Here is a 57,671-nt window from a genome sequence, read left to right on the forward strand (position 1 = left end):
TCCGGCACGATAAACACACCTGTGTTGAGCGGCTGTGTCGCAAGCTCTATATCACCATCTATACAATATGTGATAACCGGCTTAAGCGTCTGGCCATATACCTCTATCTCTTTTCCCTCCTGAAGTCTCTCATCACGGATCTTAACGAATATTCTATAATTTGCAAGGATGGCATACTCGTCATCGGCAAGCTGGAGCTCAGCATTGTCATAAATCTTTGCAACCTTGTTATAGTCGGACTGTGATATGATCTCCTCCGTTCCCTCATAACTAGACAAAGCGTTTACATCTATTCCAAGAGAATCAATCAGAGCCTCATCTCCCAGATAGTTTCTGATTGTAAGTGCAGGACATGTATATGTGTGTACGTCAACGTAATCTGAGAAGTAGGATCCAAGATCCACATTATTTTCACTATATACATCTTCTATGCTCTTTCCATCAGTCACCTCAAGTTTCTTCAAAAGATCATTTGTCTCGCTGTCATTACCCATCTCGTCTTCGTCATAATAGATTGAATCACTGCTCTGGGTTTTCGATATACTCACATCCGCTCTTGCGTACTTTGCAATGCCCTCATTTAAGGAATTCTTCACTTCAAGCGCTGATGAAAGCACACATATTGTCACAAAAAGCATCAGACAGATGACTGATATTGAAAGTACATTTGTGTTGACACGGCTGCTCATCTGTCTGACGACAAATGAATTGAGTCCCTTATAGTACACATTCTTCATAGACGACACGATTCTGAAGAGCATTCCGGACACTGACCAGAAGAAAAGCACCGTTGCAACGCATCCGACCACGATCCACTTGTAGAGATCATTCATGTACATGTCATTTATATCGGTAATTACCGCATGATAAGCATATCCAAGTGATACAGCTGATATCAGGAACACGATAACTGATACCCATGGATTCTTGATCTTGACGTTCTCAGACTTTCTTCCATTCTGGAAAAGGTCGATGAGCTTACATTTGCTGATGATAAATGTGTTGAAGATTATAACCACCACATATATGATTGCAAAATACAAACAGGTCTTGACAAATGCGCTGCCCGAGAACACAAAGCTGTATGATGACATATCTGCATCGAACATGTTTGCAACGAGTACACTTGTTATCTGTGAGATTCCTATTCCAGCAAGAAGTCCTACCACAAGTGATACAAGTCCGATGATAAGTGTCTCGATGAAAAGCATTGTGGACACCTTGCGTTTTCCCATTCCAAGGATGAGGTACAGACCAAATTCTTTGTTACGCCTCTTCATCAGAAAACGGCTTGCATATATGATGAGAAATCCGAGCACAAATGCGATGAACACACTGACACCCGCAATCATCTTGCTCATGAGCTGCACGACCTGTCTTGTGTCAGCCGATATCCGGAGCATTGCGGTCTGCGTCTCTATGGCATTGAACACATAGAAAATTGCAACACCGAGTACCAGAGTGAAGAAATATATGGCATAGTCCTTTATACTCTTCTTCATATTTGATACGGAAAGCTTAAAGAGCGTCATTCAGATCACCTCCAAGCAGTGTCACGACATCTATGATCTTATTGAAAAATTCTTTTCTTGTATCTCCTCCTCTTCTGAGCTCGTGGAACACCTTGCCATCCTTGATGAAAAGTATCCTGCCTGCATAGCTGGCTGTAAATGAATCGTGTGTTACCATGAGTATCGTTGTCATGAGATCCTCATTTAGGTGCTTAAGTCTCTCCAGAAGCAGCTTTGCCGACTTGGAATCGAGTGCTCCCGTAGGCTCATCTGCAAGCACAAGCTTTGGATCAGTGATGATTGCTCTCGCAGATGCTACTCTCTGTTTCTGACCGCCCGACATCTGGTACGGATACTTCTTCAGAACACTCTCGATCTCAAGCTCCTTTGCAACAGCCCTGACCTTCGCATCTATCTGTTTTGCAGGCACATTCTGTATTGAAAGTGCCAACGCAACATTCTCATACGCCGTGAGTGTGTCAAGAAGGTTGAAATCCTGAAATATAAATCCCAGCTCCTCTCTCCTGAACTCGTTGAGCTTATTGCCCTTGAGTGTTGTGATATCCTTGCCGCCCACATAGATGTGGCCGCTGCTAACCTTATCTATAGTTGAAACGCAGTTAAGCAGTGTCGTCTTACCGCTTCCCGATGCACCCATGATAGCAACGAACTCCCCTGCCTCCACATCGAATGATATTCCATCTATGGCCTTTGTCATATTGGATTTGTTTCCATAATACTTCTCAATGTTGTCAATCTTTAATATTGTTTCCATTGAAATGCCTCCTCAAATGTTTGTTTAATACTGCTCTCACCATTGAACATATTTGCAGTTTACACATTTTGAAAGCAATTGTCCTTTTTCCATTATTACCTAACATTACAATTCTGTAACCTTGGGGACGCTCACCAGATCTTGTATCCCACTATCGCAAAACTCAATTTTTATATCATCCAATCTTGTATATATCATTATGTCCAAATACTATACTCACATCTGTGTATTCGTCCACCTTTGACGCTATATCCAGCTTATGTCCCAGCTGCCTGCACAGATTGTCTATTATATAAAGTCCCATACCTGTTGATTTCGCATGTTTCCGACCATTTTCCCCGGTAAATGATTTCTTGCACACAAGTGGAATATCAGACTGCGGTATACCTATTCCATTGTCCTTTATGTGCAGAGCCATCCCGTCACCCAACGGTTCAGTCCAGATCTCTATAGTCTTTTCCTGTCCTCGGTCTATATACTTGATACTGTTGCTCACGATCTGATTTACCATAAACTCAAGCCATTTTGAATCCGTCACAACACATTCATCCACATCATGAACATTCAGCGATATGTCACCATCAAGCAGCATATCCTTGTTCTTCACAGCCACCCTTCCGATGACACTCTTAAGATTTGTCTCGGCAAATCTGTAATCTGCCGATGCATGCTCTGCCCTCACATAGTAGAGAACCTGATCTGCATATGCGTCAAGCCTTGCGACCTGATCCGTATATTTTCTCGGGATCACATCCCTGTTGTTGTGGCACATGAGCACCAGACTGGCTATCGGAAGCTTTATCTCGTGAACCCAGATCTCTATAAAATCCTTGAAATCCTCCACGCTGTCCCTGTACTTTCTCACATTCTCAGTCATGGACTTGTTGATGTCGTACATAGCTGAATACACCAGCTTGCCCTCGTAGAAGTCAGGCTCGTCCAAAGTGTCAAGTATGAGATACTTCTGATCCAGTTCATCCAGATGTCCGACCAGACTGTTGTAGAACTTATATTTTCTCAGATAATCGAAAGCGATAACCGAGACGACAAATATCACAGCCACGATCACGAACATAATTCTCATCTGTAACTGTGAGTGAAATGCCATCATGAGCAGATATGTGAATATCACAAATCCCGCATATCCCGCAATTATTCCAAGTTTATCCTTTATATACAAGCCAAATTTCATTTTGCCAAATTACTCCAATCTTTTGTCGCTGTAAATGATATATAATCCCACTTACCTGTCATACAAGTCGGTATCCCTGCTTCTTCCTGGTCTCTATGGCATCATCATATCCAAGATCCGCCAGTTTCCCCCTGAGCCTGCTTATATTTACTGTGAGCGCATTGTCATTTACAAACTCGTCATTGTCCCACAGGTCTGTCATGATCTCATCCCTCGACACTATCTTTTCCCTGTTGGCAAGCAGCAGCTGGAATATGATCATCTCATTCTTGGTGAGAACCATCTCCTGATCACCTTTGCTGATTGTCCCCTTGCTGAAGTTGACCTCCGCATCTCTGTATGATGCTGTATTCTGGCTGCCCTCCATGCGCTTGAGCACCGCCGCTATCCTAAGCAGAAGTATCGTCGGATTGTACGGCTTTGTTATATAATCATCCGCGCCATAACTCATGGACAGCACCTCATCCATCTCGGAAGTCCTGCTTGTAACCATGATGATAGGCACATCAGATTCCTTTCGTATCTCCTTCACTAGGTTTCTGCCGTTTATCCCCGGAATATTGATATCCATGAGCACCAGATTCGGTGCCGCTTTCAATATATCGTCCTTTGTATTGTCAAAGCTCTCAAGACTCTCAGCCTCATAGCCCTCATTCTCAAGTATCTGCACTAGCTCCTCACAGATGCTCTCGTCATCTTCCACCACAAATATCTTTTTCACGTTTATTCCTCCTTCAGTGGCATGTCCACAAGCATCCTCACCCTGTTGTAGACATTCAGCTTTGAACCACTGGAATCCACATCACAGCTCACTATCATGCCCTGCGGCAGCTTCTTCTGAAGCGAAGGGTACAAACCTCTTCCGCAGGTGTGATTAGGCATACAGCCAAATGGCTGAACCGCCAAAACCTTTGGACACTCATGGAGTATGTGTCCCGTTATCTCCGCGCCGATGAGCCAGCCATCTCCTGTTTTATATCCCCAGCTCACATACCCATCAGCCTCACGCTTCATCGTGAAGAAATCCTCCATGGTATAGAACCCATATTTTCTAAGCGCCTCTATCATTGCTCTCTGCAGGCTGCCGAAGAACTTCAGCCCCGCCTTGTAAAGCAGAGATTCAAATGTCATATTGTCTGTGAGATGTGAATCCATATAGTACATGGCATACCAAGAAAGCCCATTTGTATGGCTCTCACATCCATTTGACTCAAGGAACTTTATCATATCCCAGTTGCCCAAGTGACAATATTTTATGTACAGTTCACCAACTATCCCAACACGCTGTTTCCTCTTATCATGCAGCTTTATCCGCGAAAAATCCCTGGCAATCCTGACAAAGTTTCGTTTCATCCTGCCTAGTGTCAGATTCTTTCCCTCTTTCAGATCTCTGGACAGGATATCTATCCACTTCTGCCACATCCTTTGTGACTGTCCCTTTTTCACCTCATTTGGCCTTGTCTGATTGATGAGCAGCATGAGTATATCTCCGTAGAATAGTCCGAACAGTGCTCTCCAAACCATGAATGGCTGCACACGCATCTGGCAATTTTTCTCCAGCCCCTTAACATTCAGAGACAATATCTTTACCCTGTCAAATCCTGCCTTTCTCACCGACTCCTTTAACACATGTAGGTAATTAGCTCCCCTGCATGCATCCCCCGCCGTCGGCATGAGAAGTCTTGTCCGGTTGATGTCGTACTTTCCTGACTGCAGTGCATCTATCATCTGCCCGGCATTTAACACAATCGGATAACACATATCATTGTTCACATACTTAAGTCCCACATCCGTGATATGATCCTCATTTGACAGTATGACCGGATGATAATCCTTTGAATAAAAGGCGTATTTTATCAGAGGAAAATGCGCATCCAGCATGGCTGGGATCAGCAGTATATATTTTTCATTCCATGTATCTTCGTCTATCTTGTACATTCTCTACTCCCTATACTTTGCAGTTATATAACGTATTTGCAGCACTTCAATCAAATATGACATTTTTTGAAAATGGACAACCCCTGGTCCATTTTCAAAAAAGCTTAAATATCTAATCTAATTTCAATTAACTTACATTATAACTTCTTTTGCATGCATCTAGCCACTGTTTACTAATTAATTATGTTAAACTTATTTGTTGATATAACAAAGACACAGGTACTATATAAAATGTCACACCCGTTACAACGGTTTTAACATCTTATATAGCACCTGTGTCTCAATACAGATATTTTTATACACTGCTACAGCATCGACTAGGAATTGAACTATCGATGATTTTCCCGGTTCTTGTTCTTAAATTTATTCCAGAATACTCTTTGCAAGCTTCTGCTCCTCATCAGTAGGCGGGTCGATTCCCTCAAGCTTATATGGTATTCCAAGTCTCTCCCACTCAGTGATTCCGAGCTTGTGATATGGAAGTACCTCAACTTTATCGACAGTCTTGAGAGTATCTATGAACTCCTTTGTCTTCTTCAGATCATCCTCATCAGTTGTGATGGTTGGTACCAGTACGTGTCTGATCCACATATGCTTACCCTGATCTGACAGATACTGTGCAAGATCAAGTATATTGCTGTTGGAGAATCCTGTGAGATCTCTATGCTTGTCATCATTGATCTGCTTGATATCGAGCAGGAACAGATCTGTGAGGTTCATCAGCTCATTGAACTTGGAGAAGAATGGCTCCTCCCTTGTAAATGGATTGCCGGCTGTATCTATTGTTGTATGAATACCCTCAGCCTTTGCAAGCTTGAAAAACTCGATGAGGAAATCCATCTGAAGCAGCGCCTCACCACCGCTCACTGTTATACCACCGCCGTTTTTCCAATATGGCTTATAGCGGAGCGCCTGCTTTAACAGATCCTCAGGGGTCCTCGCCTCGATCTTGACGCCCTTATCCTTCAGCAGCTTTGTATTCTCTTCTATCTTCTTCTCAAGTTCTTCTCTCTCAGCATCGCTTGTTTCATCTGAGTAAAGCTTACTATAGTCTGTCACAAGATTCCATGTCTCTGGGTTGTGACAATATTTACATCTCATCTTGCAGCCCTGTAAAAAAACTACAAATCTTATGCCTGGACCATCTACTGCTCCAAAGCTCTCTGTCGAATGGACATATCCTAAAACCTGTTTCTTTTCAGACATATTTCACCTCTAAGTTCTTCCTATTCAAATACAACTCTCAATTAATGAAAGTAATTACAAACAAAACTACATGTCTATTATCTCTTATAAAAATGATATAAATACATATTCTTAAAAAAAGTCCCGGAGAGGTTATCCCCGGGACCATGGTTCTTGTTATATCTGACAAAGCATCTATAACTTCACTGAAAATCCAGCGTCAGCTAAGAATTAAAGTGAGTCATGGAATGTTCTGTTGATAACATCGAGCTGCTGCTCACGTGTAAGTGATATGAACTTAACAGCATATCCTGATACACGGATTGTGAAGTTAGCGTACTCTGGCTTATCTGGATTCTCCATAGCATCAAGGAGCTTATCCTTACCAAATACGTTTACGTTCAGATGATGAGCGCCCTGATCGAAGTATCCATCCATTGCGCTTACAAGCTTTGTAGCTCTCTCTTCCTCATCATGTCCAAGTGCTGATGGGTTCATTGTCTGTGTATTTGAGATACCATCCAGTGACCACTCATAAGGAATCTTTGCAACAGAGTTAAGTGATGCAAGAAGTCCTGATGTCTCAGCGCCGTAGCTTGGGTTAGCACCTGGTGCAAATGGTGTCCAAGCACGTCTTCCATCTGGAAGGTTACCTGTGTACTTACCATAAACTACGTTAGATGTGATTGTAAGGATAGATGTTGTAGGCTCTGAATTACGATATGTGTGTCTCTTCTTGATGTCTGTAAGGAACTCATGAAGAAGCCATACACCGATGTTATCAGCTCTGTCGTCATCGTTACCATACTTAGGGAACTCGCCTTCGATCTCGAAGTCCTCTGCAAGTCCTGTCTCTGCGTTACGGATAACCTTAACCTTAGCGTACTTGATTGCTGACAGTGAGTCGATTACGTGTGAGAATCCAGCGATACCTGTTGCAAATGTACGACGTACATCTGTATCGATAAGTGCCATCTCAGCTGACTCATAGTAGTACTTGTCATGCATGTACTGGATGAGGTTAAGAATATTTACATAAAGTCCTGCTAACCAGTCAAGCATCTTCTTGTACTTAGCAAGTACTTCATCATAGTCAAGGTACTCTGATGTGATAGGTGAGTACTCTGGACCTACCTGCATTGGCTTACCAGTCTTCTTGTCAAGGAACTTCTCATCCTTACCACCATTGATAGCGTAAAGAAGACACTTAGCAAGGTTTGCACGAGCTCCGAAGAACTGCATCTCCTTACCAGTCTGTGTAGCTGATACACAGCAGCAGATTGAGTAATCATCGCCCCAGATTGGCTTCATTACATCATCGTTCTCATACTGGATTGAGCTTGTTCTTACAGAAATCTTAGCAGCATACTTCTTGAATGTATCCTGAAGAGCTGATGAGTAAAGAACTGTAAGGTTTGGCTCTGGAGCTGGTCCCATGTTCTCAAGTGTATGAAGGAATCTGTAATCGTTCTTTGTAACCATTGAACGTCCGTCAACACCGATACCACCAACCTCAAGAGTAGCCCATACAGGATCTCCTGAGAACAGCTCGTTGTATGACTTAATTCTTGCGAACTTAACCATACGAAGCTTCATTGTGAAATGATCGATAAGCTCCTGAGCCTCAGCCTCTGTAAGCTTACCAGCCTTAATATCTCTCTCAATGTAGATATCAAGGAATGTAGATACACGTCCAACTGACATAGCTGCACCGTTCTGAGTCTTGATAGCTGCAAGGTATCCGAAGTATAACCACTGAACAGCCTCTTTAGCGTTTGAAGCTGGCTTTGAAATGTCATATCCGTATGACTGAGCCATAACCTTCATCTCTTTGAGACGCTTAATCTGCTCTGAAAGCTCTTCTCTCTGACGGATGACATCATCAAACATGTTGCCATCGCCACAGTTAGCCTTATCCTCTTCCTTCCAAGCGATAAGCTGATCAATACCGTAAAGAGCAACTCTTCTGTAGTCACCTACGATACGTCCACGACCATATGTGTCAGGAAGTCCTGTTACGATATGTGTATGACGAGCTGCCAGCATCTCTGGTGTGTAAGCATCAAATACTGCCTGGTTGTGTGTCTTGTGATACTCAGTGAAGATCTTGTGGAAGTTCTCGTTTGGAGTATATCCATACATCTGAAGAGCCTCCTCAGCCATCTTGATACCACCATAAGGCATAAATGCTCTCTTAAGTGGCTCATCTGTCTGAAGACCTACAATCTGCTCAAGATCCTTTGTCTCTGGATCAATGTAGCCTGGGCCATAAGATGTGATGCTTGATACAACATCAGCATCCTCCTTTAAAACTCCACCGTTATCTCTCTCAGCCTTCTGAAGTGCCTGAAGCTTATCCCAAAGCTTGTTAGTAGCATCTGTTGGGGCTGCAAGGAAACTCTCGTCTCCATCGTACTGTGTGTAGTTGTTCTGGATGAAGTCTCTTACATTACACTCTTCCTTCCAGAGTCTACCTGTGAATGATTCCCATTCCTGGTTCTGTAACATGATAAAATTTCTCCTTTCAGTGTTTTAATATGTGAAAATGTGACACACTATTTACTTATTATACAGAATAATCTTCTATAATTCAATAATGCTTATCACATTCCTTGCTTTTCATTTGTAAGTATATTATACTTTACTCATAAATTCGGTTGTTATAACCACGTAATAAAGATTTAAACAACTTTTTTTGAAAAAATTTGAGAAAATATATGAATAATATATATTGTGTATGGACAAGGGATAATTTATTACACATATACAATATACTGTGTTTTGAAAAAATATACATTCTATAGCTGAAAGCCTTATCGCACCCCCGCATCATGACACCTTGTCACTATAATATACTACGCTGCAGACTGCTGCTCTGCATAGAAATAAATAATAAGATGGAGGTTATGTATGAAACTTAAAATTCCTCAATATCAATTGTCTGAAGTACTCAACATGATGGCATTTAAAGGAATCTCGGAAGCCGATATCAAAACCATGATGGATCTCGGGATCCTGCGCGAACACTATTACAGATACAACTCCACTATATTCAAAGCCGGCGAAATAACCGAGGAGCTTGGAATAGTCATCAAAGGCCGGGTGATTGTTGAGAATGTTGACTACTGGGGCTCCAAAAGTATCCTGAGTTCAGCACTTCCTGGAAAGGTGTTCGGTGAAACATACGCCCTGTCCGGACACAAACTCATGATCGACGCAAGAGCAACAGAGCCTACTATCGTATTCCTGCTCAACGCACAGGATATCATGTCCGGCAAATACAACAGTTATCCGTGGCATCTGCAAATGCTGAAGAATCTTCTTCTCCTATCATCGAGAAGAAGTCTCACACTCTCTCTTCATATCTTCTATATAAAGCCAAAGAAGATACGTGAGCGTGTCAGCTATTATCTCTCAGGACTTGCCAGCTCTCTTGGAACAACTGAGTTCGATATCCCATTTAACAGGGAACAGTTTGCCGACTACCTGAATGTCGACAGAACCGCACTGTCAAAGGAGCTGTCCAACATGCAGAGTGAAGGACTTATAGAGTTCAAAAAGAATCATTTCAAACTGTTGGAGCTTGACCACGAGGAATTGACGTAATACTACTATTCTGAATCCAGTACAAGTCTATCTTATGGTTACCGGGTGCGGAATTGTAAAATGCCAGCACCCGGTAACTGAAATTATATCTAAGAGAATCATGAATTCAATATCTTCATAAACTCCTCGCCTGTGATCGTCTCCTTCTGATACAGATAATTGGAAAGCTCATCAAGCTTCGCTCTGTTCTCGAGGATAATGGTTGCCGCCTTCTCATGCTGCTTTCTTATAAGCTCCACAACCTTCTTGTCTATGAGTGTCTGCGTCTCTGCCGAGCACGAAAGTGATGAATCACCGCCAAGGTATTTGTTAGTTTCTACCTCCATGGCTACCATATCAAAATCTTTGCTCATTCCGTATTTGGTGATCATAGCTCTTGCAAGCTTTGTTGCCTGTTCTATATCGTTGGAGGCTCCCGTTGTAATAGATCCAAATACTATCTCCTCTGCAGCTCTTCCGCCTGTGAGTGTCGCTATCTTATTCTCAATCTCTTCCTTGGTCATAAGGTAATGATTGCCCTCATCGACCTGCATGGTGTAACCAAGGGCTCCTGAAGTTCTAGGAACTATGGTTATCTTCTGGACTGGCGCCGAATCAGTCTGCTTGGCAGCTACAAGCGCATGTCCGATCTCATGGTATGACACGACAAGCTTCTCCTTGTCTGTAAGTATCGCATTCTTTCTCTGGTAACCTGCAATTACGACCTCTATGCTCTCTTCCATATCGGCCTGTGTCACGAAGCCTCTGCCCGCTCTGACAGCCCTGAGTGCCGCTTCATTTACAATATTTGCAAGCTCGGCGCCAGATGCTCCTGATGCCATTCTGGCTATCTTATTGAAGTCTACATTGTCTCCTATCTTGACCTTCTTGGCGTGAACCTTAAGTATATCCTCACGTCCCTTGAGATCCGGAAGTTCCACAGGTACTCGTCTGTCAAATCTTCCCGGTCTGAGCAGTGCAGGATCAAGTGAATCCGGTCTGTTGGTTGCTGCAAGGATGATGACACCATTGTTGCCCTCGAATCCATCCATCTCGGTGAGAAGCTGGTTAAGTGTCTGCTCTCGCTCATCATTGCCGCCTATCTGTCCATCTCTCTTCTTACCTATGGCATCTATCTCATCGATGAACACTATACATGGAGCCTTTTCCTTTGCCTGCTGGAACAAATCCCTTACCTTTGAAGCACCCATACCTACGAACATCTCAACGAACTCTGAACCGGACATTGAGAAGAAAGGTACATTCGCCTCTCCGGCTACAGCCTTGGCAAGCATGGTCTTACCTGTTCCCGGAGGACCCACAAGAAGAATACCCTTTGGCATGGAAGCGCCGATCTCCTTGTACTTTCCAGGATTGTGAAGATACTCAACTATCTCAGTCAAATTCTCCTTCGCCTCATCCTCTCCGGCGACATCTGTAAACTTTATTCCCTCTGTGGAATTAACATATATCTTCGCATTACTCTTGCCCATTCCAAACATCATGGAATTCTTGCCGCCTCCGGCGTGCTTCATCATCTGATTGGCAAGCATTCTTCCAAGTAATGTGAATATAAGTATAGGCACGATCCAACTGAGTATAAAACTGAGTATCGGTGATGTCTGCTTGATCTCCTGACCTGAGAACTTGGCTCCCGACTTGTAAAGTCGCTCGGTTAAGTTCTCATCACTCACCATAGCAGTCTTATACACCTTCTTGTCATCTTTGCCTGTAAAATAGATGACATTTGACTGTGCCTCAATGTCTACCTCATCGATCTTCTTGTCATCTGTCATGGATATGAACGTACCATAGTCCACCTCCTCTATACTTCTCTCAGCAAACCATGGGACAAATATGAAATTGAGAACCATTATTATGATAAGCACTATCAGATAATAAAATATCAGCGGCTTCTTTGGCTGTTTTACTTCTTTCATATAAAAATCCTCCTTGTGATATTTTTTAGGATATATATGTCTGACACAATACAGAAACGCCATTATCATATATATTATTCTAACCTTATATCACAAGGAGGATTTATTCAATTAATTATTTCTAAAATTTGTATAATTCTTTTAATAATCTTTCACTATTTTCTCATTGACACTAATCCTGTAATCAAGACTCTTGTCATTTCCTGCTCATCTTCTTATATCTACATCGCCGCCCTCATAGCATGATGGTATGCACCATAGGCACAAATTTCATTTACAATGAACTTAATACGCTGTTAAACACCCTGTAATTGAAATCATCATTTGGTCTGCAGTATACAGCAAACTCGATATTCTCAAATGCGTATATATAATCACTTAGAACATTTGCAGCAGCTGATGCCACCGCATGAGGATCGTTGCGGAATGCACCACAGCCAAATGCACCGAGTATCACTGTGTCCGCATGGTTCATAACTGCGCTGTCAAGTATCCTTCTGAGTCTTTTCTCATGAATAATCTGAAGGTCATAATTGCTTACTCCCGCTGCGCTTGCACCATTCTCACAGTTATAAATATTTCCTGGAATTTCCCGTAGATTCGGCGCAGCACATGTGATCACATCCGCTTTATACCAGTCCTTTTGCTCCATGAGTTCCGGCAGATCTGTATCCGTCTTAAACACCACTATACCAGGTGTGTATATAATATCATCATTGTGTATAGGATCTTTTGCCGCTCTGTGAGGAGTATAGAACATTCCCCACATATCAGGAGTGTTCAAACAGAAATACAGATTAGAACATCTGCAGAGACATTCCTCCTGTGCACTCGCTCCATATACAACTCCGCCACCCGGATTTACCGCCGATGCAAAGTTATGCACAGCAACATGCTGTCCCTTATAATATGCCGCTGCCTCATATGTTCTCTTTCTGGATACCACAATCCTGGTCTGTTTCTTATAAATATTTAGATTAAGTCCCGGAATCTTCTCACTTTCTGCAATAAATCGCTGCCCTGACACTGATTTCTTTGTAGCATCTGACAATGCAGCATCCGTCTTGCACATATACTCTGTATTCTGAAATATAATTTTGTTCATCTCTTTGCGATCCATCTGTAATCCTCCTTAATTCTCACTGTCATACATGAAATTATGATAATATGCCCACGCTAAATGTTCTCGTTTTTCAATTTCATTCATTTTCTCTAGTCATAATTTTAAACCACAGGGAACCAATTTACCATATCCCTGTGGTTTAATCTTAAATTAATATTCACCTGTTATTCTATCTCAACTACGCCTGTATCCAGGAAGAATTTGCCAGTGCTCACACTATATTCATACACTGAATCTTCTTTATCCACGAATGAACTATGCATCTTACCAGTCACATCCGCATAGGACACGATCACATACTGCCAGTCACAGTCAAACTTTATTGTATCTGGTATATCCCCAACATCATAGGTTTTGGCGTCCAGCTCTTTGTTATCCTCAGACATAGCTGTAAATGTATACTTTTCTCCTGCTCGTTCAAACTTCCATTCCACATGTATGACCATTTCGTTTTCATCACTTGACGAACTTTCACTACCCGATAACGAAGTCGTCTTATACGACTCTTTTACATCCATTGCACCTGAGCCGTTCTCTGCAGTCTGATCCGTGGCCGCACACCCCATTGAGCTGCCACTCGTTATATAATATGTTCCATCTGTTTTCTCATATACCTTATTGAGGATTATTCCCACATCACCATCTGAGTCTGCATAGCTATCCTTATTGTCCAGATCATAGTACACACATCCGTTCACTGTCCGGCTTCTGGTGACACTTCCATCTGCATTCTCATTATACCCAACATTGTTTGTTCCAACACTTATACCATCAGATACCAGAGTCTCGTACATATCTTCCCCCTCGCCTGATCTGGCATAGATCATATAACATCCGTCAACATCAATGTCTTCATCTGTTATCTTAAGTGTACCTGCATCAATATCGATTTCGCACGGAACATCGGTAACTGTCCCAAGCCTTTCTGTTGTTACAAACACTCCAACCAGTAAATCTCTCTCATCAGTTTCAGTCATTTCCTTATCCGCAAGCGAGCAGCCTGAGAGCATACATATTCCAAGCATTCCAATAATACCCACAGCAACCAGATTACTCTTTCGTATCACTCTATGTGTCTCACCTGATTTCCTGTCTGTTTTCTTACCCCTGATAACTTTCATCACAGCTCCCGCCTCCTTAGTCTTCTTCTATAAGTTCACCATCAAATGTCAATATGTCTCCAACATCGCAGTGCAGGTAATAGCATATCTTGTTGATCGTGGTAAACCGCACACCCTTTGCTTTCCCGCTTCTGAGAACCGACAGATTTGCCTCTGTTATCCCCACTAGTTTGCAAAGTTCCTTCGATGTCATATTATTCTCTTTTAAAACCCTGTCCAGAGTTACTTTGATTGCCATCCCTACACGTCACCTCAAATTCTATATATATGAATCATTTTCTTCTTTTATCGCTTTTGTCTTAGCAAGGTTTCTGACACCCATATACGCAACGACGAGTATTATCAGCTCATATAATGGAAGTGATATCTTGAAATCTGCATTTGAAAGAGTCGTCATGATAAAAAGCTGAAGCACATTCTTCGAGAGTTCAAGAATCACCATGACTGATATTGCACTCTTGCTCGTCTTTGAAAGTCTCTCTGCCATATGGATTGTCTCATCCGAATACTCATTTTCTATTATGCTGTTGCAAAGCCTGTATCCCCTGATCAGAACCCATATGACAAGAGCAGCATTTACAAGCTGGAAAATAAACAGGATCACTGCCCATCCGGCATCACCAGGCATAGCACCGGCATTTGTCCGATTTGTTCTGACAAGCTCCGGCAGTGACACATAGCCAATCACAAAAGCTGTGAATACCACTATCACACATATTATCTTCTTGATGATTTCTACTATCTGAGTGCTATCCGCCTTGTCTATACTCTCCACGATCCTGAGCACAGCATAACATGCCAGCACCGACCATATCACTGAGCTTATTGCAAGATTCAGCATATCTGAAGTTACCAGAGCATTTCCATCTATGACATACCCTGGATTTATCATCATATATATTCCTATGAAAAGAGCCGCCGAAAGGCCCAGCAACAGGTAGTCAGCATCAATTTTTCTATTTCTTATACAGAGCACGATGAATCCGGCAAGCGGCATACATCCTATCAGGCAGAACATAAATATTGCAAATGCGTTCTGGCCTCCTCCTGCAAGTGACATATTCCTTAGCCACACCGCAATATACGCAAATATATTTAAAATACCATTAACCATAGCAGCCTCCAATCCAATGTAAAAATTATTGTTTCACGATAATTATCTTACTTGTATAGTACCATAGAATTATCGTTTGTCAATAATTATTATTGTTTTGCGATATTCAGATGGTGTCATTCCTGCTTCTTTTTTAAACTGACGCATAAAATGAGAAGAGCTGTTATATCCGCACATCTGCGATATATGTTCAATTGAAATATCTGTCGTTGATAGAAGATACTTTGCGTGTTCAATGCGGCTCTGTATCACATCATTCATAACCCCTGTTCCAAATATTTTCTTATACAAATGCTGAAAGTATGATTCGCTCATTGTAAGCTGATGTGACATTCCCTGTATTGTCCAGTTATCATACGGCTTATTATAAATATTTGTTCTGATTATAGACATTTTTTCATAATAGGAACCATGTGTATCTTTACTCACTGACGACATCTTTTCAGCAAGCTTTAAAAAAAATAATTTCATATATAATCTAACAGAATCATCCTTATATTTATTTGAAGAATAACGTTCATAACACATATTTTTTATGATAAGTGACAGATCATTGATATCCCCCAATATTTTCACCTCATCAAACGGGATACTCAGGGATTCGATAAATTTCAGGTCGTCATCTGACATTTCGAAATGAAACCAGTCGTTAGAAAAGCTGGAACCATATGCACGGTAAAACTGGGGAGTACCCTTTCTGTATAATATAAATGAGTTACTTTCTGTAATTGTATCCTCACCGTTCAAAGTAAAAACTGCAGGGGACTTTAAAAGTACGAGCAGGTAATCTCCCGATCCAGAAGGACGTTTAATTATAAAATCTGCATCATGAATGTGATTATGTCCAATATTATTTATCTGCATTTATGATCTCTCCTTTAAATAAAACATTTCTCAATAATACCAACATACATCTAAAGTTAAAAAAGCAGAATACATCAGTATTGTTACATGATATGTCATTGAAATTTTATCCCAAATAAACCATACTATCAATAACAATTAACGAAAAAACATAAGGAGGAACAAACATTGAAAGCAACTATCACGATTTCCGCAAATAACAGTATAGGTAAGATTGATAAGAGAATTTTTGGTTCATTTATCGAGCATCTTGGACGTGCAGTTTATGGAGGGATATATGAACCGGATCACGCCACATCGGATGACATGGGATTCCGGCAGGATGTCATGGGCATGATCAAAGAATTAAATGTACCTGTGATCCGCTATCCTGGCGGAAATTTTGTATCGGGCTATAACTGGGAGGACGGAACTGGAGATAAGGCAAAGCGTCCAAGAAAGATGGAACTTGCCTGGCAGTCAATAGAGACAAACGAAGTCGGCATTGACGAATTTCAGGAATGGGCCAAACGTGCAGGAAGTGAAGTCATGATGGCCGTCAACCTCGGTACACGGGGTGCCAATGATGCCCGCAACCTCGTTGAATACTGCAACAGTGACACAGACACCTACTATGCACAGATGAGAAAGGCCAATGGATTTGATAAACCATTTGGAATCAAACTGTGGTGTCTCGGAAATGAGATGGACGGTCCATGGCAGATATGCAGCAAAACTCCATACGAATACGGCCGCATTGCATGCGAAACAGCAAAGCTTATGAAATGGACAGATCCTTCTATTGAGCTGGTGGCATGCGGCAGTGCACACATAAACATGCCAACATTTATGGAATGGGAACGCACAGTCCTGCGTGAATGCTATGAACATATAGATTATATATCTCTCCATAACTATTATGGAAATCCTGCCAATGATACAGCTGCCTATCTTGCATCATCCGTGGAAATGGACAAATTTATAAAGCAGGTTGCTGCAATCTGCGATGAGGTAAAGTTTGAAAAGGAATCTGACAAAACCGTAAATCTGTCATTTGATGAGTGGAACATATGGTTCCACAGCAGTGAACAGGACAAAGAAATACCAAAGTGGCAGGTCGCTCCCCCACTTCTTGAGGACATATACAATCTTGAAGATGCGGTAGTTGTTGGAAGCTTACTCATAACTCTACTTAACAATTGCGACAGAGTCAAGATTGCATGCCTCGCACAGCTTGTAAATGTAATCGCACCAATTATGACTGAGAACAACGGAAGATGCTGGGCACAAACCATATTCTATCCTTTCATGTATACTTCTCAGCATGGCAGGGGTACAACAATAAGATCTTTCTGCAGTTGCGACAGTTACGATACAGAAAAGATCAAAAATGTTCCTTACGTTGACTCGGCAGCAGTAATTTCAGATGATGGAAACGAAATAACTATATTTGCAGTAAACCGTTCACTTAACGAAGCATGCGACCTGAACATAGCCACACTTGGATATGATGACTACAGTCTCACTCAGCACATTGCCATGGAAGGTGATGACCTTAAAGCAGTAAATACCGCTGACTCACCTGATAATGTCATTCCAGTAGAAAAAGCAATTTCAGAGAACATATCGCTGTCTCCACATTCATGGAACATGCTTATATTTAAGAAAAATTAGGAGGATTGTCATATGAAAACTTTTACAGGATATATGCACGGAATCAACCTTGGCGGCTGACTCTCCCAGTGCTCAGAATACTCAGAACAGCATTACAATACATTCATCAGTGAAAACGACATCAAAACCATATCAAAATGGGGCCTTGACCATGTGCGTCTTCCTATCGACTACAATGTTTTAGAAGATGAAGACGGCAACATAATAGAAAACGGATACGCTCATATAAATGATTGTATCACATGGTGCAGAAAATATGGTCTAAGTCTCATATTGGATCTCCATAAAACAAAAGGGGGTTCTTTTGACAACAATCCTGAGGACAATATAATGTTCGAAAACCATGAACTTTGGAGCAGATTTATCTCTCTCTGGAAACAGCTTGATTTTGGACTTTCAGATGAACACTATGCGTCTTGTATTGATAAAATAATCCAATACCTTTGATTTTCATATTTTAAAGAGAAAATCGGTTAGTACATACTGATATGATACCTCTAAAGTGACATATTATTTATCTGACTACTTTAAAGGTATCATATCTTTTTATTTGTCCACTTTCTCCTTAGATTAAGGTAATACTCAATTTCTCTGTGCATATTATAAATTCCGCTTCGACCTCTCTCCACGGTCTCTCTGCTTTATCCGGGACAGAAACCAGATTATCGACGGTCCTGTACTCCTCCCCCTTCATGAAGCTCTTGAGTTCAAAGTTCATCATCTCGTCATCTATTTGCTTCCACATTGCATTTTCTTCTTCGCTCAGATCGGCAAGACCAAATCGTTCAAGTATAACGTTCATGATCGACCTCTCTATCTCCAGATAGTTTGATAAATGCACTTTTACCGGTCTGATTATGTCTGATATATACGCCTCGCTGGCATCGTGCAACAGGCAGGCAAGCTGTAACCGCTCTGACCATCCCCTTGCCTTCGCCTCATTCATACAGTTGATGGAGTGCTGTGCCACAGAAAAGAAATAGGACACATGCCCTCCACCGCGGCACGTGAGGCTTAACGCATGCGCTATATCCTGTATTGATATGTCAGCAACTGCCATATTCATCGGATCTATTTTGTTTCCCGTATACGTGTTCATCGTTGCCATATCACAGTCTCCTTATCCTTATTTATCAGCATTTTAAGATAGTATATCCTTGTCGTATCATATTCCACTTTTAATTCATTCAATGTCTAGCAATTCAGAAATAATATCATTGAATTGTCTGCTCTGATCTATGTTGCACACGTGACCACAATGCTCTATTATTATCAGCTCCGCATCTGTCAGATCAGCTTCCTCCACGATTCCATTTATAAAACACAGATCACCACGCCCGGAAATATATACATTCTCCTCGTGTAATCTGCTCACGAACTCGTCACAAAGTGAAAAATGCTCAATAAAAATATTCATATACGCCTTAAATTCCTGACTGTTTAATGCCTTGGCACATTTGCAGAACACCTTCCTGCTTGTCTTGCTGACTTTCCATGGCATAAATAACTTTGCCATTATTCTGTAGACGACAGGAAATGGAAGTTTGTCACCTATCTTAGCAAAGACATTGACAGCACGCCTGAGTGGTTTTCCAACCGTGCCCAGCGCACCCACAAGTATTGCTTTATCTATGTAACTTCCGCATCTCATCTCCATATATTTGATAAATATAGTTCCAAGTGATACGCCCATAAAAACAGCTCGCTGTATCCCCCGCTCATCAAGCACCTGTGTTATCTCACCCACGACAACATCCAGCGTACTTCCCATCTTGGACAATTTTAGTTCACTGTCTCCATGACTTGGCAAAGTTATCGCCAGAACATTAAACTTCTTCTGAAGCAAGGGAATCTGCTTCTTCCATACCCTGTTGTTTCCTCCAAATCCATGAAGCAGAACTATATATCTATCGGTATCACATGAACTTTCAAAAACTTCATAATGTAACAATATCCTTGCATCCCCTTGATCATTTGTATTTTGTATTACAGCTTTACTATCAATCTGGTATGACCTCTATATACACCTGATCATACTTATCCCTTAGCTCCTGTTTTATCTCGTCTCTCACCTTATGAATGATACTTATATGTATCACATCCGTCTGATTTCCTATATATACCTCAACCCACAGCTTCCGCCCGGTCTGGATGACATCCAGAAAAGTGACCTCATATGGGTAATCCTTCATATGCTGATCCACTATGGCTCGTATCTGACTAAGCGTCTCTTCCTCCGGAGCAAAAAGAATAAGATTCTTGATACTCTGAAATATCTCGCACACCGGCTCTTTTATAAGAAGAAGTGCCATAACCACCGCTACAGCCGGATCAATATAAGGGGTAATAAAACGCAGGTTTGTATGCAACAGAGCAGTCTGTACCGCAAATGCTATAGCAACTCCCATACTGCTTATTACGTCAAGCTTCCACATATACAGCTCCGCTTTGATAGTTGTAGACTCATATTTCTTACTGTAATGGCCAAGTATCGCATACATAACCGCACAGCATACACATACAAGAAATTCAAATACCGCTATGCTCCCCGCATCTACATCATGTCCCCCATGAAACAACAGCTTTATATTCTCAACCATGAGATTACATGTGAGTGCAAGTAATACACTGTACTTCACAAGTAGAAAAAGTGATTCCACCTGGGCATAGCCATATGGATGTTTCTCTGTCACAGGTTTATACAGAAGCGGAACCAGCACCATAAATGGTCCTATCATGACCAGATCTGCGGAGTCGAACAGGCAGTCCGTCCAAAGCGAATGTGAATGGGTATACCATGCCATCACGCCCTCCGCAAGTATGAAGAAGACACTTCCCATAAAAGACAGACGAAGTATTCTCTTCTCTATTGCAAGCTTGTCCTTTCTCGACCTACGTTCCTTCTTCTTAGCTTCTCTTTTACTAATTTCTACATCTCTTTCATTCATTATATATTCTTCCTATGTTTAATTTCCATAGACCACAATATCATCAGTACATAATATAATCAAGTATCGGCTATTGATTTCTCCTTTTTGATATGCATATTTTTTACAAAAAAGTCCCTGTAACCACCTCATGGCAATTACAGGGACTCATATTGTCTTTATTAAGCTAATTACTTACAAGTTCTGTTCGTCCGAATCCTACTTGTTAGCGATTGCAGCCTGTGCAGCAGCAAGTCTAGCGATAGGTACTCTGAATGGTGAACATGATACATAATCAAGACCAATCTTGTGGCAGAACTCAACTGATGAAGGATCTCCACCGTGCTCACCACAGATACCGATGTGAAGGTTTGGATTAACTGGCTTACCAAGCTTAACTGCCATATCCATGAGCTTACCAACACCTGTCTGATCAAGCTTAGCAAATGGATCGTTCTCGAAGATCTTAGCATCATAGTAAGCATTTAAGAACTTACCAGCATCATCTCTTGAGAATCCGAATGTCATCTGTGTAAGGTCGTTTGTACCGAAGCAGAAGAAGTCAGCTTCCTTAGCGATCTCATCAGCTGTAAGAGCTGCTCTTGGGATCTCGATCATTGTACCAACCTCATACTTAAGATCTACGCCAGCAGCAGCGATCTCAGCGTCAGCTGTCTCAACAACTACCTTCTTAACGTACTTAAGCTCCTTAACCTCACATACAAGTGGGATCATGATCTCTGGCTCAACTGTCCAATCTGGATGCTCCTTCTGAACCTCGATTGCTGCACGGATAACAGCCTTTGTCTGCATCTTAGCGATCTCTGGATATGTTACAGCAAGACGGCATCCTCTGTGACCCATCATAGGGTTGAACTCATGGAGTGAGTTGCAAAGTGCCTTAATCTCCTCAACGCTCTTGTTCTTAGCAGCAGCAAGCTTCTCGATGTCAGCCTCCTCTGTTGGAACGAACTCATGAAGAGGTGGATCCAGGAATCTGATAGTAACTGGGTTACCCTCAAGTGCCTCATAAAGAGCCTTGAAGTCTCCCTGCTGATATGGAAGGATCTTATTAAGAGCTTCCTCTCTCTCTTCTACTGTATCAGAGCAGATCATCTCACGGAATGCTGCGATTCTCTCTGGATCAAAGAACATATGCTCTGTACGGCAAAGGCCGATACCCTCTGCACCAAGCTCACGTGCCTTCTTAGCATCTGCTGGTGTATCTGCATTTGTTCTAACCTTAAGTGTTCTATACTTATCAGCCCATGCCATAACACGGCCGAATGTTCCTGCGATCTGAGCATCAACTGTCTTGATAACTCCATCGTAAATGTTACCTGTTGTACCGTCGATTGAGATGTAATCTCCCTCATGGAATTCCTTGCCAGCGAGTGTGAACTTCTTGTTCTCCTCGTCCATAACGATATCGCCACAACCTGATACACAGCATGTACCCATACCACGGGCAACAACTGCAGCGTGTGATGTCATACCACCACGAACTGTAAGAATACCCTGTGCTGACTTCATACCTGTGATATCCTCTGGTGATGTCTCAAGACGTACAAGAACTACCTTCTCGCCTCTAGCTGCCCATGCCTCAGCATCGTCAGCTGTGAATACGATCTTACCACAAGCAGCACCTGGTGAAGCGCCAAGTCCCTTGCCCATTGGTGTAGCTGCCTTAAGAGCTGCTGCATCAAACTGTGGGTGAAGAAGTGTATCAAGGTTACGAGGATCGATCATTGCAACTGCCTCTTCCTCTGTCTTATGTCCCTCATCAACAAGGTCACAAGCGATCTGAAGAGCTGCCTGAGCTGTTCTCTTACCATTTCTACACTGAAGCATGTAAAGCTTCTTGTTCTCAACTGTGAACTCCATATCCTGCATATCATGGTAGTGATTCTCAAGAGTCTCACAAACCTTGATGAACTCTGCATAAGCATCTGGGAACTCCTGCTCCATCTGAGCGATTGGCATTGGTGTACGAACACCGGCAACAACGTCCTCGCCCTGTGCATTGATAAGGAACTCACCCATAAGCTTCTTCTCACCTGTTGCAGGGTCACGAGTAAATGCAACACCTGTACCAGACTCATTGTTCAGGTTACCGAATACCATAGGCATTACGTTAACTGCTGTACCCCATGAATAAGGGATATCGTTGTCTCTTCTGTATACGTTCGCACGTGGGTTATCCCATGAACGGAATACAGCCTCGATAGCTAACTTTAACTGCTCAACTGGGTCTGAAGGGAAATCTGTTCCTAACTGGTTCTTGTACTCTGCCTTGAACTGCTCAGCAAGTGTCTTGAGATCCTGTGCTGTAAGCTCTACATCGAACTTAACACCCTTCTCTTCCTTCATCTTGTCGATGAGCTGCTCGAAGTACTTCTTACCAACTTCCATAACAACGTCTGAGAACATCTGGATGAAACGTCTGTATGAATCGTATACGAAACGCTCGAATGCTGGATCTGGGTTGTGTGCTATCATAGCTGCAACAACGTCATCGTTAAGACCAAGGTTAAGGATTGTATCCATCATACCTGGCATAGATGCTCTTGCACCTGAACGAACTGATACAAGTAATGGATTCTCAAGATCTCCGAACTTCTTGCCGTTGATCTCCTCCATCTTCTTAACGCCATCCATAGCCTGAGCCATGATCTCGTCATTGATCTTACGGCCATCCTCATAGTACTGAGTACAAGCCTCTGTTGTAATTGTGAAACCCTGTGGAACTGGAAGACCAATTGCTGTCATCTCTGCAAGGTTTGCACCCTTACCACCGAGAAGATTACGCATGGTCATGTCGCCTTCGCTAAACATATAAACCCACTTGTTTGCCATTTGTTTGTTACCTCCTACGTAAACTTTATATTTCATGGTGTGAAGTCCCCGTGAAGTCTCCACACGCGCTAGACTGATTATAACATATATGTCAACATTAGCAAACTCTTTTTTCTATATTTTGTGTATAAACCAGTCCATTTTTACATATAGTTGAATTATATGTATATTCCATTATATTACGCTTAATTACAGCAACATTTGTGTGCCGACCTGAAACAGACCGGCAACTGATCTTCGCTGACCAGTATTCAAAAATTTCCAAATTGGCAAACTGCCCGCACAGCCCTATTCATCCCACCAAAAACATAGGCTGCGGAAAACTCCGCAGCCTATGTTTAACTTTATATCATGTCGCCTATCGGCTTCATGTGGATATTCGCATTATATCAGTCTTGCGCAATTACAACTGTCACAATGCTCATTAAATTACAAATTACTCACCATCAATAGCTGCCTTGAGAATATCAAGACCTGCAATAAGATCCTCATCTGAGATGATAAGTGGTGGCATGATCTTGATGACCGCGTTGTCACGGCCAGCTCTCTCTATTACAAGACCCTTCTTGAAAGCTCTTGCTGTGATGGCACCTGCTGTTGCATCGTCCTTAACCTCTACGCCCCAGAGGAGTCCGATACCACGTGTTGCAATTACATTTGGATCGCCGTCTATATTCTTCTCAAGATACTCTCTAACTATCTCGCCCTTACGTCTTGTCTCTGCCTCGATGTTGTTGTCAAGCATGAACTCAAGTCCTGCCTTTGCAGCTACCATTGAGAGCTGGATTCCACGGAATGTACCTGAATGCTCACCCGGCTTCCAGAGATCATACTCCGGCTTGAACATTGCAAGTCCCATAGGGAATGGGTATCCGCCGATTGACTTTGAAAGTGAGAACATATCAGGCTTGATTCCTGCTCTCTCAAATGAGAAGAATGTACCTGTTCTTGCACAGCCTACCTGTACGTCATCAACAACCATAAGGATATCGTTCTTATCACAGAACTCACGGAGTGCCTTGAGGTACTCTACTGAGAATACATTTACACCACCATCTGCCTGTACTGTCTCGATAAAGATTGCTGCAGGCTTCTCAACACCTGAGTGATCGTCATCAAGAAGTGTCTGCATGAACTTGATCGTATCAAGCTCTGGGAACATGTAAGGAGCTGGAATGTGGTATACGTTGTCAAGTCCAACGCCTGCTCCTGCACGGCTTGCAGCATCACTTGTAAGTGATATTGAGCCAAGTGTCATACCATGGAAACAACCCATATATGCCCAGATCATCTCTCTCTTCTTGACCTTACGTGCAAGCTTTAAGAGTGACTCAACTGCATTTGTTCCTGTAGGACCTGCGAACATGATCTTGTAATCAAGTCCTCTAGGCTCAAGGACCTTTTTCTCAAAAAACTCGATGAATTCAGCCTTTGGTGCTGTCATCATGTCAAGAGAATGCATGATTCCATCGCTCTGGATGTAATCGATAACCTTCTCCTTTATATAATCATTGTTATGACCATAGTTCAGCGCGCCTGCTCCTGCGAAGAAGTCTATATACTCCTTACCATTCTCGTCATACATCTTGGCTCCCTTGGCCTTTGTAAATATCTCTGGGAAACTTCTGCTGTACGATCTTACATTTGCCTCGTATTCTGAAAATAACTCTTTACTATGCATCTTAATGCCTCCTGTAATTCAGTGTCCCGTATTATCTCCGGTCACACCATCAATTAATATTCAAATTTCTTCTCAAAGTAAGCCTTCAGATCTTCAATCTTGACTCTCTCCTGCTCCATGGTATCTCTGTCACGAACTGTGACTGCTCCATCCTCAACAGAATCGAAATCATATGTTACACAGAACGGTGTTCCTATCTCATCCTGTCTTCTATATCTCTTACCTATGTTGCCTCTGTCATCGAACTCACAGTTGTAGTACTTTGAAAGCTCTGCATAAATCTTCTCTGCACCCTCGTTGAGCTTCTTGGAAAGTGGAAGCACACCGATCTTAACCGGTGCAAGCTGTGGGTGGAAATGAAGGACTGTACGGATGTCTGGCTTCTCCTCTGTTCCGATGTTCTCCTCGTCATATGCAGCACACAGGAATGCCAGTGTAACACGGTCAGCACCAAGTGATGGCTCGATTACATATGGAATGTACTTCTCCTTTGTCTCGTCATCGAAGTACTCCATGGACTCTCCTGATGTATTCTGGTGCTGTGTCAGATCGTAATCTGTTCTGTCAGCGATTCCCCAGAGCTCACCCCATCCAAATGGGAATAAATACTCGATATCTGTTGTTCCCTTGGAGTAGAAACAAAGCTCCTCAGGTGAATGGTCACGGGCTCTCATCTCATCATCCTTGATTCCGAGATCCTTGAGCCAGTTGATACAGAAGCTTCTCCAGTACTCAAACCACTCCATATCTGTACCCGGCTTGCAGAAGAACTCAAGCTCCATCTGCTCGAACTCTCTTGTTCTGAATGTGAAGTTACCAGGTGTTATCTCATTTCTGAATGACTTTCCTATCTGGCCAATTCCAAATGGAACCTTCTTTCTTGAAGTTCTCTGTACATTCTTGAAGTTGACAAATATACCCTGTGCAGTCTCCGGTCTCAGGTATACAGTGTTCTTGGCATCCTCAGTTACACCCTGGAATGTCTTGAACATAAGGTTGAACTGTCTGATGCCTGTGAAGTTGTGCTTACCACATGTTGGACAGCAGATATTGTTCTTCTCAACGTACTCTTCCATCTGCTCGTTGCTCCATCCGTCTACTGCGCCCTCTGGAACAACTCCGTTTTCAGCCATAAAGTCCTCTATAAGTTTATCTGCACGGAATCTCTCATGACACTCTTTGCAATCCATAAGAGGATCAGCAAATCCTCCAAGGTGGCCTGAAGCAACCCATGTCTGTGGGTTCATAAGGATAGCACAGTCAACTCCTACATTGTAAGGGTTCTCCTGGATGAATTTCTTCCACCATGCTCTCTTAACATTGTTCTTGAGTTCAACTCCGAGATTACCATAGTCCCATGTATTTGCGAGACCACCGTAAATCTCTGAACCTGGATAAACAAATCCTCTGCTCTTTGCCAATGCAACGATCTTGTCTAATGTCTTTTCCATTGTAATCCTCCAAATCATATTCGAATTTGCATTTTTTCACTCTATCCGCCTTATTTTATACTCATTCAAATATTTTTGCAAGGTTCACGGCATATTTTGTAATATTATTTATACAAAGCTACTATAATTTGTGCCGTCAGACATCACCTTATGACTTCTTCTTATTGCTTACTCGCTATGACTCTTGTATAATAGCACCAGATTGGTTCTTTCTAAAGTTCCAATTTCAAGTATTTTTATAGTTCCAATTTGCAGTATTGGAATATGAACAAATCAAGTAATACGCAAATATCCAATGATACAAGGTATTTTTAACGCTTATAATATGCAGGAAAGGAACACGGAAATGATATCAATAGACAAGGCCTCCGATAAGTCTCTATACGAACAATTATATGAACAAATGAAATCCGAGATACTTAATGAGCACTATGCTGCAGGTGAAAAGCTCCCTGCAACAAGGCAGCTAGCCGCCGAACATAAACTGAGCCGCAACACAGTAGTATCTGCTTACAACCAGCTTGAACTTGAAGGATATATACGCTCCGTGACAGGCTCAGGCTACTATGTTGAGAACATCTCTGCATTTTCTCCGGACAAAAAGCCAAGACAAAGCCACAATATACAGCATTCTTCCAGACAATCAGGAAAGACATTTGACTACACGTTCAGCTACGGCAATCTGGACTACAACTGCTATCACTCCAGGGCATGGCGCAAATGCCTTATGAACGCCTGGGACATGATATCCATGGCCGATACCGCCTCCTACCAGATGTCACAGGGAAGTTACACCCTCCGCAGTCTTATCACCGAATATCTGTACATGTCCAGAGGTGTAAACTGCACACCGGAGCAGATCATTCTCACGAGCGGCCACCAGAGATCAATAGATATAATCACGCATATATTCAGTCCGTCAGACTATTCATTTGCCATAGAGGACCCTGGCTACAACGGAACATGGGAGATCGTCAGCCAGAGTCCGTTCAGGATCATCCCCATACCTCTTGAGAATGACGGTGTATCAATAGACCATATACAGAGGCTCAGAGACACGCTGTTATATGTGACCCCATCCCACCAATTCCCTATGGGAAGCATATTGCCTATCAGCAAGAGGCTAGAGCTCATAGAGTGGGCGGCTCAATCGGGAAGTTATATCATCGAGGATGATTACGACAGCGAGCTCAGATACCAAAGCAGACCAATTCCATCCCTGCAATCCATCGATAACAGCGACCACACTATATATCTCGGGACATTTTCCAAATCCATGTCACCGGATCTTCGAATATCATATATGGTGCTTCCAGCAGATCTGATGAAGGCATATGAATCCAGATATTCACACACCAACTGCACAGTTCCAACGGTTCTGCAGCTTGCACTTATTGAATTTATACAGAGTGGTAATTATCAGCGCCACATAGGCGCCATGAAGAATCACTATAAAAAGAAGCATGATTATATATTGAATTATGTGAAACAGAATCTTGAAGATGATGTGATCATGTATGGTGCCGGAGCCGGTCTCCACTTTGTGGCAGAGGTTAAGAACTCAAAGCTTACCCAGACAGAGCTCATATCAGCTTTTGAACAGAAAGGCATACGAATCTTCTCCACAGAACCATTCTGGATAAGAAAGAATCTCTGTCCTGAGAACCAGCTTCTGTTTGGTTTCAGCGCCATACCATATGAAAAACTTCCCGGCGCGATGAAGGCGTTCTCTAAAATAATACACTCTCTGTGATTTGTATTTTAGACAGGTAATATACAAAAAGAAGAGAATCTCACGTCATGTAGGATTCTCTTCTTTTTTTCATGGCAGCGAGTCTATGATCTCCACCGATTTGAACTTCCTGTCCACATACATATCCATGAACTGCTTCGACACTAGCTGTATCTCCGCCAGTACAGGATCTGACACATTGAAGTTGTACATCTTGCCAAGCGGTGCACCATTTATGTATTGTATCGTGTATACTGCGTCATCCGATAGATGAAGCGGATGTTTTGCCCGGCCTTTGCATCCATCGCAGAGCAGTCCACCCGATGCTGCATCGAATACATTTGACACCTCAGCCTTGCCACATACCGGACAGTGGAAGCTCTGTATTCCCTGTCCGAACACATCCATAAGCTTTATCTCGTACACGCACCTGATGAGCTTTGCTGGCATCTGCCCCTTCTCCAGAGCCTTAAGACTCACATACAGAAGATTGAGGTAATCTGCTGCCCTGTCTCCCTCATGGGTCATGAAGCCCATGACCTCGCAGAAATACGATGCATAACAGTATGCATCTATGTCCATGGTGAGCTGATGGAAATATTCATCCACATCTATATTCACAAGCCTGTATGAATCCCGTCCCGGGATCAGTGTAAAGCTTCCCATGACGAACATCTGTGTCTTGGACTGAAGAGGGTTCGTACCACGTCTTACTCCGGAGGCAAATACAGTTATCCGTCCACGTTCCTTTGTCAGGACCACCATCCTCCTGTCATACTCACTCTGGAGGCTGCTGGACAGTACAATTCCGTGCAGTGTAACTTCTTCTCTCATAATTGTACGTCCACCTCCATAACAAATTTAACATGACAAGATCGGCAAACTATGCACTGCCCGCAGCAACTGCACATTCACCGATCCTGTTTTCACACACTACTCGTCTCTAAACCCAAAGTTTCTTAGCAATGTATCTGTATCTCTCCAGTCCTTCTTGACCTTTACCCAAAGCTTCAGATTGACCTTGGTGTCGAGAAGTCTCTCTATTCCATATCTCGCATGAGTACCGATCTTCTTCAGCATGACGCCCTGCTTTCCTATGATGATTCCCTTGTGGGAGTCCCTCTCACATATGATTGTCGCATCGATATCAATCAGGCCGCCATCCGGTCTCTCTTTCATGGAATCAATCACAACTGCAATACCATGGGGAACCTCTTTATCAAGCTGACGGAGCGCCTGCTCCCTGATGAGTTCGGCAACTATCTGTCTCTCCGGCTGGTCAGTGATCGTGTCCTCATCATAATACTGTGGTCCATACGGAAGATACTTCATAATGGTATCTATGAGCTCATCTGTGTTCTTGCCCTTTAATGCCGACACAGGAACTATTTCCGCAAAGTCACAGGCATCTTTATAGGTATTTATCGCCTCAAATACCTTGCTCTCCTCCACGTTGTCTATCTTGTTCACAACCACAATTATAGGTGTCTTTACATGCTGGAGCTGTTCTATGATATACCGCTCTCCTGCACCGATAAATGTTGTGGCCTCAACTATCCAGAGAACCACATCGACCTCATCCAGCGTACTCTCAGCAACCTTGAGCATGTACTCTCCAAGCTTGTTCTTCGCCCTGTTTATTCCCGGTGTGTCCAGGAAGATAATCTGTCCCTTATCGCTGGTATACACGGTCTGTATCCTGTTTCTCGTGGTCTGCGCCTTGTTGCTTGTTATCGCTATCTTCTGTCCTATCAGTCTGTTCATAAGTGTCGACTTTCCAACGTTTGGTCTGCCTATGATGGACACGAAGCCTGATTTGTATTCTTTATTCATATATCTCCTTCATCCTGCATGCGCAGGCTAACCTACGCATACGCATCTAGCTTTACTATGTCATGACCCTAATTCGCCGCTCGCAAGTCATGCAAGCACGCCCACTCACTTGCGCTCATTATATCGACTGTCGGCTATACCTAGAAAATCGCAAGTACATCCTTGAAGTTGTCCTTATTCTCCTCTATCTTGCTCTCTCCGCCGATGGCGCAGATGATTCCTGAATCCGTAACAGCCTTCACAAGTGGTGCAAGGGCTCTGATGGCATCTCTGTCGGTGGAGAGGATCTTATCACGCTCTCTCTGGATCTGTTCATCTGTAACTCCCATAAAGTATCTCGCCATATGGCTTATACCCTCCGCAACAGGAGTCGTCGGTGCATCTATCTGAGCCATGGTTCCAATGATATACTTGGTCATATCTCTGTCTGAGCACTCAAAGTTCTCCACGAACTTATATGCATTCTTGAATATGTCATATGTCTCCATGAGGTTTGGATCTCTGTATGAGCTCATATAGCAGGTTCCATTCCTGAGGAATGAGCACATGGCACCATATGCGCCGCCCTTCACACGGACATTTTCCCACAGATAACCATATGAGAATATGATTTTGAGAACGCTCAGTGAGCTGTCGTACTTGTATCCCGCATCCTCAAAATTACCCGCTATGGCAACATACTGAACCTGGCTGGCTGTCTTGAAGCCCTCATTCTTGAGATCCTTCTCAAAAGGCTTCACATCCTTATGTGCAGGTCTTGTAGAGAGTGCCATGCCAAAGTCCGCAAATGATTCCTCAAGCAGATCTGTCACGTCCTCATTTCCTGTATATGAAACCGTAAGTGCCCCCTTTCTGAGTACCTCTGCAAGGGCATACTGAAGCTTCTCAATGAAGTCATCGTACTTCTCATCGAAGTGATCCACTATGTCACACAGGAATTCATAATAAGCGATTCCACAGGTCTCATCCGTGAATCTTGCTCCCTCATCTATATAGGACATGGCTCTGGTGTATGCGGTCACATGTCCCGATGCAGCCATGCCATTCTTCATGCTGGACTTCTCCTCCGTCAGGAGCCCCTTCAGTCTCTTCCTGTCATCGATCTTAGATGAGAACATAATCTCCTTCATCAGTTCAACGGCATATGGAAGCTTCTCATAGAGTGCCTTCATTGACACGTAAAAGAACTTCTTGATATCCGTGTCACTGGCATATCCAACCATATCAAATTCTATTCCACCTATATTACTGTCTATCTCATTTGAAAGCTGTCCATAGGTATGCTTCTCTGTGTCAATATATTTAAACAGGCATGACAGCACAGCAAGATACGGCACAAGGTCATTATCTATATCATTTATATTGAAATAGAACCTCAGATATCCTATACCGTTTGTAAATATATCGTGGCTTACAACCGGAAGTCCGCCGATCTCAGACTCAACATTCTTGAGCTTCTCAGCCTCTTTGTCAATGTCATCTATCGCCAGAAGCGGAACCTTGGCAAGATCCTCTGCGGATGAAGGAGTCGCCTGATACTCCTTGAGCGCCTTTGTATCCTCCACGATCTTCTCAAGCTCCTCACGGCTGAGCGTAGCCTTGTATGCCGCAAGCTCATCAGCGATCTTCTTCTCATTCTCCTGGTCAAGACCCTTCTTAGGGTTCATGGTGAGATACAGGCCAAATGTATTATCAATGAAACATTCCTTTATAAGCTGCTCAAAGTATCCATTCTGAAGATCCTCTCTCAGCTCCTTATACACATCATTCATCTCAAAAAACATGAGTGCCTTGGTATCGTCATACAGCCAGCTGTTAAATGCATCCAGTCCGTACATAAGTCCCTTAGGAAACCTTCCAAAATTGGCCTCCTTGTGCTTGAACTCAAACTTGTTGATTGCAGCCTCAACCGCATCCTTATCTATACCATGGCTGAGTTCTTCAAATGTATCATCTATTATCTTTATGAATCTGTCCTTATCGTTCTTATCCGCGCCTCTTGCTATGATAGAGAATGTGGTCTGCTGACAGCCATTGTCAAATGAGCTGTAGACCTCCTCGCCTATACCCGCATCAGTCAGAGCTTTCTTCAGGACAGCTCCCGGCGCATCCATGAGCACGTACTCAAGTATTTCAAGGGCTGTAACCTTCTTCTTTTCGGTGCTGAGCCCTGTTATCTTGCTGTATGTGAGTATGGAATTGTTCTCCTCTGGATCAGTATCAGCTATGGAGTACTCCTTAGTGATATCCTTCATCTCGTCAAATGGCTTCTGAAGAGGGATTGCTGAATCTATCTCCTTGTAATCGTAATGTGACAGATACTCCTCATCTATAAATTCCAGCTCCTTCGCCATATCACAGTCACCATACAGATAAATATAACTGTTCGATGGATGATAATATGTCCTGTGGAAATCTCTGAATCTCTCAAGGGTGAGTGTAGGTATGGATACCGGATCACCGCCTGAATCATTGCCATATGGAGTGTCCGGCATGAGTGATGACTCTATCTCTCTGTACATAATCGACTCAGGACTTGAGTACACGCCCTTCATCTCATTATACACAACTCCGTTGTACTTCAGGTCTCCGTCCATAGAGTCAAGCTCGTAGTGCCAGCCCTCCTGCTTCATGATCTCATCATGTATATAGATATCCGGATAGAACACTGCATCCAGATACACACTCATGATGTTCTCAAAGTCCTTCTGATTGAAGCTCGCTATAGGATATACCGTCTTGTCTGAATAAGTCATGGCGTTTAGGAAGGTGTTCAGAGAACCTTTTGCCAGCTCAACAAATGGATCCTTTACCGGATATTTCTTTGAACCACAAAGCACTGAGTGCTCAATTATATGAGGTATTCCTGAATCATCATATGGAGGTGTCCTGAAGCCTATATTGAATACCTTATTCACATCGTCATTCTCAATGATGAGGACCCTTGCCTTTGTCTTTATATGCTCCAGCACATATCCCTTGCCATGTACCTCCGGTAGATCCTTCTCCTCAACTATTCTGTAAGCCTTTAAATCTTTGATATTTCCCAATTCATATTCTCCTTCTATATAAATTTTCAACGCTCACTATTCCATCTGTCCGGCACCAAACGAAGCCGGAAGAAACTCTGACAATCTTCTCATGTCGTAATCATCCTCTGAATGTGCTGCGATAACATACATATCCGCAGAAAATTCCGAGAGCACCTGTCTGCATATCCCACATGGATATGTTATTCCATTTATCCCTGTACTATTCAGGCCACCGACAATAGCAATCGCTTTGAAATCTTTATAGCCACTACTCACTGCATTACACACCGCTGCACGTTCTGCGCATATAGTTGCACCATACGAGGAATTTTCTATATTACAGCCCGTGAACACTCTGTATTCATTCGCATTTCTATCGCGGCTGTCTGTCTCTCTGCCAACGACTTCTTCTGCATCCGAAGAATTCTCCCGGCCAGCCAGGAGTGCTGCCCCAACCTTAAACTGTGAGTACCTGGCATATGCCATTTCTCTCGCCTCTACCGCTTTCACAATAAGACGCCTGATGTCTGTATCTTCAATAATATAATCACTCTCCATAATACAGGACCTCCTTTCTGATACCTTCTACGCACTTCCATAATAATAACACTAATCCACCTTTAGATTCAATCACCCACACAGTATTAAACGTTCAAATATTATCAGCTTGGTGCACATAACAAGAGGCCGCCCGAAATCCGGCGGCCTCTCGATCACTTCTCTTTATTCAATTTATTACATTTTTAATAGCTTCCTGACTGTATCTGTCTGAGTATTTCGTCCACCATATCCTGATATGTGTCCGATGTAAGAACCAGGATAATACAGAACACCAGGAACACAAGTGCTATTGCGCTCATTATAATACCTGCGATAGCCATTCCCTTGCCAGGCTTCTTATCCTTAAGACTTATGATACCTGTTATCAGTCCCGCAATGGCTGTGGCAATTCCCACATATGTGATACAACATCCAAATGTAAGAGAAAAGATACCAAGCACCATAGATGCTATGGATACGCCTTTGCTCTCCTGTGGCTGCATATTATTCTGTGGATATGCCGGACCTCCGCCCATATTCATGTCCTGATTAGCATAATTCTGTCCGTATGGATCTCCCGGCTGTCCGTAGCCCTGACCATACTGACCATATCCCTGTCCGTACTGTCCACCTGGCTGGCCATAATTCTGTCCATACTGGCCGCCTGGCTGACCATAATTCTGATCATACTGTCCACCTTGCTGACCATAATTCTGTCCATACTGGCCGTCTGACTGACCATAGTTCTGGTCGTTCTGTCCATACTGGCCGTCTGACTGACCATAGTTCTGGTCGTTCTGTCCATACTGAGGCGCACCGGCATATGGATTCTGCTGTCCCGCCTGTCTGTTGTCTTCTGTTGGCTGATAGCCGCCAAAGCTGTTGTTATCTTCTCCCATCTCTTCCTGCCTTTCATTTATAACTTTTTTGTAACCCATACTTTCCCTTAGTCGAAAAATATCTGTTCTGATTATCTCACACATGCCGGTTAGTGTCAATTAACCTACATAAAAAAAGAAACACATCACCCGATTACGAATGATGTGATCCTTTTTTATCTTAGTCTTTGTATTTTACTGCGAAATCGTGTCTGACTCTATTCCTTAGAAGCCCATTCCGCCGCCCATTCCTGCTCCGCCTGCTGGCATTGCTGGAGCGTCTTCCTTGATATCAGCTACAACTGACTCTGTTGTGAGCATTGTCGAAGCAACTGATGTAGCGTTCTGAAGTGCACTTCTTGTAACCTTAACAGGATCAATGATTCCTGCCTCGATCATGTTGACATATGTCTCATTGTATGCATCAAAGCCCACACCAACCTCAGACTCTTTGATCTTGTTGATGATGACTGATCCCTCAAGTCCTGCATTGGCTGCGATGTGGAACAGTGGAGCCTCCATAGCCTTGAGAACTACCTTAGCGCCTGTCTTCTCATCGCCCTCAAGATCCTTTACAAGCTCTGCAACCTTCTTTGCAGCGTGGATGTATGCTGAACCACCACCTGAGATGATTCCCTCTTCAACTGCAGCTCTTGTGGCATTAAGGGCATCCTCCATACGGAGCTTAGCTTCCTTCATCTCTGTCTCTGTAGCTGCGCCGACTCTGATAACTGCAACTCCACCGGCAAGCTTTGCGAGTCTCTCCTGAAGCTTCTCTTTATCAAACTCTGATGTTGTCTCCTCAAGCTGAGCCTTGATGACATTTACACGACCTGCGATGTCTTCCTTAGCGCCCATACCATCAACGATAACTGTGTTCTCCTTTGTGATCTTAGCACTCTTTGCACGTCCAAGGTCATCAAGAGTAGCATCCTTGAGCTCATATCCAAGCTCCTCTGAGATTACCTTACCGCCTGTAAGAATAGCGATATCCTGAAGCATCTCTTTTCTTCTGTCGCCATAACCAGGAGCCTTTACAGCTACTACCTGGAATGTACCACGCAGCTTGTTGACGATAAGTGTTGTGAGAGCCTCGCCCTCGATATCCTCAGCGATGATCAGTAGCTTTGATCCGCTCTGAACGATCTGCTCAAGAAGTGGAAGGATCTCCTGGATATTTGAGATCTTCTTATCTGTAATAAGTATATATGGGTTATCAAGCTCTGCAACCATCTTCTCCATATCTGTTGCCATGTAAGCTGAAATATAACCTCTGTCGAACTGCATACCTTCTACAAGGTCGAGCTCTGTCTTCATTGACTTTGACTCTTCGATTGTGATGACTCCATCCTTTGACACTTTCTCCATAGCGTCGGCAACCATCTGTCCAACCTCATCGTCACCAGCTGAGATAGATGCAACTCTTGCGATCTGATCCTTTCCGCTGATAGTCTCACTCATATCAAGAATAGCCTCAACTGCCTTGTCGCAAGCCTTCTTCATTCCCTTTCTGAGAACGATAGGATTAGCACCTGCTGCCAGATTCTTCATTCCTTCATTGATCATAGCCTGTGCAAGAACTGTAGCTGTTGTAGTACCATCACCTGCAACATCGTTTGTCTTTGTTGCAACTTCCTTGACGATCTGAGCACCCATGTTCTCAAATGCATCCTCAAGCTCGATGTCCTTTGCTATTGTAACACCATCATTTGTGATGAGTGGTGAACCGTATGACTTTGCAAGTACAACGTTTCTTCCTTTAGGTCCAAGTGTAACTCTTACTGTATCTGCTAACTGATTAACTCCTGCCTCAAGTGCCTTTCTAGCCTCAGCACCGTACTTAATTTCCTTTGCCATTTCTATCTACCTCCATGTTATATTACATATATATTATCCATATATCATCCGCATATGTCTCCCGCAGCTCACGCTGTCTGGATATACGCTTTTACTTCTCAACGATTGCAAGGATGCTGTCCTGCTTGATAACTATGTACTCTTCGTCGTCAAGCTTAACCTCTGAACCAGCGAACTTCTGATATATAACTGTATCTCCAACCTTAACGTCCATAGGAACCAGCTTGCCATCAACAACTGCTCCAGGGCCAACCTCTATAACCTCTGCATACTGTGGCTTCTCCTTTGCCTGGCCTGGTAATACGATTCCTGACTTTGTTGTCTCCTCTGCTACTGACTGCTTTAATACTACTCTGTCTCCAAGTGGTCTTAACTTCATGATATATACCTCCTGATTTATTTTTTCTTTTATTTTCTCATCTTCGTTCTTAGCACTCAATTTATGTGAGTGCTAACACTGTTTTATATTCTATCCATTTCTATAAAAAAATCAACCCTTATTTTCTAAAAAATATATAAAAATATGTCTGTCATCTACAGTAATACATATCACTTAAAAAGAGTCGTTCTTGCATAGTCAAACAGATACTGCTGCGCATATCCCCCGAGATTTCCGAACTTTTTCACGGCAAATGCCTCTATCTCCAGCTTTTTTGTGTCCTTGCCATCAAAGTACATGCTCTCCATGATCCTCTTCATCCACACATCCACAGGGAAAGCCTCACGTCTTCCAAGTCCAAAGAGCAGGACACAGTTGGCAACCTTCTCTCCTACTCCCTTTATAGTCATGAGAAGTTCCCTTGCCTGTTCTATGTCAAGTGCGTCAAGCTTCTCCTTTGTGACATTTCCCGAGTACACCGCCTCCGTCGCATTCATTATGTATGGAGCACGGAATCCGACCTTGCACTCCCTGAGCTCATCCTCTGTGACCTCATGAAGTCTGTCTACATCAGGGAACACATAAAATGCCTCGCCATTATATCCTATGACCTCATCACCAAATCTATGCGATATATTTTTCACACACTGTTTTATCTGAGGGATATTCTTGTTCTGGGATATGATAAATGATATAAGCGTCTCAAAGAAGTCCTGATTGAGTATACGTATTCCATCCTTCTCATTCACAGCCGTCTGAAGTGCGCTGTCCGCCTTTATGACACTCTCCTTGATGAGCCCGTAATCGTTGTCCATATCCAGATAAGGGCGCCATATTCCTTCATAGTCTTCCATGGATGAACCATATATCCTGAGCACGCCGCCTGACTGTTCCATCTTCACAGCCCTGCCAAATGCTATGACCTCATACACTTCATCATCAAGCTTGTCAAAATGAAAGCACTGACCACACTCAAGTATCTGAGAAAGTCTGAAATCCTTCACTCCGTCTACCGTAACTATATTGCCATCACAACTTACATTCATCTTCCGTACACCTGCCATTTCATATTTGTATAATTGTGCTTTTTGTCTTATAAATTTCTCCAGGCTATTGTATAATACCTGTATATTATTTTCAATGTCACATAAGCAGTGTGGCAAAAACTGACACTATCACAAACAGGAGGATCTATGGCTGAACAGATATACACTATACCAGTAAACGATGCATTTGACAGCGGCTGCGAATGCCCTATGTGCCAGATGCAGAAGGATCTTGAACGAAATGCAATTGAATATACGATGGGGCCAAGCTACATGGAGGACGACAACCGTGCCATGACTGACAAGCTTGGTTTTTGCAGTCATCATCTGAGAATGCTCTATCAGGAAAAGAATCGTCTGGGTCTGGCACTCATGATGAACACCCATATGAATAAGACTATACAAGATATGAGGGCGCTGGCTGCCAAAGGTCCCGCCGCCAAAGCCGGTCTGTTCGGCAAGAACACACCAAATGCACCTGTTGTCGATTATATAGAGAATATGGAGAAAAGCTGCTTCATTTGTGGACGTATGGATGACATGTTCGTACGCTATGTAGACACTATCTTCCATATGTGGAAAAGAGATTCCGAGTTCAGGGACAAATTTGCTACGAGCAAAGGCTTCTGTACATACCACTACGGAATACTGTACAAGACAGGCCAGAACAAACTGAGCAAGGAACAGTATGCGCAGTTCATCGAAATCCTCAACAAGGTATACTTTGACAATATGGAACGTGTCAATGGTGACCTGAGCTGGTTCATAGACAAGTTTGACTACAGATACAAGAACGAGCCATGGAAGAATTCCAAGGACGCCCTCCCGAGAGGGATCATCAAGATTGGCCATACATTTGTAGAATAATAAACACATGACAATAAATAAAAGCCGCCTTACATATCTGTAAAGCGGCTTATTTTAACTGACTCTCCATGCAATGAGACCATCCGGAAGCGCCGGCTTTATCATGCCAGGCCTTCTGCCTGTGTTCTCTATGCCATGAGCCTGTTTCATTCTCTCATGGAGATATGCTCTGTATTCTGTGAGAAGCCCGGTAAATATCGGTCTGAGCTCAGGGCACCTTCTGAAATCCCCCGGCTTGACAAGTCCCGATTTCTTGTGGAATATATCCACACCAGCATTTTTCAACACCGATGCCACGAACTGTGAACAGAAGAAACTGTATTCCCTCTCATACGCAAGATGGAAAAACACGCTGAATACACCCATGAAGTTATATCCGTATCTGTCCGGATGCTTCTTGAATCTGGCGAGCTCCTGCTGTATCCTGTCATACTGCTTACTCGTGACCTTCAGCTCATACACAGCGCATCTGGTTCCCTTGTGCTTTCCAAATATTCCCTTTTCTATGTTCTCACTGATAAATCCACTGTTAAATGGATTGTATACACCTTTCCTTGCAAAACTGTACATCTCATCAAGACTTATGTCCAGTGCCAGAGATGTGTGACAATACGGCTCTCTGGTCATAAGCTTTATGAGATTTGAAGGAACTGTTTTTGTCTTTGACAAAAGTATGTATACCTTCTTACTGTCATCTTTCATATTTTTGTTTCCAATCACCTATTTTGATGTACGCATATTCCCCCACAGGATATGCGCCAATCCCCACATCATAAATTATAAACGCATCCCCGGTAATTACTTGCCCGGCTTGTAAGAACTCTTGAGTGACACGATCCTGTTGTATACAGGATGCTCCGCTGTAGAATCCTTTGAGTCAACACAGAAGAAACCATTTCTCAGGAACTGGAATGCCTCTCCCGGCTGAGCCTCCTCAAATGCCTTCTCAAGCTTACATCCCTGTTTGATAACAAGTGAATTTGGATTGAGATTCAATGTACCATCGTCGTTGAGCTTCCCCTTCTCCTCATCGATGATATTCTCATACAGACGAACCTCTGCATCTATTGCGCTCTCTGCCGATACCCAGTGAATGGTTCCCTTGACCTTACGTCCCTCAAAGCCTGAACCGCTTCTTGTCTCTGGGTCATATGTACAATGTACTGTTGTGACATTGCCGTCCTCGTCCTTCTCAAATCCCACGCACTTTACGAAATATGCATTCTTAAGACGAACCTCGTTGCCAGGGAACAGTCTGAAATACTTCTTAGGAGGCTCCTCCATGAAGTCCTCTCTCTCTATATACAGATACTTGCTGAATGCTACCTTTCTGCTTCCGAGCTCCTCGTTCTCCTGATTGTTCTCGACATCGAGGTACTCAACCTGATCCTCAGGATAGTTGTCGATGACAAGCTTTACAGGATCAACAACTGCCATGTATCTCTTGGCTGTGAGCTTCAGGTCGTCTCTCACGCAATACTCAAGCATAGCGTAATCAACAGACGACTGGCTCTTGGATATTCCAACCAGCTCCATGAACTTCTTAATAGCTGATGGTGTGAAGCCTCTTCTTCTGAGGGCTGCAATACTTACAAGACGTGGGTCATCCCATCCGTCTACTATTCCGTCCTCGACAAGCTTCTTGATGTATCTCTTACCTGTTATGACATTTGTCAGGTAAAGCTTTGCGAACTCTATCTGCTTTGGTGTGCCCTCAGGTGAATCCTTGTAACCGAGCTCCATAACCACCCAGTCATACAGAGGTCTGTGATCCTCAAACTCAAGTGTACATATAGAATGTGTAACACCCTCGATGGCATCCTCGATAGGATGTGCAAAGTCATACATAGGGTAAATGCACCACTTGTCACCTGTGTTGTGGTGGTTCATTCTTGCTATTCTGTAGATAATAGGATCTCTCATGTTGATGTTAGGGCTTGCCATATCTATCTTTGCACGGAGTACCTTACTTCCGTCAGGGAACTCACCGTTCTTCATTCTCTCGAACAGATCAAGATTCTCCTCTATGCTTCTGTCTCTGTATGGGCTGTTCTTGCCCGGCTCAGTGAGAGTTCCTCTGTACTCTCTGATTTCATCTGCTGTGAGGTCACACACATATGCCTTGCCCTTCTTGATGAGCTTTATGGCAGCCTCGTACATCTGGTCAAAGTAATTTGATGCAAAGAACACTCTGTCTCCAAAGTCTGCTCCCAGCCACTTGACATCTGCAAGTATTGACTCTACGAACTCTGTTTTCTCCTTTGTAGGGTTGGTATCGTCAAATCTGAGATTAAACTGTCCGCCATACTGCTGTGCCAGTCCGTAATTCAAAAGTATTGACTTGGCATGTCCTATATGTAAATATCCATTTGGCTCTGGTGGGAATCTGGTAACGATCTTCGGCACCTTACCCTCTGCGATATCTTTCTCAATTATCTGTTCAATGAAATTCTTACCTGTCATCTCTTCAGCCATTTTCAAACTGCCTCCCGCTTTTTTTGATAATTCTAAATGTCTGCAACCGAATTTGCACACGATTACAGTTAGTTTACCATACTTTTACTGCTTGTACCACAATTATCTTTTGATTTGTCATTATTTTTCGCACAAATGTAAATATTTTACTTGATTTTTGATGTCCATTTTGTTATAGTTATTATTGCTTTTGAAAAGCAAGCTACTATAGCTCAGGTGGTAGAGCGCAACATTGGTAATGTTGAGGTCACGGGTCCGACTCCCGTTAGTAGCTTTTATTTTTTTGTCCGTATTTACGCCGCCCTGAGCGGCTTTATTTTTTTGCAAGAAAAAAGCGCCCCACTTAGGTGCTTTTTTCTCTGAACATTATATCAGGCGGATCACTTACTTTCCGCCCGCAGTCTCAGCTTCATATATTCCATCAGCCCACTTCTTATTCCACTCACCCATGACATCGTTCAGGGACTTGTGTCCGCAGTGTGACTGTCCAAGTGCTGTGTCGATCAGATCGACCTGGTACTGTGAACCCTTGTCAAGATCGAGCTCAGAAGCTTTATTTACATTAGTCCATTTTCCCTTATTGTCGACGCTTGCTGCATTGTTTGCAATGAGGTCAATGCTCTCAAATTCTTAAGGCCAACAAAATTGGATGTCTCGCTTATTCCATCCCAGTCCGTCAAACTGTTCTTAAACATATCCACAAATGGTATATAAGTGAATACGATAAGAAGCAATACCGGCAAAGCCAGGAACAATACGATCGTTCCCACCTTACCTTTACCTTTTTTAGCTTTGCTCTCCGCTCTCATGCCACCACTCCTTAATCTGATGATCAATAAAAAATAATCATTTTTACCTTTTGTTACTTTCGATTAAGGTTGGCTATACATTTATTTTAGTTTATTTCAAGCTAATATGCAGGCTTATTAGCAAATTCTTTGCAAAAAAGGAAGCGGCATATTGCCACTTCCTGTCTTTGATTAAACAACTTAAAATTTTATTATTCTAATTACACATCCCTGAGCTTAGCTCTGATCCTCTGAACCGCATTGTCTATGGATTTTGCCGGTTTGCAGAGTCTCTCCCCTATCACTTCATAAGAAGCGCCTGTTAGATATTCGTCAAGAACATGCTTCTCAAGCTTAGAAAGCTTACTGTCGATGAGCTTTATAAGATCTGACTCACGCAACTTCGCCATCATGATATCCTCAGGATTAGTTATGACACCCGAATCTATCTCATCAAGCGGGCTGGAGTAATCTCCCCCGCCATCGCCATAGATCGATATATAGTAGTTCAACGGTCCGTTTTTCTTGTTGTTTGAATTGTTCACCGCGGTAATGAGCTGCCTTCTCACGCACATGAACGCAAAGGTCTTGAATGTCGCGCCCTTGTCAGGTCTGTAATTATTCACAGCCTTGACCAGTCCGATCATGCCCTCCTGTATAAGATCCTCCTCATCAGCACCTATGATATAAAGGCTTCTGCTCTGTCCCGTTATCATTGGGCCATAGCGCTTGATAAGTGTCTCCATAGCATCGTTATCCTTTTGTTCATTTATAAGCTCCAGCAGTTCATTATCTGATAATTCCAAATACATATACTCTACCTTTACTTGTTCATCCTCTGTCTTACGACCTCATAAGCCAGAACTCCGGCAGCAACTGATGCGTTGAGTGAGTCTATGTCTCCCTTCATAGGAACAGATACGACATAATCACACTTCTCCTTGACCAGTCTGCTGACGCCGCTTCCCTCATTACCTATGACAAGTCCAAGGGAACCTGTGAGGTTACACTTGTACATGAGTTCTCCGTCCATATCCGCACAGGCGAACCACATGCCTCTATCTTTCAGCTCCTCTATGGTCTTGCTGATATTTGTCACCTTTGCAACAGGTGTATAATTGATAGCTCCCGCTGATGCCTTTACAACTGTAGCTGTGATTCCGACTGCACGCCTCTTAGGTATGATTACACCGTGGGCACCACAGAGATTCGCTGTTCTGATGATCGCACCAAGATTGTGTGGATCCTCTATCTCATCAAGTATGAAGAAAAATGGATCCTCTCCTCTGCTCTCAGCCAGTGCAAACATATCCTCTATCTCTGCGTACTTATATGCCGCTGCATGTGCAATCACTCCCTGATGCTTGCCAGCCTGTGACATCTGGTTTAACTTTTCCTTTGAGAGGTAGTTTATCACTGTATCCTGCTTCTTCGCCTCCCTGACTATGCTGTTCACGATTCCATCCCTGCATCCGTCAAGGACATACAGCTTATCTATGGTCTTGCCTGATCTGAAAGCCTCGAGGACTGCATTTCTTCCCTCTATGACCAATGCTTCCTCATCGCTCTCTGTCTTAATGTTATTCTCAAATTCTCTATTCTGCATCTTTTTCTCCATCTGTACTCTCTGTACTCTTTTCAAGTGTTGAGGTATCCTCTATTGTATCTTCCTGTGCTGCTTTGCCCGGATCCTTGTGCTGCTGTTCTGCCCTGTCCGTTTCAACTGGATCATGGTTCAGTATGATCCTCGTGATCTCAAACATCCTGTCATACTGCTTATCAAGATACAGAAAGCCTATAAGGCACTCAAAGCCCGTTGCCATTCGGTACTGTCCCACAGTCGCATTCTTGGCTGTTGAATGAGTCTTGGTGTTCCTGCCTCTCTTGTATATCCACTCTTCCTCCTCGGTGAGCAGTCCGTTGTCCAGAAGATACATTATATATCCCGCCTGAGCCTCCGCCTTCACAAGCTGGCTCACCTCTTTGTGGTATTTGTATGCCTGCTTGTTATCCTTTGTGACAGCAAGGGTCTTTATGAGAAGATCAAACACGCTGTCACCTATATATGCAAGTGAAAGCGGTGAATACTCCCTTGGATTAGTGTATGTCACCCCGAGTATCTCAGTAAAGTAACTGTCTATGCTCTTTTCCATTTTACGCCCTCTCTGGTATCCTCAAGGATAATTCCCATATTACTGAGCTGGTCACGGATCTCATCTGCCCTAGCAAAGTTCTTTGCCTTTCTTGCAGCCTGTCTCTCCTCGATAAGAGCCTCTATATCTGAATCAAGTATCTCTTTCTTCTTCTCTGTGATGATTCCAAGTATGTCGCAGAGCTTTGTCACTGTATTGAGCACAAGCTCCACAGTAGCCTTTGTTGACTCCTCTGTCACATTTACATTTGCATATTTTACGAGCTCAAATATAACTGAGATCGCATCTGCAGTGTTGAGGTCGTCATCCATGGCTGCCTCATATTTCTTCACAAATGCATCCATCTCGTCTGCAACTGCCTTATCTACTTCTCCTTCTGTTCCGCTTATAGACTTCAGTCTGTCAACTGCTGTAAGGATTCTCTCAAGGCCGTTCTTTGAAGCCTCAACAAGGTCTGCTGAGAAGTTGAGCGGACTTCTGTAATGGGCTGACAGCATGAAGAATCTAATGACCTGAAGAGGGTACTTCTCTGCTATCTCTCTGACTGTGAAGAAGTTGCCAAGTGACTTGGACATCTTCTCATTGTTGATCTTGAGGAAGCCGTTGTGCATCCAGTATCTTGCGAACTCTGTGCCATTTGCAGCCTCACTCTGTGCTATCTCGTTCTCATGGTGTGGGAATACAAGATCCTCTCCACCCGCATGTATATCTATTACATCTCCGATATATTTCTTGGACATAACCGAGCACTCAAGATGCCAGCCTGGTCTTCCATCGCCCCATGGTGATGGCCATGATGGCTCGCCCTCCTTCTTTGGCTTCCAGAGAACGAAATCAAGCGGATCCTCCTTCTCATCAACACCTGATACAAGAAGGTCTCTGTTACCTGAACGGAGGTCATCGATATTCTTCTTGGACAGCTTGCCGTAGTCCTTGAACTTTCTGGTTCTGAAGTATACGGTTCCATTCACCTCGTAAGCGTATCCCTTCTCTATAAGAGTCTTTACCATCTCAATCATATCCGGTATCTCTTCTGTTGCCTTTGGATGTGTTGTCGCCTCACGCACATTGAGAGCCGCCATATCCTTCTTTACCTCTGCGATATATCGCTCTGATATAACGCTGGCATCCACACCCTCCTCATTTGCACGCTTTATGATCTTGTCATCGACATCAGTAAAATTCGATACATAATTGACATCATAGCCCTTGTACTCCAGATATCTTCTGAGCGTATCAAATACTATCATTGGTCTGGCATTTCCTATATGGATATAATCATATACAGTAGGACCACATACATATATTCCCACCTTACCCTCGTTGATAGGCACAAACTCTTCTTTTCTTCTTGTGAGCGTGTTTAAAATCTTCATAAATATAATGTCCTTTCTATATTGGTCGATAATATATCTGTAAGCAAACAAAAAACTTCGTCCCAATATACATATGATATGCATATAGAGACGAAGTATTATCTCCGCGGTTCCACTCTGATTGTATTAAATACTACAATTCCTGTTCTTCGCCTTTTGTGTCTAGTATATGTGCGGGTGCAGGCTTTGTCAATAATTTCATTTTATAATTGTACTGGACATAGCACCGATTATTTACTAGAATAAACTGAATAAAACAATCAGGAGGATACCTATATGTCAGATATAAACAATAACGAAACCGACGAAATGGATATCGAGATGATCGATATAACATACGAGGATGGAACATCCTGCACATGTGAGATCATTGCCAAATTCGAGGTAAATGACATCTCTTATGCCGCTCTGCTTCCTGCAGATGACGAGGATGCCGATATCATCGTGTACAGATACAGCGAGCAGGGAGACGATGTCACCCTCGACGAGATCACCGACGAGGCTGAGTTCAACGATGTCGCAGACGCCCTCGACGAGATTCTGGACGATCTGGAATTCAATTCAGATGACGAGGAATAATATCCGTACATCTATGCGTTTTCTATAAGCTCGTTATTTATCGTGTATTCAAGGCTGAGCGTCTTTGTTTCATGTATATCATCGAAGTGGACACACAGCTTTCTGTCATCTACATATGTGATGACTCCACGTCCATACCGCTTGTGGATTATGGTGTTTCCTGTTTTTATCAGAGACCTGTCCACAAGCATTTCCTGGACAAATCTCGAGGTCACCGCTTTTCTTCCATACATTTTCTGGGGAACATACACATACAGTCCATACTTAGCCCTCGTGACTGCCACATAGAACAGCCTGCGTTCCTCCTCTATATTTCCATCTCCGACCGATTTCTTATGAGGCGTTATGTCCTCAACAGCATCCATTATGAATACATATGAATACTCAAGTCCCTTTGAACAGTGCATAGTCGAAAGTGTGACTGCATCACCTGCCACACTGCCCTGCCTGCTCTGCTCTCTGAGCTGTTTTGTGTATTCGTCTATATACTCCATCCAGCCGTCGAAGCTCAGGAAGTCTTTTGCACTGTCCTGTATCTCCTCCAGGATATCAATATAATCATCCTCACTCACGCCCCTGTACTCAGCATATTCCCTCACATACGCATCCAGTCCAACCGCTTTCCTTATATAATTCACAGCCGCGTACGGTGCAAGTCTGCTTATCCTCTCCAGATCGTTCTCAAGGACATTTATGTTGTTGACTATCCTATACTTATCCTTATAATTCTGCCTCAGCTCCTCAAAGTTCACCACCGGCGAATCAAATGCATCCCTGCTTATATACCTGTTCGGCTTATTGATGATCCTGAGGACCGTTCTCCTGTCCCTGCTGCCCCTTGCAAGCCTTATATAGTCAAATATGTTCTCAGCTAGGAAGTGCGTGAAGATATTTGGTATGTTATCCTTCATCAAAAATGGTATGCCATTTTCCATGAGCTTTGAAGCCAGCGCCCTCGGCTCGGTATTCGTCCTGAATATGATCGCCATTTCACGGTATGGAATACCAGCCCGGTTAAGCTCTGTTATCCTGTCTATGATCTTCTTATTCTGCTCCGTCATGCTGTCCGTCTTAACTATATGGACTCTGTCGCTCTGTCCCGCGGCAAATGCCGACCTGAGCTGCTTCTCATATCTGTCCCGATTGTTCTGTATTATCCGCTTCGAGCACTCAACTATATCGTAGCTGCAGCGGTAATTGACATTCAGGTATTCTATAACCGTACCATGGAAATCCTCCGGGAACTTCTTCATTATAGCCGGAGCAGCCCCCCTGAAGCCATACACCGACTGATCATCGTCACCCACGGAAAATACGTTCTGTCTCTCTCCGGCCAGCAGCTTCACAATGTCATACTGGATCATATTTATATCCTGGAACTCATCTATGAGTATGTACCGAAACTTGTTCTGCCACATCTTAAGTATGTCTGGTCTCTCCGACAATAGCTCATATGTGAACACCAGCATATCGTCAAAATCTATCTTCCCGCATCTTCTCAGGAAATTCTCATACTCATCGTACACAACTCGGAAATCCTCAGGCTTCATCGTTGTGCTCTCATAGTTCTCAAGACTCACTCTCCCGCTCTTGACATTGCCTATCTCCCCGACAACATTCTTGGCAAAATCCTCCTGACTGTCATACCTGAAGCCGTGCCTGTCTATGCTGTCCCTTATGACTCCATACTTTTCTGAATCCGTGACGATATTCGCCGCTGTGTAATTATATGCATTTCTGAGTATCCAGAAAAATACAGAGTGAAACGTGCCAAAGGTTACCCCGCGGACGCCCGGACACAGCTCCTGAAACCGCCCCTTCATCTCATTTGCCGCAGCCTTCGTGAAGGTTATGACCAGGATATTGTCAGGTCTCACACCATGTTCTTCTGTAATGTATTTTATCCTGTGGGTGATGACCGTAGTCTTACCTGAACCAGGCCCCGCTAGCAGCAGCATCGGCCCATCGCAGTGTCTCACCGCTCTCTTCTGGGATTCATTAAATTCCATCTGTATATCCTTTCACGCAAATATAAAAGGCGGTCAAAAGTTTACCCTTTAACCGCCTTCTCATATCTGCCAGTTATATCAGCATGACATATATCATTACTTACCGCAGCACTTCTTGTACTTAAGTCCGCTTCCACATGGACATGGATCGTTTCTTCCAACCTTTGGTGCCTTGATGATAGTCTTAGATGACTTCTGTATCTTGTAGAGCTCGTCTCTCTTTGCCTTGGCGAATATTCCATCCCACTGAGGAAGAGTGTAGAGCCACTCTGCATTGCACTCAACCATGTTCATATAAAGCTTCTCATAATCTATAGGAAGCTTAACCTCTGAGTCCTCTGTCACATCATCAAGATTGTTTGATTCTGCAAGACTGTCATCTATTCCGTCGAGGAATCCGATCATATACTGAATAGTGAGTCCGTACTTCTCAGCAAGCTCTTTTACAGTTCCATGTACAGGGTCTGCAAGAGGATTAGCAAGAAGCTGCTCATATACGCCCTTCTCTGCCTGGAAATAACTAACCCAGAATTCCTTTCCCTCAGGTGTTCTGTCATCTAATCCGTATGCGTAATCACGCCATTCTTTTAATAAACTCATTTCATCTACCTCTTAAGTATTTTTTGAACTTTAAAGAGTATATCAAATTATGTAATTTTTTTCAACATATTTGTACTGTTCTACTTGTTCTGATCTCTCATATCTTCGCCCTTGCGTCTGAGCACCCTGGCGATGAGCCATATTCCCCAACACACAACAGGAATGACCACATCAAGGAATATCATACCCATCAGATTATCACTTCCGGTTATTCCCATTATAAATGTAGCAACATACATTCCGATGAGCACAAGTACAAGCACTATAGCTCCAATTCTCTTCAATATATCCATATCAGTCTCTCTTCTTTATCTTATCAAAATACGCCTTGATATCTCTCTCATAACCATTGTCCGACGGCTCATAGAATACCCTGCCTGCAATCTTATCAGGAAGATACTGCTGGTCAACGTAATTATTCGGATAATCATGCGCGTATTTGTATCCTGAGTGTCCAAGCTTTGCTGCACCGCCGTAATGTGCATCTCTGAGATACACCGGAACCTGACCCGTGTCCTCATGCTTTACCGCATCCATAGCCGAAAATATCGCATTCACCACAGAATTGCTCTTCGGTGCACACGCAACGTAGGAAGCCGCATGGGCAAGTATTATCTGTGCCTCAGGCATTCCGACTCTCTCCACAGCCTGTGCACATGCCGACGCCACCACGATAGCATTCGGATCAGCATTGCCCACATCCTCACTGGCACATATCATGATCCTTCTGGCAATAAACTTTATATCCTCACCTCCGTAAAGCATCTTTGCAAGGTAGAATATCGCCGCATCAGGATCTGATCCACGCATGCTCTTTATAAATGCGGATATTATATCATAATGATTATCCCCGTCCTTGTCATATCTTATAGCTCTCTTCTGGATACATTCCTCCGCCACTTCAAGCGTTATGTGTATCCTGCCATCCTCGCTTCTCTCCGTCGACAGAACTCCGAGCTCTATGGCATTTAACGCACTTCTCGCATCTCCCGACGCCATGTCTGCAAGAAAGTCCTCGGCATCCTCATCAATGTCTGCATCAAATGCACCCATGCCATTTTCTGAGTACACTGCCTTGTGGATGAGCTTCTTGATGTCCTCCCTGGACAATGGATTGAGCTGGAATATATGGGATCTGGATATGAGAGCCCCGTTAACCTCAAAATAAGGATTCTCCGTGGTCGCTCCTATGAGTACCACCGTTCCATCCTCAACAAATGGCAGGAGATAATCCTGCTGTGACTTGTTGAATCTGTGGATCTCATCGATGAACAGTATAGTCCGTCTGCCATACATAGCCTTGGTATTCTTCGCCTCTTCCACAACCTTTTCCATGTCCTTCTTGCCCGCCGTTGTGGCGTTGAGCTGTCTGAACTCTGCCTTGGTTGTATTGGCTATGACCATGGCAAGCGTAGTCTTGCCGGTCCCCGGAGGGCCATAAAATATAAGCGAACTTATCTTATCCGCTTTTATCGCCCTGTACAAAAGCTTGTCCTTGCCTATAATATGTTCCTGTCCAACCACGTCATCAAGGCTGGTCGGTCTCATTCTTTTTGCCAGAGGAGAATCATCCTCCGAGAAATTCTCCCTCATATACTCAAATAAATCCATCTTTATGTCCCTGCCATCTAATATTCAGTGTCATAAGACACTTCGAAGCCCGATATCTTACAATAACGGGCTTCGCATGTATCAATATCATATCATCTACTTGATAATGTCCAGTTTCTTCAGCATGTCATTAAACTTCATGATATCAATCGGCTTACATATGTAATCATCATAATCGTCGCTGGCGAGATTACTGTCAAAGCTTGCCTCGTCAAGTGCGCTGGTCATTATGACCTTCGATCTGAGCATCCTTGACACTCCGTGCTTTCTCTCTGCACTTCTTATGGATGCCAGAACTTTATACCCATCTATCTTTGGCATCATGATATCAAGACACACCAGCTCGAACAGTTCGCCCTTCTCAAGAGCATTTACAAATTCATCAACCGCTGCGATTCCATCAGGTGTTATGACCACATCACCAAACTTACTCAAATACTTGGATAAAAATTTTGCATTTGCAACATCATCCTCAGCTATTAATATCTTCATGACAATTCCTCCCTAATTTTACAACCTAAGTACTTTCTCAAGATGACTGAGCATCTCCTTGATCTCACCCCTGAAACTCTTCCTTGAGTATTGGTTTCTCCGTTCAAGCAATCCCTCTGTAAAAATTCCGTTGAACATGAGCGTAAGTTCCTTCGGTGAGAAAACCGCTCGTATCTCCTTGCTGTCAATCGCACTCTGAAACAATGTGCATACAAAATCATTACGCTTCAACATACACTCAGAGATGATCTCTCTCGTCTCTGACATGTGAAGCAATTCTTCATAATGCAGCATTATCGCACCCATACCAATATAGTTATCATAATATGTTGCATATGTATCTGCATAATACTTGATCTTATCTAGGTATGTCCCGTCAAGTCTCTCAACAGTCCTCTGGATATTGACATCAAATGCCGCATATTCGTTCACAACCGCTATAAGTACCTCATCTATACCCCCAAAATACTTATATATCAGCGTATCAGATATATTCTGCTTTCGTGCAAGGTTCTTCGGTGTAAGAGCATGTAATCCCAAATCTCCAATTAGTTCGATAGCTGAAGCGACAATTTTATCTCTGCGCGAAATATAACTATCCTCCAATGTCTGTTCCTCCCATTACACATAATTTTGCCCTTAGAACACTGATTTTATTCTATGTCATGGGATATATTTTGTCAACATTTTAGACTATCAAGAGTTTTCCTTTTTCCCTGCTGTACATATACAAACTGTCAGACAGATAATCCAAGGCAGACACTGTTACCTTGTTCGCCTCTCTTATGAGATCCTTGTAATAATCCTCTGTGTAATCCGCACTTGCCCTGATAAACAGCAGCTCATGCACACTGGATGGCAGGATATATATGTCATCACCCACCATATTCGCACACTCCTCAAGCATTCCATCATACAGTACGGCCGTGGCCCCATTGATACCGTGCGTGTTTGACAACATGTACAGTTCGTCCACATTGTCACAGTCGTCATCGAAATCTATCCCTTCATATCTGCCCTTCAGCGCATCAAAAAGGTTCTGCCTTACACACGGAAACATTCTCTGGGTGTTCTTAAGTGCATTCTTATACAATGTATCCAGACTGACTCTCCACCTCTTCACATCATTATTGTTGACTATCGTGGTTGCCAGGCCGTCGTTATCCAGACTCAGCACCCTTCTGAAAGTTATCGCAAGATCATTAAACTCTATAAATGGTGCACTCTCAAGCAGCCGGCTATTTCGCTCCCTGTTGACAAGCCGCAATATTATGTTGTCCATAACCTTCGTCTCATCCACCACATCGCGTATATCAAGCTTCCTGCACCTGCAGTTCGCCTCTCTGAGCCTGCATATATCTTCCATAACAACATCAAAATCCATCCCCTGCTCATAATCCCTGTAAAACGGATCAAGATATATCGTAGGACACACCTCTTCAGAGCTCTTGCACACATTCATCGCAGTGAGCTCCACCCCATTATTCTTCAAAACCTTATTGACCCGGATGTCTGATCCATCTCCCTGTCTGAGAAGTCTGCTTCTCATTTCATCCACTACTCTGGCTATAAATTCATCAAAATTCATTCAATTCTCCTTTTACAAACAAAATCAAACGAAACGTCCCGATATTTTTTCCTGAAATATTTCATGGGTGAATTCTATAGAAAAACTCTGCCAAATTCAATAGTTTTGGTGCGCTTTATAGTGGAATCCTGCGCTTTATAGTGGAATCCTGGCACAGTTGTTGCCGCCATATCAAGAAAAAACCGCCATGTCTTCGGCACAGCGGTCTGTTTATTATCTCTCCTGTATATAATTTGTAAGGAACTCTGTGAATTTATCCATCTCTTCATCCGTACCAATGGATATCCTCAGATAATTGTCTATACGTGGTTTGTCAAAATATCTGACATATATATGGGCATCCTTCGCAGCCTGGAATATCTCCTTTGCCGGAATATCCTTATGCGTTGCAAATACAAAGTTTGCAGACGAAGGAAGGCATGTAAAATCAAGTGGCTTTATAGCTTCCACGAATCTCTCTCTCGTGGCGACCACCTTTGAAACAGTCTCCTTAAAATACTCATCGTCCTTAACTGACTCTGTTCCCATTATCAGTGATGGTCTGTTCATTGTATATGAGTTGTATGAATACTTTACGTCATTGAGGGCCTTTATCAGAACCGGGTTGCTTATTGCATATCCTATCCTGAGTCCCGCCATGGATCTCGACTTTGAGAACGTTCTTACAACCACAAGATTGTCATATTTGTCTATAAGGCCAAGTGCCGACTCGCCGCCGAAATCTATATACGCTTCGTCTACTATGACTATCGAATCTTTGTTGTGGCTGACTATATCCTCCACATTCTTTATGTCCTCGTATATTCCTGTAGGGGCATTTGGATTAGGGAATACGATTCCCCCATTCTCTCTGTAGTAATTCTCCTTCACCAGCCTGAAGTTTTCGTCAAGTGCCGGTCTCTCGTAAGGGATACTGAAAAGCTCTGCCCACACATCATAGAAGGAATATGTAATGTCAGGGAACAATATTGGTTTGTCAGAGTTGAAAAATGTAAGAAACGACATGGCAAGCACATCATCCGAACCCACTCCCACAAATACCTGTGAAGGATCAACTCCGTGATACTCTGCAAGCACATCGACAAGTGCCGATGCTGTTGGATCCGGATATAATCTGAGTGTATCGATATCCACTATTGCATTCTTCACTCTCTGTGACGGGCCGTACGGATTCTCATTCGTATTGAGCTTTATCACATCTGTATCCTTAGGCTGTTCACCCGGAACATAAGGTTCTACTTTTCTTATATTGTCGCTCCACGCTGCCATATTATTCCTCCTCATTCACCTGTGCCAGCTTTGCTGTCTGGTCAGCCGCTATAAGACTGTCTATAAGTTCATTCAGATCTCCGTTCATGATCTGGTCAAGCTTGTATAATGTGAGCTTGATCCTGTGATCTGTAACTCTTCCCTCAGGGAAATTGTATGTTCTGATCTTCTCTGATCTGTCTCCTGTTCCTATCTGGCTTCTTCTGTCCGCAGCCTCTGCGTCATGCTGCTTCTGGAGCTCCATGTCGTACAGCTTTGATCTCAGAAGGGCAAATGCCTTTGCCTTGTTCTGGAGCTGTGATTTCTCTGTCTGGCTGTAGATCACTATTCCTGTAGGTATATGTGTAAGACGTACTGCCGAATCGGTTGTATTGACACACTGTCCACCGTTTCCGGATGCTCGCATTACATCTATCCTTATATCATTCTCATTTATCTCTACATCAACTTCCTCAGCCTCAGGCATAACCGCAACTGTTATGGTCGATGTATGGATTCTTCCGCCTGACTCTGTCTTAGGTATACGCTGTACTCTGTGTACACCACTCTCGTACTTCATCTTGGAGTACGCACCGTCTCCGGTGATCATGAACACAGCCTCCTTGAATCCTCCGATACCGTTCTCGTTGACACTCATAAGTTCAACCTTCCACTTAAACTGGTCAACATATTTCTGGTACATTCTGTACACCTCATATGCGAACAGAGCAGCCTCATCTCCGCCTGCACCGGCACGGATCTCCACGATTACGTTCTTGGAATCGTTAGGATCCTTTGGAAGCAGAAGAATCTTGAGTTCCTGCTCTATGGTCTCGAGATTCGCCTTTGCCTCATTCATCTCTTCCTTTGCCATCTCGCGGAGCTCCTCGTCGCTCTCCTCCTCAAGAATCTCAAGACTGTCCTCTATGGTAGTCTTTGCATCCTTGTACTCATGGTACTTCTCAACTATAGGTGAGAGATCGCTCTGCTCCTTCATGAGCTTTCTGAATTTGTTCTGATCTGACACAACATCAGGATCGGTGAGCTGATTATTTATCGTATCAAGCTTATCTACAAGTTCTTCTAATCTGTCAAACATATCTATACCTCTCTATATTCATTCTGTCACGCTGTCTCCTGCAGCGTTAAATCTACCGGTTATCTTCTCTGTCATATCTGCCGTACACCACCCGGTCATTACCACTCAGATCCTGTACAACATGTATATCGTCATAACCTGAATCTACAAGGAGGTACTGTACATCTTCTGCCTGATCATTGCCAATCTCGAATACAACATATCCTTCATCCTTTATATATTCTCTCGCCTTATCGGCTATTATTCTATAAAAATACAATCCATCCGCCGTTCCGTCAAGTGCCAGATGTGGTTCATGCTCCCTGACCTCCGGCATGAGTGTCTCTATGACATCACTTCTTATATATGGAGGATTCGACAGTATGAGGTCATATTTCCCGGATATCTGCTCAAAGAGATTCGTCCTGACCACTTCAAATCTATCATCCCCTGCACACAGTTTCGCTACATTTCTCCTTGCAAGACCGATCGCTGCCTCAGATACATCGGCAAGTACGATCCTGCTGTTCTTATTCCAGAGTCCAAACGATACTCCTATGCAGCCCGAACCGCAGCACATGTCCAGAACATCAACGTTATGGTCAGCGTCCTTTACAAGCTTCAATGCCGTCTCAACAAGAGTCTCTGTGTCCATCCTTGGAATGAGCACATCTTCTGCAGTATCAAAATCATATCCCATGAAATTCTGCTCACCTGTGATATACTGAAGCGGAATCCTTGTGCTCCTCTTTTCTATGAGCTTCATGTAGGCTTCCGATTTATCATCATCCACGTCATCTTCTCTGGCCATGATCATATCCATACGGTTCATACCCGACAGGTACTGCCACAATATATCAGCGTCTATATCCGCATCAGGAACATCACTTTTCTTCAGCCTGTCCCGTCCCATTCTCAAAAGTTCACACAGCTTCATCTCTATCGAAATCCTTTAATCTTCTATCTCGCCCTTGTGCATGGCGTCCTGGTATGCCTCCCAGTCTATAACTGCCTCCACGGACTTTATCGCAACTGCTATCATGTCAAGATCCGGCTCCCTTGTGGTGAGTCTCTGAACCCACATTCCCGGAACTGACAACGCATTTGCAAGCTTTGAATCACTCTTGCCAGCAAACATTATAAATTCGTATGATATACCGGCGATTACCGGAACCAGCAACAGTCTTATGACAAGTCTGAGCCATGCCGTATCTGCGCTTATAAACATGAAAACAATTATGCTTATTATCATTACGATGAACAGAAAGCTTGTTCCGCATCTCTTATGATATCTTGAATACTTCTTCACGTTCTCCGGAGTCAGTGGCACCCCAGCCTCAAAACAGTTGATCGTCTTGTGCTCTGCCCCATGGTACATGAACACTCTCTGTATATCCTTCATAAGCGATATGAGTGCCACATATCCCAGGAATATTCCAAGTCTTATAACTCCCTCTATGGCAGACATGATGATCCTGTTATCTATAACCTTGTCTATGAGTTCCCCGATAAATGCAGGAAGCATCATGAATAACGCGATGGCAAATACAAGTGAAAATAACACTGTACCTATCATCGCCGCATCGTCCGCTCTTTTCTGCTGCTCAGGTGTCCTCTCTTTTTTCTTTTCTTTTTTCTCTTTCTCCGCCTTCTCAGGCTCCTCGTCATCGTAAAACGATGCTGAGTATGTGAGGGTCTTCACTCCTATCACGAGGGATTCCACGAAATTGACAACTCCCCTGATTATAGGAACTCTGAAAAATACACTTCTCGATGCCATGGACACATAATCCACAACTTTCACTTCTATATCTTTATCCGGTTTTCTGACTGCCACCGCATATCTGTCGCCATTTTTCATCATGACACCTTCCATGACAGCCTGACCGCCTATTCTTACTCTCTTCACGCCAATCTCCTATCGGTATATTTAACTGGATAATAAAAAAACAGCTTGAGATTATTGTAAAATAACCTCAAGCTATCAACGTTTTTATTAGTTGGCCTGAACGCCATACTTCTTATTAAACATATCAATTCTACCACGTGCTTTGATTGCCTTCTGCTGACCTGTGTAGAATGAATGACACTTTGAGCAAATTTCTACGTGAATCTCTTCCTTTGTTGATCCTGTAACGAACTCGTTACCACAGTTACATACAACCTTTGCCTGATAGTAATCTGGATGTATTCCTTTACGCATTCTTTTTCACCTCTTTACATATATATTTATATATGAGAACAGGCATAAAGCCAGGGTTCTTCATAACACAACTTCTGTATTCTAACATAGTGACCAGTACAATGCAAGCAGTTTTTTGATTTTTTTGACAAAATCATCTCAACAATCCTGCTGTTATTTTCTGAGAAGTGACTGCTTTACATAGTGGATAAATTCTTTGTTGTTTCTGGTACGAACAAACAGCTTTCTGACATCCTCAAGAATATCCTCTGATTTACTTCCCATGAGCTCCTTGTGAATGGCTGTGACAACCTCCTGCTCTTCCTTGTTGAGCAGAAGATCATCTCTTCTGGTGCCGGATTTTGCTATATCTATGGCAGGGAATATCCTCTTCTCTGAGAGCTTTCTGTCA

General features: G+C 43.2%; 52 protein-coding genes, 1 tRNA gene and 1 pseudogene (2 of these 54 running past the window's edge). 7 read left to right on the forward strand and 47 right to left on the reverse strand.

From position 1 onward, the window contains the following. The 7 genes from OCV54_RS04240 to pflB all read right to left on the reverse strand — a co-directional run. A protein-coding gene (locus OCV54_RS04240) for an ABC transporter permease (protein WP_055222750.1) crosses the window boundary here: on the reverse strand, window positions 1-1,532 show its 5' portion. The gene continues 559 nt to the left of window position 1, outside the view; 1,532 of the gene's 2,091 nt are visible here — the first part of the coding sequence; it begins with the start codon at window positions 1,530-1,532; its stop codon lies beyond the left edge, outside the window. Next, entirely contained in the window at window positions 1,519-2,286 is a 768-nt protein-coding gene (locus tag OCV54_RS04245) for an ABC transporter ATP-binding protein (protein ID WP_055144940.1), read from the reverse strand. The genes OCV54_RS04240 and OCV54_RS04245 overlap by 14 nt, the downstream gene beginning before the upstream one ends. 175 nt (window positions 2,287-2,461) lie before the next feature. After that, on the reverse strand, window positions 2,462-3,478 hold the full coding sequence (locus OCV54_RS04250) for a sensor histidine kinase (RefSeq protein WP_055222752.1): 1,017 nt from the start codon (window positions 3,476-3,478) through the stop codon (window positions 2,462-2,464). Between the two features lie 58 nt (window positions 3,479-3,536). Continuing rightward, entirely contained in the window at window positions 3,537-4,199 is a 663-nt protein-coding gene (locus tag OCV54_RS04255; protein ID WP_044998415.1) for a response regulator transcription factor, read from the reverse strand. A 2-nt stretch (window positions 4,200-4,201) separates the two neighbouring features. Then, the gene (locus tag OCV54_RS04260; RefSeq protein WP_055222755.1) at window positions 4,202-5,416 is read right to left on the reverse strand and encodes a 2-hydroxyacyl-CoA dehydratase; all 1,215 of its coding nucleotides are present in this window, start codon (window positions 5,414-5,416) and stop codon (window positions 4,202-4,204) included. 363 nt (window positions 5,417-5,779) lie between these two features. After that, window positions 5,780-6,622, reverse strand: a complete 843-nt coding sequence (locus OCV54_RS04265) for a radical SAM protein (RefSeq protein WP_015535046.1) — start codon at window positions 6,620-6,622, stop codon at window positions 5,780-5,782. Window positions 6,623-6,832: 210 nt separating this feature from the next. Next, window positions 6,833-9,109 (reverse strand): formate C-acetyltransferase, encoded by a 2,277-nt coding sequence (pflB, locus tag OCV54_RS04270; protein ID WP_022216338.1) that lies wholly within the window; start codon window positions 9,107-9,109, stop codon window positions 6,833-6,835. Between the two features lie 402 nt (window positions 9,110-9,511). On the opposite strand from pflB, the gene OCV54_RS04275 reads away from it, so the two are divergent. After that, window positions 9,512-10,207 (forward strand): Crp/Fnr family transcriptional regulator, encoded by a 696-nt coding sequence (locus OCV54_RS04275; protein WP_055222757.1) that lies wholly within the window; start codon window positions 9,512-9,514, stop codon window positions 10,205-10,207. Between the two features lie 98 nt (window positions 10,208-10,305). Here the strand turns inward: OCV54_RS04275 and ftsH are convergent, their stop codons facing one another. The 6 genes from ftsH to OCV54_RS04305 form a co-directional block, all read right to left on the reverse strand. Next, entirely contained in the window at window positions 10,306-12,126 is a 1,821-nt protein-coding gene (ftsH, locus tag OCV54_RS04280) for an ATP-dependent zinc metalloprotease FtsH (RefSeq protein WP_015535048.1), read from the reverse strand. Window positions 12,127-12,400: 274 nt separating this feature from the next. After that, a complete protein-coding gene (locus tag OCV54_RS04285) occupies window positions 12,401-13,246 on the reverse strand; it encodes a TIGR02452 family protein (protein WP_055222759.1) in 846 nt (281 codons plus the stop codon). A 167-nt stretch (window positions 13,247-13,413) separates the two neighbouring features. Then, the gene (locus OCV54_RS04290) at window positions 13,414-14,370 is read right to left on the reverse strand and encodes a hypothetical protein (RefSeq protein ID WP_055222761.1); all 957 of its coding nucleotides are present in this window, start codon (window positions 14,368-14,370) and stop codon (window positions 13,414-13,416) included. Window positions 14,371-14,386: 16 nt separating this feature from the next. Beyond that, on the reverse strand, window positions 14,387-14,608 hold the full coding sequence (locus OCV54_RS04295; protein ID WP_055222763.1) for a helix-turn-helix domain-containing protein: 222 nt from the start codon (window positions 14,606-14,608) through the stop codon (window positions 14,387-14,389). Window positions 14,609-14,629: 21 nt separating this feature from the next. Further along, a complete protein-coding gene (locus OCV54_RS04300; RefSeq protein WP_055222765.1) occupies window positions 14,630-15,484 on the reverse strand; it encodes a hypothetical protein in 855 nt (284 codons plus the stop codon). 69 nt (window positions 15,485-15,553) lie between these two features. After that, complete coding sequence (locus tag OCV54_RS04305; RefSeq protein ID WP_055222767.1) at window positions 15,554-16,348, reverse strand: AraC family transcriptional regulator; 795 nt, start codon at window positions 16,346-16,348, stop codon at window positions 15,554-15,556. 168 nt (window positions 16,349-16,516) lie between these two features. Here OCV54_RS04305 and arfA point away from each other — a divergent pair, with 168 nt between their 5' ends. Beyond that, window positions 16,517-18,001 carry an arabinosylfuranosidase ArfA gene (gene arfA, locus OCV54_RS04310; protein ID WP_055222769.1) on the forward strand — a complete coding sequence of 495 codons (1,485 nt, stop codon included), beginning with the start codon at window positions 16,517-16,519 and terminating at the stop codon, window positions 17,999-18,001. 90 nt (window positions 18,002-18,091) lie between these two features. Next, window positions 18,092-18,448: pseudogene (locus OCV54_RS14885) on the forward strand (cellulase family glycosylhydrolase); the annotation flags it as partial. Between the two features lie 118 nt (window positions 18,449-18,566). Here the strand turns inward: OCV54_RS14885 and OCV54_RS04315 are convergent. From OCV54_RS04315 to OCV54_RS04340, 6 genes are all read right to left on the reverse strand, one after another. After that, window positions 18,567-19,109, reverse strand: a complete 543-nt coding sequence (locus tag OCV54_RS04315) for an HD domain-containing protein (RefSeq protein WP_055222774.1) — start codon at window positions 19,107-19,109, stop codon at window positions 18,567-18,569. 75 nt (window positions 19,110-19,184) lie between these two features. Beyond that, entirely contained in the window at window positions 19,185-19,952 is a 768-nt protein-coding gene (locus tag OCV54_RS04320) for an alpha/beta fold hydrolase (protein ID WP_055222776.1), read from the reverse strand. A 49-nt stretch (window positions 19,953-20,001) separates the two neighbouring features. Then, complete coding sequence (locus OCV54_RS04325; RefSeq protein WP_055222778.1) at window positions 20,002-20,949, reverse strand: cation diffusion facilitator family transporter; 948 nt, start codon at window positions 20,947-20,949, stop codon at window positions 20,002-20,004. Between the two features lie 198 nt (window positions 20,950-21,147). Further along, complete coding sequence (gene ppdK, locus OCV54_RS04330; RefSeq protein WP_055222781.1) at window positions 21,148-23,784, reverse strand: pyruvate, phosphate dikinase; 2,637 nt, start codon at window positions 23,782-23,784, stop codon at window positions 21,148-21,150. A 436-nt stretch (window positions 23,785-24,220) separates the two neighbouring features. Next, a complete protein-coding gene (locus OCV54_RS04335; protein WP_022216005.1) occupies window positions 24,221-25,465 on the reverse strand; it encodes an aspartate aminotransferase family protein in 1,245 nt (414 codons plus the stop codon). 53 nt (window positions 25,466-25,518) lie between these two features. Continuing rightward, window positions 25,519-26,916 (reverse strand): glycine--tRNA ligase, encoded by a 1,398-nt coding sequence (locus tag OCV54_RS04340; RefSeq protein ID WP_022057995.1) that lies wholly within the window; start codon window positions 26,914-26,916, stop codon window positions 25,519-25,521. A 346-nt stretch (window positions 26,917-27,262) separates the two neighbouring features. Here OCV54_RS04340 and pdxR point away from each other — a divergent pair, with 346 nt between their 5' ends. Next, complete coding sequence (gene pdxR / locus OCV54_RS04345) at window positions 27,263-28,669, forward strand: MocR-like pyridoxine biosynthesis transcription factor PdxR (RefSeq protein WP_015534136.1); 1,407 nt, start codon at window positions 27,263-27,265, stop codon at window positions 28,667-28,669. 69 nt (window positions 28,670-28,738) lie between these two features. On the opposite strand, the gene recO is transcribed toward pdxR, so the two are convergent. The 8 genes from recO to OCV54_RS04385 all read right to left on the reverse strand — a co-directional run bounded on the left by recO (window position 28,739) and on the right by OCV54_RS04385 (window position 38,231). Further along, entirely contained in the window at window positions 28,739-29,482 is a 744-nt protein-coding gene (gene recO / locus OCV54_RS04350; protein WP_055222785.1) for a DNA repair protein RecO, read from the reverse strand. Between the two features lie 99 nt (window positions 29,483-29,581). Further along, a complete protein-coding gene (era, locus tag OCV54_RS04355; RefSeq protein WP_015534137.1) occupies window positions 29,582-30,481 on the reverse strand; it encodes a GTPase Era in 900 nt (299 codons plus the stop codon). 140 nt (window positions 30,482-30,621) lie between these two features. Continuing rightward, complete coding sequence (locus OCV54_RS04360) at window positions 30,622-33,531, reverse strand: insulinase family protein (protein ID WP_055222788.1); 2,910 nt, start codon at window positions 33,529-33,531, stop codon at window positions 30,622-30,624. A gap of 36 nt (window positions 33,532-33,567) precedes the next feature. Next, window positions 33,568-34,071 carry a cytidine deaminase gene (locus tag OCV54_RS04365; protein ID WP_055222790.1) on the reverse strand — a complete coding sequence of 168 codons (504 nt, stop codon included), beginning with the start codon at window positions 34,069-34,071 and terminating at the stop codon, window positions 33,568-33,570. A 185-nt stretch (window positions 34,072-34,256) separates the two neighbouring features. After that, window positions 34,257-34,991, reverse strand: coding sequence for a DUF4190 domain-containing protein (locus tag OCV54_RS04370; RefSeq protein WP_015534139.1), 735 nt, complete (start codon window positions 34,989-34,991; stop codon window positions 34,257-34,259). Between the two features lie 165 nt (window positions 34,992-35,156). Further along, window positions 35,157-36,788 carry a chaperonin GroEL gene (gene groL / locus OCV54_RS04375; protein ID WP_004853959.1) on the reverse strand — a complete coding sequence of 544 codons (1,632 nt, stop codon included), beginning with the start codon at window positions 36,786-36,788 and terminating at the stop codon, window positions 35,157-35,159. Between the two features lie 91 nt (window positions 36,789-36,879). Next, complete coding sequence (locus tag OCV54_RS04380) at window positions 36,880-37,167, reverse strand: co-chaperone GroES (RefSeq protein WP_015534141.1); 288 nt, start codon at window positions 37,165-37,167, stop codon at window positions 36,880-36,882. A gap of 170 nt (window positions 37,168-37,337) precedes the next feature. Then, window positions 37,338-38,231, reverse strand: a complete 894-nt coding sequence (locus tag OCV54_RS04385; RefSeq protein ID WP_070097442.1) for a DNA-3-methyladenine glycosylase family protein — start codon at window positions 38,229-38,231, stop codon at window positions 37,338-37,340. Between the two features lie 129 nt (window positions 38,232-38,360). Here OCV54_RS04385 and OCV54_RS04390 point away from each other — a divergent pair, with 129 nt between their 5' ends. Then, window positions 38,361-39,080 carry a DUF6062 family protein gene (locus OCV54_RS04390; protein WP_015534143.1) on the forward strand — a complete coding sequence of 240 codons (720 nt, stop codon included), beginning with the start codon at window positions 38,361-38,363 and terminating at the stop codon, window positions 39,078-39,080. 54 nt (window positions 39,081-39,134) lie between these two features. On the opposite strand, the gene OCV54_RS04395 is transcribed toward OCV54_RS04390, so the two are convergent. Both OCV54_RS04395 and OCV54_RS04400 read right to left on the reverse strand, forming a co-directional pair. Further along, window positions 39,135-39,782, reverse strand: coding sequence for a hypothetical protein (locus OCV54_RS04395; RefSeq protein ID WP_055222792.1), 648 nt, complete (start codon window positions 39,780-39,782; stop codon window positions 39,135-39,137). Window positions 39,783-39,878: 96 nt separating this feature from the next. Further along, window positions 39,879-41,555 (reverse strand): glutamine--tRNA ligase/YqeY domain fusion protein, encoded by a 1,677-nt coding sequence (locus OCV54_RS04400; protein WP_055144198.1) that lies wholly within the window; start codon window positions 41,553-41,555, stop codon window positions 39,879-39,881. Window positions 41,556-41,756: 201 nt separating this feature from the next. Here OCV54_RS04400 and OCV54_RS04405 point away from each other — a divergent pair. Continuing rightward, window positions 41,757-41,829 (forward strand) — tRNA-Thr (locus OCV54_RS04405). A 283-nt stretch (window positions 41,830-42,112) separates the two neighbouring features. Here the strand turns inward: OCV54_RS04405 and OCV54_RS04410 are convergent. From OCV54_RS04410 to cysS, 5 genes are all read right to left on the reverse strand, one after another. After that, entirely contained in the window at window positions 42,113-42,364 is a 252-nt protein-coding gene (locus OCV54_RS04410) for a sugar ABC transporter permease (protein ID WP_022216015.1), read from the reverse strand. 200 nt (window positions 42,365-42,564) lie between these two features. After that, window positions 42,565-43,149, reverse strand: coding sequence for a sigma-70 family RNA polymerase sigma factor (locus OCV54_RS04415; protein WP_262563260.1), 585 nt, complete (start codon window positions 43,147-43,149; stop codon window positions 42,565-42,567). A 17-nt stretch (window positions 43,150-43,166) separates the two neighbouring features. Continuing rightward, window positions 43,167-43,949 (reverse strand): 23S rRNA (guanosine(2251)-2'-O)-methyltransferase RlmB, encoded by a 783-nt coding sequence (gene rlmB, locus OCV54_RS04420; RefSeq protein ID WP_022216017.1) that lies wholly within the window; start codon window positions 43,947-43,949, stop codon window positions 43,167-43,169. After that, window positions 43,939-44,496 (reverse strand): Mini-ribonuclease 3, encoded by a 558-nt coding sequence (locus tag OCV54_RS04425; protein WP_015534149.1) that lies wholly within the window; start codon window positions 44,494-44,496, stop codon window positions 43,939-43,941. Before OCV54_RS04425 ends, rlmB begins: the two co-directional genes overlap by 11 nt. Next, a complete protein-coding gene (gene cysS, locus OCV54_RS04430; protein WP_022216018.1) occupies window positions 44,481-45,872 on the reverse strand; it encodes a cysteine--tRNA ligase in 1,392 nt (463 codons plus the stop codon). Before cysS ends, OCV54_RS04425 begins: the two co-directional genes overlap by 16 nt. A 276-nt stretch (window positions 45,873-46,148) precedes the next feature. Between cysS and OCV54_RS04435 the strand changes: the two genes are divergently transcribed. Continuing rightward, window positions 46,149-46,451: a DUF1292 domain-containing protein gene (locus OCV54_RS04435; RefSeq protein WP_015534151.1), complete on the forward strand. Its 303-nt coding sequence runs from the start codon at window positions 46,149-46,151 to the stop codon at window positions 46,449-46,451. A gap of 11 nt (window positions 46,452-46,462) precedes the next feature. On the opposite strand, the gene OCV54_RS04440 is transcribed toward OCV54_RS04435, so the two are convergent. The 13 genes from OCV54_RS04440 to rho all read right to left on the reverse strand — a co-directional run. Further along, entirely contained in the window at window positions 46,463-48,460 is a 1,998-nt protein-coding gene (locus OCV54_RS04440) for an ATP-dependent helicase (protein WP_055222794.1), read from the reverse strand. A gap of 96 nt (window positions 48,461-48,556) precedes the next feature. Next, window positions 48,557-49,060, reverse strand: coding sequence for an SEC-C metal-binding domain-containing protein (locus tag OCV54_RS04445; protein ID WP_022216020.1), 504 nt, complete (start codon window positions 49,058-49,060; stop codon window positions 48,557-48,559). 80 nt (window positions 49,061-49,140) lie between these two features. Further along, window positions 49,141-49,353 (reverse strand): hypothetical protein, encoded by a 213-nt coding sequence (locus tag OCV54_RS04450; protein WP_015534154.1) that lies wholly within the window; start codon window positions 49,351-49,353, stop codon window positions 49,141-49,143. 1 nt (window position 49,354) lies between these two features. Then, a complete protein-coding gene (locus OCV54_RS04455) occupies window positions 49,355-50,671 on the reverse strand; it encodes a replication-associated recombination protein A (protein WP_022216021.1) in 1,317 nt (438 codons plus the stop codon). 96 nt (window positions 50,672-50,767) lie between these two features. After that, window positions 50,768-51,163 (reverse strand): response regulator, encoded by a 396-nt coding sequence (locus OCV54_RS04460; RefSeq protein ID WP_015534155.1) that lies wholly within the window; start codon window positions 51,161-51,163, stop codon window positions 50,768-50,770. Between the two features lie 18 nt (window positions 51,164-51,181). Beyond that, window positions 51,182-51,769, reverse strand: coding sequence for a TetR/AcrR family transcriptional regulator (locus tag OCV54_RS04465; RefSeq protein ID WP_022216022.1), 588 nt, complete (start codon window positions 51,767-51,769; stop codon window positions 51,182-51,184). An 82-nt stretch (window positions 51,770-51,851) separates the two neighbouring features. After that, on the reverse strand, window positions 51,852-52,751 hold the full coding sequence (locus tag OCV54_RS04470) for a DUF5688 family protein (protein ID WP_055144183.1): 900 nt from the start codon (window positions 52,749-52,751) through the stop codon (window positions 51,852-51,854). Between the two features lie 213 nt (window positions 52,752-52,964). Next, window positions 52,965-54,020 (reverse strand): histidinol-phosphate transaminase, encoded by a 1,056-nt coding sequence (hisC, locus tag OCV54_RS04475; protein ID WP_022216024.1) that lies wholly within the window; start codon window positions 54,018-54,020, stop codon window positions 52,965-52,967. A gap of 1 nt (window position 54,021) precedes the next feature. Further along, the gene (gene prfA, locus OCV54_RS04480; protein ID WP_015534158.1) at window positions 54,022-55,098 is read right to left on the reverse strand and encodes a peptide chain release factor 1; all 1,077 of its coding nucleotides are present in this window, start codon (window positions 55,096-55,098) and stop codon (window positions 54,022-54,024) included. A gap of 52 nt (window positions 55,099-55,150) precedes the next feature. Continuing rightward, window positions 55,151-56,014 (reverse strand): peptide chain release factor N(5)-glutamine methyltransferase, encoded by an 864-nt coding sequence (prmC, locus tag OCV54_RS04485; protein ID WP_022216025.1) that lies wholly within the window; start codon window positions 56,012-56,014, stop codon window positions 55,151-55,153. Between the two features lie 15 nt (window positions 56,015-56,029). Then, complete coding sequence (locus OCV54_RS04490) at window positions 56,030-56,986, reverse strand: DUF1385 domain-containing protein (protein WP_022216026.1); 957 nt, start codon at window positions 56,984-56,986, stop codon at window positions 56,030-56,032. An 87-nt stretch (window positions 56,987-57,073) separates the two neighbouring features. Further along, window positions 57,074-57,280 (reverse strand): 50S ribosomal protein L31, encoded by a 207-nt coding sequence (gene rpmE / locus OCV54_RS04495; protein ID WP_004853176.1) that lies wholly within the window; start codon window positions 57,278-57,280, stop codon window positions 57,074-57,076. A 153-nt stretch (window positions 57,281-57,433) separates the two neighbouring features. Next, window positions 57,434-57,671 carry the 3' portion of a transcription termination factor Rho gene (rho, locus tag OCV54_RS04500; RefSeq protein ID WP_055144179.1) on the reverse strand. 1,385 nt of this gene lie beyond the right edge of the window, so only the last 238 of its 1,623 coding nucleotides appear in the window; the start codon falls outside the window, past its right edge; it ends in the stop codon at window positions 57,434-57,436.

Source organism: Coprococcus aceti (assembly GCF_025567285.1).
GTDB lineage: Bacteria > Bacillota > Clostridia > Lachnospirales > Lachnospiraceae > Coprococcus > Coprococcus aceti.

Excerpts from the sequence above, each read along its gene's own strand:
- OCV54_RS04395 (WP_055222792.1), bottom strand. The coding sequence starts at position 39,782 with ATGAAAGATGACAGTAAGAAGGTATACATACTTTTGTCAAAGACAAAA.
- pflB (WP_022216338.1), bottom strand. The coding sequence starts at position 9,109 with ATGTTACAGAACCAGGAATGGGAATCATTCACAGGTAGACTCTGGAAG.
- ppdK (WP_055222781.1), bottom strand. The coding sequence starts at position 23,784 with ATGGCAAACAAGTGGGTTTATATGTTTAGCGAAGGCGACATGACCATG.
- ftsH (WP_015535048.1), bottom strand. The coding sequence starts at position 12,126 with ATGAAAGAAGTAAAACAGCCAAAGAAGCCGCTGATATTTTATTATCTG.
- OCV54_RS04325 (WP_055222778.1), bottom strand. The coding sequence starts at position 20,949 with ATGAATGAAAGAGATGTAGAAATTAGTAAAAGAGAAGCTAAGAAGAAG.
- prfA (WP_015534158.1), bottom strand. The coding sequence starts at position 55,098 with ATGTTTGACAGATTAGAAGAACTTGTAGATAAGCTTGATACGATAAAT.
- OCV54_RS04260 (WP_055222755.1), bottom strand. The coding sequence starts at position 5,416 with ATGTACAAGATAGACGAAGATACATGGAATGAAAAATATATACTGCTG.
- rpmE (WP_004853176.1), bottom strand. The coding sequence starts at position 57,280 with ATGCGTAAAGGAATACATCCAGATTACTATCAGGCAAAGGTTGTATGT.
- OCV54_RS04450 (WP_015534154.1), bottom strand. The coding sequence starts at position 49,353 with ATGGATATATTGAAGAGAATTGGAGCTATAGTGCTTGTACTTGTGCTC.
- groL (WP_004853959.1), bottom strand. The coding sequence starts at position 36,788 with ATGGCAAAGGAAATTAAGTACGGTGCTGAGGCTAGAAAGGCACTTGAG.
- OCV54_RS04400 (WP_055144198.1), bottom strand. The coding sequence starts at position 41,555 with ATGGCTGAAGAGATGACAGGTAAGAATTTCATTGAACAGATAATTGAG.
- rlmB (WP_022216017.1), bottom strand. The coding sequence starts at position 43,949 with ATGCAGAATAGAGAATTTGAGAATAACATTAAGACAGAGAGCGATGAG.
- OCV54_RS04335 (WP_022216005.1), bottom strand. The coding sequence starts at position 25,465 with ATGCATAGTAAAGAGTTATTTTCAGAATACGAGGCAAATGTAAGATCG.
- OCV54_RS04385 (WP_070097442.1), bottom strand. The coding sequence starts at position 38,231 with ATGGCAGGTGTACGGAAGATGAATGTAAGTTGTGATGGCAATATAGTT.
- prmC (WP_022216025.1), bottom strand. The coding sequence starts at position 56,014 with ATGAAGCTGTGTGAACTTTTGAGAATGGGACGGGACAGGCTGAAGAAA.
- OCV54_RS04440 (WP_055222794.1), bottom strand. The coding sequence starts at position 48,460 with ATGGAATTTAATGAATCCCAGAAGAGAGCGGTGAGACACTGCGATGGG.
- era (WP_015534137.1), bottom strand. The coding sequence starts at position 30,481 with ATGAATAAAGAATACAAATCAGGCTTCGTGTCCATCATAGGCAGACCA.
- OCV54_RS04315 (WP_055222774.1), bottom strand. The coding sequence starts at position 19,109 with ATGGCAACGATGAACACGTATACGGGAAACAAAATAGATCCGATGAAT.
- OCV54_RS04300 (WP_055222765.1), bottom strand. The coding sequence starts at position 15,484 with ATGGTTAATGGTATTTTAAATATATTTGCGTATATTGCGGTGTGGCTA.
- pdxR (WP_015534136.1), top strand. The coding sequence starts at position 27,263 with ATGATATCAATAGACAAGGCCTCCGATAAGTCTCTATACGAACAATTA.
- OCV54_RS04455 (WP_022216021.1), bottom strand. The coding sequence starts at position 50,671 with ATGGATTTATTTGAGTATATGAGGGAGAATTTCTCGGAGGATGATTCT.
- OCV54_RS04275 (WP_055222757.1), top strand. The coding sequence starts at position 9,512 with ATGAAACTTAAAATTCCTCAATATCAATTGTCTGAAGTACTCAACATG.
- OCV54_RS04285 (WP_055222759.1), bottom strand. The coding sequence starts at position 13,246 with ATGGATCGCAAAGAGATGAACAAAATTATATTTCAGAATACAGAGTAT.
- OCV54_RS04410 (WP_022216015.1), bottom strand. The coding sequence starts at position 42,364 with ATGAGAGCGGAGAGCAAAGCTAAAAAAGGTAAAGGTAAGGTGGGAACG.
- OCV54_RS04425 (WP_015534149.1), bottom strand. The coding sequence starts at position 44,496 with ATGGAAAAGAGCATAGACAGTTACTTTACTGAGATACTCGGGGTGACA.
- OCV54_RS04470 (WP_055144183.1), bottom strand. The coding sequence starts at position 52,751 with ATGAATTTTGATGAATTTATAGCCAGAGTAGTGGATGAAATGAGAAGC.
- OCV54_RS04245 (WP_055144940.1), bottom strand. The coding sequence starts at position 2,286 with ATGGAAACAATATTAAAGATTGACAACATTGAGAAGTATTATGGAAAC.
- cysS (WP_022216018.1), bottom strand. The coding sequence starts at position 45,872 with ATGAAGATTTTAAACACGCTCACAAGAAGAAAAGAAGAGTTTGTGCCT.
- OCV54_RS04340 (WP_022057995.1), bottom strand. The coding sequence starts at position 26,916 with ATGGAAAAGACATTAGACAAGATCGTTGCATTGGCAAAGAGCAGAGGA.
- OCV54_RS04265 (WP_015535046.1), bottom strand. The coding sequence starts at position 6,622 with ATGTCTGAAAAGAAACAGGTTTTAGGATATGTCCATTCGACAGAGAGC.
- OCV54_RS04370 (WP_015534139.1), bottom strand. The coding sequence starts at position 34,991 with ATGGGTTACAAAAAAGTTATAAATGAAAGGCAGGAAGAGATGGGAGAA.
- hisC (WP_022216024.1), bottom strand. The coding sequence starts at position 54,020 with ATGGCAGCGTGGAGCGACAATATAAGAAAAGTAGAACCTTATGTTCCG.
- OCV54_RS04295 (WP_055222763.1), bottom strand. The coding sequence starts at position 14,608 with ATGGCAATCAAAGTAACTCTGGACAGGGTTTTAAAAGAGAATAATATG.
- OCV54_RS04305 (WP_055222767.1), bottom strand. The coding sequence starts at position 16,348 with ATGCAGATAAATAATATTGGACATAATCACATTCATGATGCAGATTTT.
- OCV54_RS04435 (WP_015534151.1), top strand. The coding sequence starts at position 46,149 with ATGTCAGATATAAACAATAACGAAACCGACGAAATGGATATCGAGATG.
- OCV54_RS04460 (WP_015534155.1), bottom strand. The coding sequence starts at position 51,163 with ATGAAGATATTAATAGCTGAGGATGATGTTGCAAATGCAAAATTTTTA.
- OCV54_RS04250 (WP_055222752.1), bottom strand. The coding sequence starts at position 3,478 with ATGAAATTTGGCTTGTATATAAAGGATAAACTTGGAATAATTGCGGGA.
- OCV54_RS04380 (WP_015534141.1), bottom strand. The coding sequence starts at position 37,167 with ATGAAGTTAAGACCACTTGGAGACAGAGTAGTATTAAAGCAGTCAGTA.
- OCV54_RS04390 (WP_015534143.1), top strand. The coding sequence starts at position 38,361 with ATGGCTGAACAGATATACACTATACCAGTAAACGATGCATTTGACAGC.
- OCV54_RS04445 (WP_022216020.1), bottom strand. The coding sequence starts at position 49,060 with ATGAGTTTATTAAAAGAATGGCGTGATTACGCATACGGATTAGATGAC.
- OCV54_RS04365 (WP_055222790.1), bottom strand. The coding sequence starts at position 34,071 with ATGGAGAGTGATTATATTATTGAAGATACAGACATCAGGCGTCTTATT.
- recO (WP_055222785.1), bottom strand. The coding sequence starts at position 29,482 with ATGAGAGAAGAAGTTACACTGCACGGAATTGTACTGTCCAGCAGCCTC.
- OCV54_RS04290 (WP_055222761.1), bottom strand. The coding sequence starts at position 14,370 with ATGAAAGTTATCAGGGGTAAGAAAACAGACAGGAAATCAGGTGAGACA.